The organism is Microcoleus sp. Pol7_B2 (genome assembly GCF_036701035.1).
GTDB lineage: Bacteria > Cyanobacteriota > Cyanobacteriia > Cyanobacteriales > Microcoleaceae > Microcoleus.
Window position 1 is genome coordinate 1 of sequence record NZ_JAUBQB010000037.1, and the last position, 57,671, is coordinate 57,671.

Here is a 57,671-nt window from a genome sequence, read left to right on the forward strand (position 1 = left end):
ATTGACGGGAGGTTCGGGAAATGATGTGTTTTTCCTCAATCAAAGTTTGGGTAGCGACATCATTAATGATTTCCGCAGGGGAGAGGATTTAATTGGGTTGAATTCTGATTTGAGTTTTAATCAACTCAGTATTACTTCCAGCAACAATCAGACTTTGATTACTGTGACGGACACCAATCAATTGTTGGCGAAGCTTAACAATATTACCCCCGGTATTCTCACCGCTAGCGATTTCATTACTCTGTAGTTATTATACTAAATCCGGTTTGTCTCTACCCTCGATCATTCTGCGTATCCTTCGGCGGTTGAAACCGCTACTAAACAAACGAAGTCCGCCTCCGCCGACTGAGATAAAAGGAGTATTTAAGCCGGATTTAGTATTATAGCATATTCCATAAAAAGTAGCCTAGCATGATAAATATTCTCTAATCTTCTGATGCTATAGCCACACATATTAATCTATTAATCCTAATAAAGCGAACTTGATATTATTGCGTTTTAATACGATCGCACAAATGTCTATCTTCCTCCTTCACCTCGGCATTTGTTCGCAGATAATCTCGCACGCGATCGCACGCATAAGCCAGTTCATCGAGTTTGAGAATGCGCTCCACATCCCACAAAATGACAGTGCGATCGTCCCCAACAGAAGCAATCTGTTTGCCATCGGGACTAAACGCCACCGCCCAAACATTCCCCTCATGTCGGGTTAGCGTCGTTATTTCCGTGCCGTCAATTTTCCAGAGTTTGACTGCGCCAGATGCGCCTCCCGCCACCAGCATTTGACCGTCTGGACTGAAATCAACCGCCATCATGCCTCTAGTATTTCCCTTGATGGTTTTCAGCAACGTGCCATCGATCGTCCAAAGTTTAATCGTGTCATCCATGCTCGCACTTGCCAAAGTCCGACCGTCTGGACTGACAGCCACTTCCCAAATTCCACTGCGATGACCTTTCAAAGTCTTGTTCAAGCGACCGTCCAAACTCCACAACCGAACTGTGCCATCTGCACTGACAGAAACCAGCGTGTTTCCGTCGGGGGTAAAGTCCACATCGTAAACCCTAGCCTGATGTCCTGTGAAAGTTCGTAGGGGCGGTGCCCCCGTGCCCGCCCTGCCGTCTGGCTTCCACAGTTTCACGGTTTTGTCGTCGCTGGCAGAAGCGAAGAACTGACCGTCTGGACTGACGGAGACATCCCAAACGCTCGCTCCATGTCCTGTTATGGTTTTCAGCAGCGTCCCGTCGAACTGCCAGAGTTTAATAGTTTTATCTGTACCAGCAAAAGCGAGTACAGGCGAGATATCTTCTTTGGCAAAGCTAGCAGGAGAGACGAAAGCAACCGAGTAAACGGGAGCCTTGTCTTCCGCCCAAGAGTTCAGCAACGTACCGTCTTTTCCCCACACTTTGAAGCTACCATCCGAACTGGCTGAAGCTAACATCTGACCGTCCTGGCTGAAGTCCACATCCCAAATGATGCCGCTATGTCCGTACAGGACTTTCGAGAAAGGGTTTGTCGGGTTCCACACCCGGACGGTATTGTCGTCGCTGGCGGAGACAGCGATTTGAGTGTTGGGAATAAAGATAACGCCGCGAATTCCAGATTGATGCCCTTTGAGGACTTTCAAAAGCGTCCCGTCCGGCTTCCAGAGGTTGATGGTTCCGTCTGCGCTGGCAGAAGCAATGACATCGCCTGTATCGCTGACGGCAATTTCCAACACTTCCGAACTGTGATCCCTGAGAGTAAGTAGGGGCAGTGCCCCCGTGCCTGCCCCTCCGTCGAGTTGCCAGATTTTAACCGTGTTGTCAGCGCTGGCAGAGAGAATAGCGAGACGTTTTGTGCCGTCAGTGTCTGCGAGGAAGGCGAACTTAACGTCCCAAACCGCAGCCGCGTGCCCTTCCAGAGTTCTCACCAGTTTGCCGTCCTTCGTCCATACCTTGACCGTACCGTCGGTGCTGCTAGAGGCGAGCAGGTTTCCATCCGAACTGAAGGCAAGACCCCAAACCCCACCTTGATGTCCGCTTAGTGTCTCCAGCGGTTTGCCATTAAAGTCCCACAGGCGAATCGTGCTGTCTTCGCTGCCAGTGGCAATGCGATCGCCGCCGGGACTGACGGCCATATCCCATATCGCAGCGCTGTGTCCCTGAAAGGTTTTGAGGAGCTTGCCGTCCCGATCCCACAGATAAATGCTGCCGTTGAGACTGGATGTAACCAGGCGCTGGCTGTCGGGACTGAATTTAAGCCCGAAGACAGCAGCCGGATGTTGCAGGTTGTGAAGCAGCGCACCGTCCCGCTGCCACACCTTGACTGTTCGATCGCCACCGGAGGTGGCGATGAGTTGGGCGTCTGGGCTGACATCAAGGCCCAGAACCAGGCTGGAATGCCCCGTCAGGCGATTGAATTCTGCCGTTCCGTAGATGGCCTGTTGCAGCACTTGTCGAACTTGCGATCGCAACTGGGGGTTGGAATTAGGGAGGTCATCGAGTCTGCGTCTGGCTCTGATGGCAGTGACTAGGGCGTCTAATCGCTGTTGGGAGGCGAATTGCCCTGTGGAGGAGATGCTGAGGGCTTGTATTTCGCTGGTGGCGGCGCGGTAATATTGCCAGAGGGCGAAAATGGCGGATGCGATCGCAACTATCAGCAACCCACTCAACGCTGCAATAAACTTGCGCTGTCGCTGTGCTGTCTTTCTTTCATAAGCTACGCGCTTGCGTTCTTCTACCAGTCGTGCTTCGACTTCTTTTACTCGTTCTGCTTCCAGTGCTTGCTGCATTTCCAACTTGTCTAATTCACCAGAAGCGGCTAAAAATTGATAGTCCAAATCGCTCAAACTTTTACCTTGCGCCCAGGATTGAGCGTCTTTCAGCGCTTGTCCGCGCAACAGTCGCGATTCGTCTTGTTGTTTGGAAGCGATCCAAGCATCAAATAGTTGGGAGTAAGGGCGCAGTTGCCCTAAGTGTTTTTCTACCCATTCTCTCTTAAATACTTCTTGATAAATTCTGTTTTTTACCTGCAAATACCCATGTTTTTTTACCACTAAACCCGATAGTAATAGCTCGATTTTATCTCGGCTGTCATCTGTTGGGACGGGCTGGCACGGGGGCACCGCCCCTACGCCTTGTAAAATTTGCTGATAAATACCTAGCAATCTGCCAGCACGTTGTTCGTTGCGAAGGATGCGATCGCGGATTGTCTTTAAATGCTCTGGCTCATCTTGCGATTCCCATTGATTGATGATGTTTTGTCTCACCAGCGATTCCACAAAAAATTCCTCGGTTCCCGGTAGTATTTTTAAATCACCCCTGTGGGCTGACCCCGCCTTTTTTACTACTAATTCACATATTTTTTGCGTTAAAAAGGGCTGTCCTCCCGTCCAAACTAAGATTTGTTTAAGAACTGCTTGCGAATTGGCTATGACCTTTTCTAACCCTTTCCCTAATGGTTGCGCTTCTTCTAAGCTAAATCCTGACAAATCGATCGCCACTCCGATATTAAAAGGTGTCCGATTTTTATCGGAGATTAAATCGCTGGGTGTAGCTACGCCGAAAATCGCGAATGTAATCCGATTGTATGAGGGATTGATGGCTCTTTGGTTGTAACAATAACGAATCAAGGCGAAAAAATCATCTACCGGAAAATCTAAACTTAAAATACTATCAATCTCATCGACAAATATAATAATTCGATTTTCCGCAAATCCGGTTAATAAAATATCTTCAATAAACTGACTCAATCTTTGCAGGAGAGAAACTTCTTCTTGTTCTTTTCACCAAGTTTTTAAATTAACTTGTCCTAATAAATTAAAGCTGCGCTACAAATCGCCAACGATTCCTTTGTACCACTGTAAGGGAGTAATGTTTTCGCTGCCGATACGGGTCATGTCAATGGTACTGCATTGAAATCCTTCGGCTTGCAGTCGGTGCAGGGTGCGAACGAGGAGGGAAGATTTGCCCATTTGTCGGGAGTTGAGGACGTAGCAAAACTCGCCTCGTTTTAAGGCTTCATAAAGTTCGATATCTGCTTGTCGTTCGACATAGGTAGGCGCATCAGTTGTGAGACTGCCGCCAATTTGGTAAGAGTAATCTTTCATAATTGATATTTAATTGTTTCGGATAATTTAGCGATCGCCCACTGCATCGCACAAATGTCTATCCTCCTCCTTCACCTCGGCATTTGTTCGCAGATAATCTCGCACGCGATCGCACGCATAACCCAGTTCATCGAGTTTGAGAATCCGCTCTATATCCCATAAAATCAAAGTACGATCGTCTCCAACCGAGGCAATTTGTTTGCCATCGGGACTAAACGCCACCCCCCAAACGTTCCCTTCATGTCCGGTTAGCGTCGTGATTTCTGTCCCGTCGGTTTTCCAAAGTTTGAGTGCGCCAGTTGAGCCTCCCCCCACCAGCATTTGACCATCGGGACTGAAATCAAGTGCCATCATGCCTCTAGTATTTCCCTTGAGGGTTTTGAGCAACCTACCATCGATCGTCCAGAGTTTAATCGTGTCATCCCTGCTGGCAGTTGCCAAAGTGCGACCGTCGGGACTGATGGCAACTTCCCAAATCGGGCTGCGATGACCTTTTAGAGTCTTGGAAAATCTACCGTCAAGATTCCACAACCGAGCAGTGCTGTCGCTACTGCCTGAAACCAGCCTCTGTCCGTCAGGGGTAAAGTCCACATCGTAAACCCTAGCTTGATGCCCTGTGAAAGTTTTCAGCAAAGTGCCGTCTTTGTTCCACAGTTTCACGGTTTTATCGTTGCTAGCAGAAGCCATTAGCCGACCATCTGGACTTGGGGAGATATCCCAAACTCCAGCTTCATGACCTGTTATGGTTTTCAGCAGCGTCCCGTCGAACTGCCAGAATTTAATTTTTTTATCCTCACTAGCGGTAGCAAGGAAAGGTGCGATCGCCGGATTGGCACCAGAGAGGAAAGCAACGGAGTGAACGGCAGTCTCGTTTCCGGCAAAAGACTTCAGCAACGTGCCGTCTCGCGCCCACAGTTTGAAGCTGCCATCGGAACCGGCTGACGTTAGCATTTGACCGTCCGGACTGAAATCCACATCCCAAATCGTGCCGCCATGTCCGTAAAGGACTTTCGAGAAGGGGTTTGTCGGGTTCCACAGTCGGGCGGTATTGTCGTCGCTAGCAGAGACAACCATTTGACTGTTGGGAATAAAGGTCACGCCTCTAATTCCCGATTGATGCCCTTTGAGGACTTTCAACAGCGTCCCGTCCGGCTTCCAGAGATTGATGGTTTGATCGGCGCTGGTGGAAGCAATCACATCGCCTGCTGTGCTGACAGCGACTTCAAACACTTCCGAACTGTGACCGCTAAGAGTTCGTAGCAGGGTTCCGTCGGGTTGCCAGAGTTTGACAGTGTTGTCAGCGCTGGCAGAGATGATGGCGGGACGTTTGGTGCCGCTATTGTCGGCAATTAAAGCGAACTCAACATCCCAAACGATTGCGCTGTGACCTTCCAGGGTTCTCACCAGTTCGCCGTCTAGAGTCCAAACCTTGACTGAATTATCTGTGCTGCTAGAGGCGAGGAGGTTTCCATCCGGGCTAAAGGCAACACCCCAAACTGCACCTTGATGTCCGCTCAGGGTTTTGAGCGGTTTGCCATTAAAGTCCCACAGGCGAATGGTGCTGTCTTCACTGGCGGAGGCGATGCGCTGACCGTCTGGACTCACGGCGATCGCCCAAATCGCAGCCTTGTGTCCCTGAAAGGTTTTGAGCAGTTTGCCTTCCCGACTCCACAGATAAATGTTGCCGTCCACGCTGGATGTTACCAGGCGCTGGCTGTCGGGACTAAAACGAAGGGCGTAGACGCTGCTGATCGTGTGTTGGAGAGTGTGCAGCAAGGTGCCATCCCGTTGCCAGATCTTGGCTGTTTGGTCGCCGCCTCCGGTGGCGATGAGTTGACCGTCTGGGCTGACATCAACTGCCAGAACCGGGCTGGAGTGGCCCAACAGGCGATTTAATTCTGCCGTTCCATAGATGGCTTGTTGCAGGATTTGTCGAACTTGAGATGGCAACTGGGGGCTGGAATTAGCTAGGCTATCGATCCTGCGTCTGGCTTTGATGGCGCTCACGAGGGCATCTAATCGCTGTTGGGAGGCGAATTGCCCTGCAGATGAGGAGGATAGAGCTTGAATTTCGCTGATGCGGGCTTGCTGCTCGCTGGTGATGGCGTAATGATATTGCCAAACGGCGAGAATGCCAAAGGCGATCGCAACTATTAGCGCTCCGCTGAGCGCCCCAAGAAATCTTCGCTGCCGCTTCGCTGTCTCTCGCTCTAAAACTAACCGCTTGCGTTCTTCTGTGAGTCTGGCTTCAACTTCTCTGAGCCTCGCTGCTTCGAGTGCTTGCTGCACTTCCAGCCTGTCTAATTCACCAGAAGCGGCTAAAAAGTGATAATCCAAATCGCTCAAACTTTTTCCCTGGGCCCAGTAGGAAGCGTCTTTTAACGATTGTCCGCGCAACAATCGCGATTCATCGGTTTGTTTTGAAGCGATCCAAGCATTGAAAGCTTGGGAGTAAGGGCGCAGTTGCCCTAACTGTTTTTCTACCCATTGTAGGTTAAAGACTTCTTGATAAATCGGGTTTCTTATCTTCAACAAACCTTGTTGTTTTACTACCAAACCCGATAGCAGCAGTTCGATCTGCTCTCGACTATCATCGGCTTCCATTTCACTCCCTTGTAAGAGCTGCTGATAGATGCCTAAGCTGCGTCCAGTGCGTTGCTCGTTGCGAATGAGGCGATCGCGTATCGTTTTTAAATGCTCGGCTTCATCTTGCGATTGCCATTTATTGATGATGTTTTCTCTCACCACCGATTCCACAAAAAATCCCTCGGTTCCCGGTGGTATTTTTAAATCACCACTGTGGGCTGACCCCGCCCTTTTTACTACTAATTCACATATTTTTTGCGTTAAAAAGGGCTGTCCTCCCGTCCAATCTAAGATTTCTTTGAGAACTGCCTGCGGATTGGCTATGACATTTTTTAACCCTTGCGCTAATGGTGCCGCTTCTTCTAAGCTAAATCCTGACAAATCGATCGCCACTCCGATATTAAAAGGTGTCCGATTTTTATCGGCGATTAAATCGCTGGGTGTAGCTACTCCGAAAATCGCGAAGGTAATGCGGGTATATTCTGGATTAATGGCTCGTTGGTTGTAACAATAACGAATCAATGCGAAAAAGTCATCTACGGGAAAATCTAAGCTTAAAATACTATCAATCTCATCAACAAATATAATAATTCGCTCGTTGGGAAAGTTGACTAATAAAATTTCTTCGATAAATTGACTCAATCTTTGCAGGAGAGAAATTTCTTCTTGTTCTCGCCACCAGGTTTTTAAATTAACTTGTTTTAATAAGCGAAAGCCGCGCCACAAATCGCCAACGATTCCTTTGTACCATTGTAAGGGAGTAATGTTTTCGCTGCCGATGCGGGTCATGTCAATGGTACTGCATTGACATCCTTCGGCTTGCAATCGGTGCAGAGTGCGAACGAGAAGGGAAGATTTGCCCATCTGTCGGGAGTTGAGGACGTAGCAAAACTCGCCTCGTTTTAATGCTTGATAAAGTTCGATATCTGCTTGTCGTTGGACATAGGTAGGTGCATCAGTTGTGAGACTGCCACCAATTTGATAATAGTAATCTTTCATAATTAATATTTAATTGTTTCGGATAATTTAGCGATCGCCCACGGCATCGCACAAATGTCTGTCCTCCTCCTTCACGTCGGCATTTGTCCGCAAATAATTTTCGACCCAATCGCATCCATACTGGAGGAAATCGAGCTGGAAAATTCGCTCTAGATTCCACACAATTGCTGTGGTATCCTGACTGGCTGAAGCGACTAACTTCCCATCAGGGCTAAATGTCACTCCGAATACCCCATCGCTATGTCCTTTTAAGGTTTCAAGCTCTTGACCATCGTACCTCCAAAGTTTGACAGTACCGTCAAAACTTGCTGAAGCGAGAGTCTTGCCATCGGGGCTAAATGCCACTCCGAATACCCCATTTTTATGTCCCTTTAAAGCTCTAATTTCTGTACCATCCAACCGCCAAAGTCTCACCATGCTATCCATACCTGCTGAAGCGAGAGTCTTGCCGTCAGGGCTAAATGCCACTCCCGCCACCTGACGGCGATGGCTTGTTAAAGTGTGTAGAAGCTTGTAGCTGGATTTTCCAAATGCGATCGCATTATCCCACTGCCAAAGTTTGACAGTGCCGTCCACACTACCAGAGGCAATAACTTGTCCGTCGGGGCTAAATGCCACTCCGTTAATGTAATCGGTATGTCCTTTGAGAGTTGCCAATTGGGTGCCGTCAATCCTCCAGACTTTAACTGTTTTGTCCTCACCCACCGAGGCGATTGACTGCCCATCTGGGTGGAAATCAACGGCGAAGACTCTGCCTTGATGTCCAGTAAAAGTCTTGATTAAGGTTCCATCTAGTCGCCACAATCGAACAGTGCCGTCATAACCGCCTGTAGCAATCGTGTCTCCGTTTGGGCTGAAATCTACTCCGAAAACTTTATCCGCTTGTTTGGGAAAAGTGCGAATTAAGCTACCATTAAGCCGCCAAACTTTAACGGTATTGTCACGACTGGCGGTGGCAATTGTCTTACCATCAGGACTAAATTTTATGGTGTAAATTGATGCTTGATGTCCGTTAAGAGTCTTAAGCAAACTGTCATCAAGCTTCCAGAGTGCGATCGGGCCATCCCAACTGGATGAGGCAAAGATTTGCCCGTCAGGACTCCAAGCCAATCCAGAGACGACATCTTTAGCGACTAGCAGGGTTTTTAGCAGAGTCCCGTCAAGCTGCCAAAGTTTGACTGTTCTGTCTAGACTTGCCGAGGCAAGCACACCACCTTGAGGGTTAAAAGCGATTTTGGTCACGGAATCGCTGTGTCCAGTTAGGGTTTTGACTAAAGTTCCATCAAGGTTCCAAAGTTTGACCGTTTTATCCCAACTCGCCGAGGCGATAAAATTTCCTTGAGGGCTGAAGGCAACATTCTTGACTCTATCCGTATGCCCCGTGAGGGTTCCGATCAGTTTACCGTCTGTATTCCAGAGTTTGATGGTTTTATCTTTAGAAGCAGATGCAATGGTTTGACTGTCAGGGCTAAAGGCAACGCTGTCAACTTCATCTGTATGTCCGGTGAGAGTTCTCAGTAGTTTGCCGTCTGTACTCCAGAGTTTAATGGTTTTATCTTTAGAAGCGGAAGCAATAATCTGGTTGTTAAGAGCGATCGCGACTTGTGTAACGTTATTGGTATGTCCTTTTAAGGTTTGCCATAAGGTATAATTCGGCTTGAACTTGGTTGATTTTGTACTGTTTTTACGCCAAAGTTTAACTGTGTTATCTCCAGAAGCAGAAGCAATTAGATCGCCTCTGGGGTTAAATACGACTGCCACAACTGCATTGTTGTGCCCTTGAAGCATTCCTAGTTTTGTACCGTCTTTTTTCCAAAGATCGATGGTTTTATCGGCAGAAGCTGAGGCTATGAGTTCCCCATCAAGACTGAATGTTACATCATTAACCACATTCTCATGCCCCGATAAATGATTATAGTCAACTGCTCCATAAACAGCTTGATGGAGAGCTTCTTTAACTGAGCGTTCGACCTCTGGGTCTACAGCACCTAACTTTTGCAGTTGTCGCTTTCCTCTGATCGCTTCTATTAATGCGTCTAATTTTTGATTTGAGGCGAATAGTGCTTCGGAAGATTTGGCGATCGCTTTGATTTCGCTGACAGCACTTTGCCGATACTGAAAATACACCGCTAGCCCCAATGCACAGGCGATAATTAATGCTATACTTACTACAAAAAGCAAAAATCTTTGCCGCCTAGAACTTTTTTTCTCTACAGCTAATCTTTTTTGTTCTTCTGTTAGTCGGGCTTCCATTTCTTTAGCCCGTTCTGCTTCCAATCCTACCTGCATTTCTCTTCGGTCTAATTCTTCAGAAGCGCCTAAAAACTGATAATCTAAGTCACTCAAACTTTTACCCTGGGCCCAAGCTTGAGCATTTTTCAAGGCCTGTCCGCGCAACAGTCGGGATTTATCGGTCTGCTTGGAAGTTATCCAAGCATCAAAGGCTTGAGAGTATGGACGCAAGGAAGCGAGATTTTTTTCTACCCATTTTTTGTTAAATACTTCTTGATAAATGGGGTTTCTTACCTGTAAAAAACCCTGGTATTTTACTACCAAACCAGACAGCAATAGTTCTACCTGTTCTCGCGAGTCATCGGTAGGTACTTCCACTCCTTGTAAGATTTTTTGATAGATGCCTAGTAGTCTTCCAGCACGTTGCTCATTTCTCAGAATGCGATCGCGGATCGTCTTTAAATGCTCTGGCTCATCTTGAGATTCCCAATTTTGGATGATGTGCGATCGCACCACTGATTCCACAAAAAATCCCTCCGTTCCCGGTGGTATTTTTAAATCACCGCTGCGGGATTCTTTAGCATTTATTACCACCAATTCGCAGATTTTTTGAGTTAAAAATGGTTGTCCTGATGTCCAAGCTAAGATTTCTTTGATAACTGCTTGCGGATTGGTTATTACCTTTTCTAATCCTTTGGCTAATGGTTGTGCTTCCGACAAGCTAAATCCTTGCAAATCTATCCCTCGTCCGATATTAAAAGGAGTCCGATTTTTATCGGCGATTAAATCGCTGGGTGCAGCTACTCCGAAAATCGCGAAGGTAATCCGGTTGTATTCGGGATTGATAGATCTCTGGTTGTAACAATAACGAATCAAGGCAAAAAAATCATCAACTGGAAAATTGAGGCTGAGAATACTATCAATCTCATCGACAAATATAAAAATTCTGTTTTCTGGAAATTTGGTTAACAAAATGTCTTCGATGAAATAGCTCAATCTTTGCAAAAAGGAAACTTCTTCTTCTTGCCACCAGGTTTTTAAATTAACTTGTCCTACAAGATGGAAACTGCGCCACAAATCGCCAACGATTCCTTTGTACCACTGTAAAGGAGTAATGTTTTCGCTACCGATGCGAGTCATGTCAATGGTACTGCATTGAAATCCTTCTGCTTGCAGTCGGTACAGGGTGCGAACGAGGAGGGAAGATTTGCCCATTTGTCGGGAGTTGAGGACGTAGCAAAACTCGCCTTTTTTTAAGGCTTCATAAAGTTCGATATCTGCTTGTCGTTCGACATAGGTAGGCGCATCAGTTGTGAGACTGCCTCCAATTTGGTAAGAGTAATCTTTCATAATTGATATTTAATTGTTTCGGATAATTTAGCGATCGCCCACGGCATCGCACAAATGTCTATCCTCCTCCTTCACGTCGGCATTGGTTCGCAGATAATCTCGCACCCAATCGCAACCAAACACCAGCGGATCTGTATTGAGAATGCGCTTCACATCCCACAAAATCGCCGTTTGGTCATGGCTGGCCGAGACAAGGAAAGTGCCGTCGGGACTAAAGGAAACTCCTGTCACCACACCTGTATGCCCCGTGAGTGTCGTCAGCAAGATGCCATTTTTGTTCCAGAGTTTCACCGTGTTATCCAGACTTGCCGTAGCGACGATTTCACCATCCGGGCTAAAGGAAACTCCCACCACTCCCTCTGTGTGGCCTTTGAGCGTTCGCAGGAGCAGTGCTTTCTGAGGAACTGAGGTGTCTGAGGGCTCTAATTTCCAGAGTTTGACGGTGCCATCTGTACAGGCTGAAGCTAAAGTCTTGCCATCGGGACTGAAACTGACCCCCGTAGTCACAGCCTGATGGGCATCAATCGCCTGCAACAAAGTGCCATCGGGATTCCAGATAGAAATAGTACCGCTGCTACCGACGGCGGCTAAAGCTTTTCCATCAGGGCTAAAGGCCACACTCCAGAAGGCGCTGCCATCTAGCTTCAGAGTTCGCAGTAACACACCGTCTGGCTGCCAGAGTTTTACCGTGCCGTCCATACTTGCGCTGGCAATAATTTTACTATCAGGACTCCAAGTAATTGCGTAAACTATACCTTTGTGGGCGTTGATTTCTCTGACGAATCTGCCACCCTTGTGCCAGAGTTTAACTGTTTTTTCTGCCCCTACTGCAATGACTTGACCATCAGGACTGAATGCCACATCCCAAAGCCCTCCTGTACCCTCCTTAAGCGTCTTCAGCAACGTGCCATCGACGCGCCAAAGTTTCACGGTGCCGTCTGTACTGGCAGTGGCGACGATTTTACCGTCAGGAGCGAAAGCAGCTTTATAAACAGCAGCGTCGTGACCTAGCAGGGGTAAGAAAAAAATGTTTTTCGGCTGCCAAAGTTTGACAGCATTTCCTACACCCAGCGAAGCAATTGATTTGCCGTCAGGACTGACATGAATATCCCACACGGCACCGCGATGCCCTGCAAAAGTTCGTAGGGGCAGTGCCTCCGTGCCTGCCCTGCCGTCTTTATTCCAAAATTTGATTGTTCGATCGTCGCTGGCTGAGGCGATAATCTGACCGTCGGGACTGAAATCTAGACCCTGAACGCCAGATGCGTGACCCTTAAGGGTTCCTAGGGGCTGTAACTCTTCGTCTGACGGGGCATGGGAGCGCCAAAGTTTAACAGTTTTATCCATGCTGGCGGAGGCAAATATCTCGCCGTCAGGACTAAACTTGACCTCCCAAATGGCAGCGCTATGGCCTTGAAACGTTCGCAGTAACTGTACTGCGTCCCAGAATAAGCCGTCTTTTTTCCACAATCGGATCGTGCCCTCCGCACTTGCGCTAACGAGCATTTCCCCGTCGGGGCTAAAGCTCAGGCTCCTCACCGCATCGGTGCGATCGAGAATGGTTAATAAATTGCCGTTTTTGTCCCAGACTTTAACGGTGTTATTCTGACCGGATGCAGCTAACGTCTCGCCATCTGGACTGAACGCCACAGCGTTAAACTCGGTGCTGTGTCCCTCAAGGGTGTGTAGGAGTTTGGGGCCCGCCCAAGACGTTCCCTCTTGCTGCCAAACTTTAACTGTGCCATCTCCACTGGCGCAAGAGAGGAGTTTACTGTCGGCGCTAAAAGCCATCCTCCATACCATACCGTTGTGGGGAAGAGTGGCAATCAGGGTGCCATCTCGCTGCCAGAGTTTGACCGCGTTCTCTGTACTTGAGGAGGCAATTGTCTGAGCGTCGGGACTGATTGCTAATCTATACAGTGTCGCCTGATGTCCTGAAAAGCGGTTGAACTCCGACGCTCCATAAACGGCCTGCTCTAGTAATAATTGCACGCGATTTTCTAGTTCGGGATTTGCCCCACCGAGTTGTTGGAGTTTGCGCTTGGCCATGATTGCGGCGATGAGGGCATCTAATTTTTGCTCTAAGGTGAAGAGGGCTTCGGAGGAGGTGGCGATCGCTTCTACCTCACTTATGGTTGCGTGGCGATATTGCCAAAATGCTGCTGTTCCCAGAAACAGGGCGATCGCTAATGCTAGACTAAGCGCTGCAATAAACCACTTTTGCCTTCTGGCATTTTTTTTCTCTACAGCGAGTCGCGCTTCAACTTCTTTGCTGCGTTCCGCTTCTAAAGCTTGTTGCACTTCTTTGCGATCGCATTCAACGGAAACGGCTAAAAACTGATAGTCTAAATCGCTCAAACTTTTGCCCTGCGCCCAATATGAAGCGTCTTTCAAAGCTTGACCCCTCAAAAGGCGCGATTCGTCTTGTTGTTTGGAAGTAATCCAAGCATCGAAAGCTTGAGAGTAGGGACGCAATTGCCCTAATTGTTTCTCTACCCATTCGAGATTAAATACTTCGGCATAAATGCGATTTTTTACTTGTAAATAGCCTTCCTGTTTGATGATTAATCCCGATAGCAAGAGTTCGATTTGCTCTCGGCTGTCATTTGTTGCCACTTTTACGTTTTGTAAAATTTGCTGATAAATGCCTAGCAATCTACCTGCGCGTTGTTCGTTTCTAAAGATGCGATCGCGTATCGTTTTTAAATGCTCCGGCTCGTCTTGGGATTCCCAGTTCTGGAGGATGTGCGATCGCACCAGCGATTCGACAAAAAATCCCTCGGTTCCCGGTGGTACTTTTAAATCACCGCTGTGGGCTGACCCCGCCTTTTTTACTACTAATTCACATATTTTTTGCGTTAAAAATGGCTGTCCTCCCGTCCAAACTAAAATTTCTTTGAGAACCGCCTGTGGATTGGCTATGACATTTTCTAGCCCTTTCGCTAATGGTTGCGCTTCTTCTAAGCTAAATCCTGACAAATCGATCGCCACTCCAATATTAAAAGGTGTCCGATTTTTATCGGCGATTAAATCGCTGGGTGTAGCTACTCCAAAAATCGCGAAGGTAATTCGATTGTATTCTGGATTGATAGCTCGTTGATTGTAGCAGAAACGAATTAATGCGAAAAAATCATCTACGGCAAAATCTAAACTTAAAACACTATCAATTTCATCGACAAATATAATAATTCGATTATCGGCAAATCGGGCTAATAAAATATCTTCAATAAATTGACTCAATCTTTGCAGTAGAGAAACTTCTTCTTGTTCTTTCCACCAGGTTTTTAAATTAACTTTTCCTAATAAATTAAAGCTGCGCCACAAATCCCCAACGATTCCTTTGTACCACTGTAAAGGAGTAATGTTTTCGCTTCCGATACGGGTCATGTCAATGGTACTGCATTGAAATCCTTCTGCTTGCAGTCGGTGCAGGGTACGAACGAGAAGGGAAGATTTGCCCATTTGCCGGGAGTTGAGGACGTAGCAAAACTCGCCTCGTTTTAAGGCATCATAAAGTTCGATATCTGCTTGTCGTTGGACATAAGTAGGTGCATCACTGGCGAGACTGCCTCCAATTTGGTATGTAACCTTGCTCATGCCGTTTATGGGTTAATTTAAATGTAAGTATCTAGTGAGTTTATTAAAAGGTGAGGATGTGGTGCGATCGCTTCATTCTAATATAACTTACGCAAATAAACTCTCAAACCTCGGTCTAAATAAAGTTGTGCGAACCAAAATAGAGGCGGTACAACTCGCAGCTTAGCGTACAGCGGTTGTTATCGATATGAATCAGCCCCATACTAAATAATTTAGAAGCCACTATCGGATCTAATTCCACTCCGTGTTCCGATTTTACCACTTGTTTAAGTGCAACCGCAAGTTCGGGATACTCTTGCAATGTTGCCCAAAAACTCCGCAAGTAATCTTTATAAATTCCCGCTATTGTGGGAGCTTCTTGTAGTAGCTGATCTAGCGTTACACTGTTTTGACAGAGGTGGTAAAGAGCTAGCCGCACCAGATAAGGATGTCCCCCCACCATTGCCATCAGTCGATCGGCATCGGGACTATCTGTCCAATCCAGTCCGTGACGCTGGGCTAAAGCAAGTATCTGCTCTTCTGTAAAATAGGGCAATTGCAGCGGTAAACCGACATTAAAAGGCGATTCAGTGAGCTTTAAAGGAACATAAATTTCTGTGGAGTGAAGAACGATTAACCGCAGTTTTCCCAAAGTTTCAATCCGCTTTGCTTCTTCATGCCAGCTTCGCAGGAGCGGCAAAAATTCTCGGGCAATTTTTGGATATTCAAAAATTATATTTACTTCCTTTAAAGCTAACACAAGAGGGGTACTTATTTCTGCTAATACATATTGTTGCAAATAGATGGTACAGCTTACTTTGCTACCCATGTCTTCATCCCAATAATCATCTAATAGAGGTGGTAATTCTAGGTGACGGCTGATGTTGGCACAAAACCAGCGTAAAAATTTATCGAGGTTGTCTAAAACAGCTTCCTCGGCTTGCTGAAAATCTAAACTTACAGTTCGATAATCAAGAGAAGTCGCGCGCTCTAAAATGCGTAGCAGAAGAGAACTTTTTCCCATCTTCCTGGGAGCTTTAATCCGCAGCACACTTCCGGGTTTAGTAATCTCTCGATAGGCGAGTTCTTCAATTAGCGGGTGAGGGATATAAAATGGCGAATCCAGGGGCACGGGAGAGCCGGGAAATTCTAAAGGTGTTGCTAGGCATTTGCTGCGGGTGAATGCTTCAATTAATTCTCGTTCCTCTGTGGTCAGGGAACGTGATTCTACACAAGAGCGAAAATTTGATTTGCTAATAGATGTCTGCAAGATTTGAGAGAGAGATTGCCACAAGGAGGAGGCAATGTTTCTCAGGTAATGCTCTCCGTAATGAGAGCCAGATGCGATACTTGTATAAGTCTTTCCTTCCCAAACTTGGCGGAGTATGATTTCTTGTACGGGATATAAATCTTTTTGTAATCGGACACGAGTTAGCTGTAGTACCTCATCTATCGTCATAACTGGCAATAACCATATAAGTGTATCGTTGATATTATCACTTATGATTGAGTGTAAAGCTCAGAGCGATCGCCGATTGGATTGCGACACGATCCTGTCGCGACATTTTTCAGGGGGTAATTGGTCACATCGGTTAATTCTCCCCCAAAGAGTACACTATCAATAAAGAATTCCCTCGCGGGGTGGGGGCGGGTGTATTTAACCTGTCTGCACTCTTCAAGAGTACAAGAGTGAACCTACCTCTACAGGCTTTGGAGAATGGTTCTCTTCGTTAAGTGAAATCCGTGATACCCGTTAAATCTGGTAATTTCCCGGTTGTCTGACGGATCGCTGAGTGCTATAACCTAATTTCAATGGGCGCTGGCGCTCCTACTGGAAACGAATCTGTGCTCAGTTTTTCTTGATCCTTGGCCAAAATGTCATGCCGGTGTCACAGTTGGCATAGAAGGCCGAATTAAAAATGTGACAGTTGACTTTGCCAAAGCTGAGTCGATTGATGTTAATTTAATTAACAGTAGTTTTAGATCGCTGCATTTACTCATCACAAGCGTTAAGTCCAAAAGCATAATTCTTCTTGTTGTGCTAGCAGGTTTTTGGATTTGCCTGTAATCCTGTCTTAAAAACTTTAGCAAATAACCTAGTTGATTTAATGCAAATGGTTCATGAAATTTTTCCTAATTATTTTATTCCTCACGGTCATTGCTACTTGTGGAAGCCTGGATTAGTGGGGCTGCACATTTTGTCCGATGGTTTGATAGCCGTCGCTTATTTTTTGATACCCATCACGCTGATTTATATTGTTAATAAGCGGAAAGACTTGCCTTTTGACTGGGTTTTCATGCTGTTTGGCTCTTTTATTATCTGCTGCGGGATTACCCATATTATGGAAATATGGACGCTGTGGCATCCTAATTATTGGTTCTCTGGTTTTCTTAAAGCGATTACGGCGCTGATTTCGCTAAGTACAGCAGCAGTGCTGGTGGAACTAATCCCAAAAATCTTGGCTATCCCCAGTCCCAATCAATTGGCGGTGGCAAATGTAGCTTTACAAACTGAGATTGGCGAGCGCAAACAAGCTCAAGAAGCACTCTCGGAATTAATGCTAGAATTGGAAAAACGGGTGATGGAGAGGACGATCGCTTTAGAATCGACTAATGAACTTTTGCTACAGGAAAATCGCGATCGCTATTTGGCGGAAAATTCATTGCGGCACTCGGAAGCTAAGCTGCTAGAACAAACTCAACAGTTAGAAACCGCTCTGCAACAACTTAAAGGCGCTCAAACTCAACTCGTGCAAACTGAAAAAATGTCGTCTTTGGGGCAAATGGTAGCTGGAGTTGCCCACGAAATAAATAACCCTGTCAACTTTATTTATGGCAATCTGATTCCGGCTGAGGAATACATTAAAGATATTGTGGCATTGATTAAGGCTTATCAAGTTTATTACCCCACTCCTGCGCCGGAAATTGCAGACAAGATCCGCACTATCGAGCTCGATTTTATTTTAAAAGACCTGCAAAAACTTTTGGGTTCGATCAAAATTGGAGCCGAGCGAATTAGGGAAATTGTTAAATCTTTACGGACTTTCTCCCGTTTAGACGAAGCCGATATGAAAAAGGTAAATATCCATGAAGGTCTTGATAGCACTTTAATGATTTTGCAGCACCGCTTGAAAGAACAACCAAACCGTCCGCCTATTCAAGTGATTAAAGAGTATGGAGATTTGCCAGAATTGGAATGCTACGCTGGGCAGCTTAACCAAGTATTTATGAATATTTGTTCTAATGCTATTGACGCTTTAGAGCAGATTGTACAGCAGGGAGATGCGACCAACGGCTATTGGGAAAATAATTGTTGTGACCACTTACAAAACATTTCTTGCCCACTGCTAAAAATTCGCATCCGCACTCTTTTAGTTGATGGCAAGTGGGTGCAGATTCACATTGCTGATAATGGTACTGGCATAGATTATGATGCGATCGCTAAAATTTACGATCCATTTTATACGACGAAACCTATCGGTGCTGGTACCGGGCTGGGTTTGGCAATTTCTTATCAAATTATTCAAGCCCATGAAGGTTATTTGCGCTGCACTTCCGAGGTTGGGAGAGGTACTGAGTTTATCATAGAAATTCCGTTGCGATCGCAATTTGGCGAGCGCCACCTACTGCCCAAGCAAGCTGTTATGAACAAGCTGGGTTTAGGCGTTAATAAATAATGCTGAATCCAGCTACCTTTTTCGGTTTTTTTTATTTTTTGCCTAACTTAGGCATCATCAAATCCATATTATCTGCCAATAACAAGTATTATGTGGGAAGCACTCAAAAATATCTTTTCCCCAACTCAGTATATGCCTCACGGTCATTGCTATCTTTGGCAAACGCCTTTAGTGTGGCTGCACGTAACTGGGGACTTTTTAATCGCGATCGCCTACTATTCTATTCCGGCGATGCTAATTTATTTTATCTTCAAGCGGCGCGATGTTCCTTTTTTAGGAATATTTGCTTTATTTGGTGCATTTATTATTCTGTGCGGCACGGGTCACTTGCTAGACATTTGGACGTTGTGGCATTCCGCTTATTGGCTGTCGGGGATTGAAAAAGGAATTACTGCACTGGTTTCCTGCTACACGGCTGCCTCTATGGTAACACTATTGCCACAGTTTTTGTCCTTAAAAACCCCCCAAGAATTAGAGGCCATAAATCGCAAGTTGCAGACTGAGATTGCTGTGCGTGAAGATGCAGAATTAGCGTTACGCCACGCTTATGATGATTTAGAAATTAAAGTCCAAGAGCGCACCGCACAGTTGACAGAAATCAATGGTTATTTAGAAGCAGAAATAAGAGAAAGGATAGCTGCTGAATCCGCTTTGCGGGAACGAGAAACTAGGTTAACCGAACAACAAAATGGTTTGCTACAATTAGCAAAAAATTCTAGTATCTACGAGGGAAATATCGCCGAGGCGTTGAGAGAGATTACGCAAATGGCAACTCGTACCCTAAATGTCGATCGGGCAAGTATTTGGTTTTATCAGGAAGATAAATCCTCACTGTGCTGTGCGGATATTTACGAACTGACTCCCAATCAACACAGCGCCGGCGCAGAACTGAAAGTTGCTGACTATCCTAGCTATTTCCAAGCTTTGAAGACAGAACAGGCGATCGCAGCGGTTGATGCCAAAACCGATCCGCGCACCCGAGAATTTAGCGAATCTTATTTGAAGCCTTTAAACATCTCGGCCATGCTAGATGTTCCTATTACCCATAAAGGGCAAATTGCGGGTGTAATTTGTTTAGAACATCAGGGAACGACCAGGAATTGGACGCTCGACGAACAAAGCTTCGCTAGCTATGTGGCGCAGATCGCAGCTTTAGCAATGGAAGCTCGCGATCGCAAGCAAGCCGAGTTAAACTTGCGTTCTGTCACCGAACGCTTGCAATATTTGCTGGCGACTACCCCGGCGGTGATTTTTAGCTGCAAATTAGGGGGAAATTATGAGGTAACATTTGTCAGCGATAATGTTGTTTCAATGATTGGTTACGAAGCGCGAGAATTGGTTGATGGTTCCCTTGATTGGCATAGCCTGGTTCATCCCGAAGATCGAGAGATTGTTGCTACTTCATACGCTCAGATATTGGAAAAAGAATCGATTTCCTACGAATACCGCGAACGGCACAAAGACGGTAGTTATCGCTGGATTTACGATGAGATCAAGTTAGTCAAAGATGCTGCGGGTCTACCTGTGGAGTGCGTTGGTTATGGAGTAGATGTTACTGCTCGCAAACAGGCGGAAATAGCCTTGCAGCAACAAGTAAAAAGGGAGCGGCTAGTGAATTCCATTCAAGAGCGAATTCGTTCCTCTCTTAACCTAGAAGAAGTGCTGACAATGGCTGTGGAAGAAGTCCGCCACTTTTTGTCAACGGATAGAACAGTTATTTACCGCTTTAATTTAGATTGGAGTGGATTTATAACCGTCGAGTCGGTAGCCGTCGGTACGATGCCAATTTTGGGGATTGACATTAATGACCCTTGTTTTCGACAAGGCTACGTCTCTATTTACGAGCAGGGACACGTCCGTGCGATCGACAATATTTATACGGCAGGTCTTTCAGAGTGCCACGTTAATTTACTGAGCCAGTTTGAAATTAAAGCTAACCTCGTGGTTCCCATTTTGCAAGGTGAAAAACTATGGGGTCTACTCATTGCTCATCACTGCCGCAGTCAAAGGCATTGGACTTCTTCTGAGATAGAATCTCTCCAGCAAATTTCCGTGCAGCTAGCAATTGCCATCAAGCAATCCACCCTTTTTGAACAAGCCAAAACAGAAATTGCAGAACGCAAATTAGCAGAAACAGCATTACAAAAAGCTGTCGTAGCTGCTGATACAGCTAACCGCGCCAAGAGCGAATTCCTTTCTTCTATGAGCCATGAATTGCGGACTCCCCTGAATGCCATTCTCGGATTTAGTCAGGTGATGGTGCGCGATTCATCTCTCAACAATCAACACCAACAGCACCTAGAAATTATAAATCGTGCGGGTGAACACTTGCTGGCCCTAATTAATGACATTTTGGAAATGTCCAAAATTGAAGCGGGCAGAAGTCAGCTTAATGAAAGCAGTTTTAATTTAATGCGCTTGCTAAAAACCTTAGAAGAAATGTTTCGATTAAAAGCTAAATCTAAGAAATTGCAGCTAAATTTAGAAGTGGGTGAAGGCGTACCACACTTTGTTACTGGAGATGAAGGTAAATTGCGGCAAATTTTGATCAATCTTGTAGGAAATGCGATCAAGTTTACAGAGAGGGGTAGCGTTACTTTGCGAGTAAAAAATCAGGTAAAAGAAAGTTTGGGGACTAAAACGGCAGAGTTTTCGGACACACACACAAAGCTTGATGACGCGGGTTCTGAACATTCCGAAAACTTAGCGGTTGAAACCGCAGCTATACAAAAAAAACCCGGATGGTGCACTGGTTTTAATCAGTCCGAAAGCTTGGCGGACTGTGATTGTGTAGACGCCAATCACCTTCACCCGGAATTGTTACGCCTTCAGTTTGAAATTGAAGATACTGGCCTTGGCATTGCCGCAGAAGAGATGAATAAGTTATTTGAACCCTTTGAGCAAACAAAAACAGGTCAAAAGTCTCAACAGGGGACTGGATTAGGTTTACCAATTAGCCGCAAATTTGTACAAATGATGGGAGGAGATATTACTGTCAGCAGTACACCTGACTTGGGAAGTAAGTTTGCATTTGATATTCAAATCAGCCTTGCCCCTCCCAGCGAGATTAAAATCCTTAAACCGCAGAAAAAAGTAATTGGTTTAGCACCGAATCAACCAGAATACCGGATTTTGGTTGTTGACGATCGCGCCGATAACTGCCTAGTCATAGAGAGATTATTGTCACCACTAGGCCTCATCGTGCGAGCCGCTAGAGATGGTGAAGAAGCTATTGCTGTATGGGAGGATTGGCAACCGCACCTGATCTGGATGGATATGCAGATGCCTGTCATGGATGGCTATGAAGCCACCAGAAAAATTAAAGCTCATCCTCTCGGAAAACAAACTGTAATAGTTGCTCTTACGGCTAGCGCTTTTGAAGAGGAACGACAAACTATTTTAGGAGCTGGCTGCGATGATTTCATGCGTAAACCCTTCGAGGCAAAGATATTATTTGCGAAAATGGAAGAACTTTTAGGAGTACGTTACATTTACGAGGAATCTGTGGATGCAACACTAGAAAATGAAAGCCAAATTAGCGGAGTGACTAGCAATCAATCTATCGAGTCACAACTCGGTCAAATGCCTCTTGAGTGGGTAGAAAAGATAGCTCATGCTGCTCATGAATGTTGCGACGATAAAATTGTCAAGTTGATTGAGGAAATGCCGAGCCAGTTTGCTTTGGCCGCAGAATATTTAACTACTTTGGTGCAGGATTTCCTCTTTGACGATATTATAGATATAGCGCAGTCAGCAGTTGCGACGAGGTGAAAATAACTGTTTTTAACTAATTTCAACTTAGGACGCTATTCTCTTTAAAAACTACCTAACATTAAGCCCCAATAGCGTCTCCTTGCCATCTCTTTTTAGGAGAGAAAATAGGAATTTCTACTGTTTCGTTTTTTTTGAGGTAAAATTCTTAAGTGTTAATATCTGTTATCTTGACAAACTACCGTGAGCGATCGCATGGACAGCCATCAATATCCTACAATTCAAGCCAACATTTTAGTAGTTGATGATAAGCCCGATAATGTGCGGCTTTTATCTACAATCTTGACCGAAGAAGGGTATCAGGTTCGTAAAGCGCTGAACGGGCAAAGGGCGATCGCTACAGTGCAAGAGTTTCCGCCGACTCTAATTTTGCTGGACGTGATGATGCCAGAGATGAATGGATATGAGGTATGTGCAAAGTTGAAAGCTTCACCAAAAACCAGTTCCATTCCTGTGATTTTCTTAAGCGCCTTAGATGACGTTTTAGATAAAGTGAAAGCTTTTGATGTGGGAGCAGTTGACTATATTACTAAACCTTTTCATGGTAAAGAAGTATTGGCACGAGTAGCAAATCAGTTAACTATTCAAAGTCAACAACAGTTACTTCAAGAGCAAACGAAGCAATTCCAAGAACTTGTCGAACGTTTGCAAAACGAAATTAAAGAGCGCCAGGGGGTGGAGCTAGCTTTACGGCTTGCTCAAACAAAGTCGGATCATTTATTGCTGAATATTTTACCAGCAGCGATTGTTGAAAATTTGAAAAAGGGCGAGGGTTCTCCTGCCCAGAGGTTTGATTCAGCAACAGTTCTTTTTGCCGATATTGTCGATTTTACGTCTATTGCTGCTAGAATGTTACCTCTAGAATTGGTAAATGTATTGAACCAAATTTTTTCCAGGTTTGACCAACTAACTGAAAAACACGGTTTGGAAAAAATTAAAACCATTGGAGATGCTTATATGGTAGCGGGGGGGTTGCCGGTGCCGAGGGCAGATCATGCAGAAGCGATCGCGAATATGGCCTTGGATATGCAGGAAGCGATCGCTGATTTTCAAAATGACAGAGGCGAACCATTTCAAATTCGGATTGGCATTCATACAGGGCCAGTAGTTGCTGGCGTAATTGGCACTAAAAAATTTATCTATGACTTGTGGGGAGATACTGTTAATGTTGCTTCTCGGATGGAATGTCAAGGATTACCGGGATATATTCAAGTTACTACGGCTATTTACGACCTGTTAAAAGATCGGTATTTATTTGAGGAAAGAGGTGCGATTACGATTAAAGGAAAAGGAGAGATGAGCGTCTATTGGCTAAAAGGTAAACAAGATAATCCAGCGGTAGAAACCGATGCTTGTCAAACGAAGTCCACTCCTAGCGAACTAATAGATTACCCAAATACCCCACTTATTTAAGAAGTTGGGCATCTAACCTAGGAGCTATGGATGAACGTCGAGCTAATTCTTAAAAAATGAAAATAACTTGCAGTTTCCAATTTGTATTTTCCCGGACGATTTCAATGCGATCGATAAATTCTCGAAAGTAAAACCTGCGTTCTGATTCTGATAAATCGAGCCAAAATTGCGGCAGGGAAACAGTTTGGGCAGTTTCTCGCAAATTTACTGGGGGTAGTTGGGCTAATTTGCTTTGCAGTTCGGCAATTTCGGTGCGGATTTTGTATGCTCTAAACTCTGCCGTTTCGGTGTCTAAAATACCGCTGTCAATCAGGGCGGAAAGTTGCTCTATGATTTCTTGTTTGGATGCGATCGCCCTGACAATTCCTGCTTTAATTCCATTCATATTTGGCATTTGCAACCCAGCAACAGCATCGGGTAAATCCCGACAAATACCGGCAATGGTTAATTGCAATACTTCATCGTAGGAAAGGCCGCTACATTTAGGCTGTTTTGGACAGTTAATCGGTCGCAAATAAAGGTATTCTTTTTCTTGGCGGTAGGAGGTGACTTTGGCAACTGTCATCGGCGATTTGCATTCTGCACAAATTGCTAAACCTGCGAGGGAACGTGGGGCGCTAGCGCTGCGAGGTGAAAGGCAGCGGTTACGGCGCAGTAACCTGTCTATTTGGGCTGCTTCTTCTCTGGAAATAATCGGGACGTGGGTGTTAGAAATTACTTGACCGTTTTGATATTCCAAATCGCCTCGGTAGGCGGGATTTATCAGCCAGCGGCGGCCGGTGCTTACAGAGATTTTTTTGTTGTATTTCTTGGCTAAATACCGCACGGAACCTCGCAAGGAACCGTAAATTAAAAAGTGTTCAAAAAAGTCTTTGACGGTGGGGGCGGTGGTTTTATCGATCGTATAACAATCTTTGCCCCGCCGGTAGCCGTAGGGAGCCTTACCCGGTGGAATCCTGGATTTGATGCGGTTGCGGGCGTGTCCTTTGCGAATACTCCGGCTGTGTTGGCTGCGCTGGATTTCTGCGAGGATTTGCAGCAAGTTTTTGCGGTTTCGCGGTTCTGTTTCTGCTTGTACGATGATTTCGACGCCGAGGTTTTCGAGTTGGGCGAGGTGCGAACACACTTGCTGTACGGTGTCGCCGAGTTCTTCAAAGCGCTGAATTAATAAGTATTTGACTGGTTCTGTTTCGCAGTCTTTGAGGAGTTGCTGCAGTTGTTGCCGCCCTCCTAAGTCTTGATAGGTGCGATCGACTTCTTGACCCCAAATTTCCGGTGCGGGTGCTGCTTCCAGTAGCGGTTCGGTGTAAGAATAAGCGATGATTTTCATCTGTTACTCGCTGAGTTCGATGATGTTGCCGTCGGGATCTTGGGTAAATAATGCCGATCGACCTGACGCGCTCATTTGAAACGGGCAATTGTGAGCGATTAACTGCTGTTTGGCTGCCTCTAAGTTAGCAACAGAAAATGCTAGATGTCGGTTGCGTCCCCATTTGGCATGGTCTACGGCATCTGGGATAATTGTGGCAGCTAAAATTAGGTGGAGCTGGAAGTCTCCGATTTGATACCAGATTCCGGGAAATTTTAAGTCTCGATCGATTTTTTGCAGTCTTAGTACGGTGCTGTAAAAGTTTTGGGATTTTTCTAGGTTGGAGATGAGTAGGGCGCTGTGGACGGAGTTAGTAATTTGCATTTTTTTGAGTATTTATTTTTTTATTGTAACCGCTGATGGAGGCAGATGAGCGCTGATGAACGCCGATTTTTTGATGTTGGTTGAGTTTTTGATATGATAACATTGTGAGTCGCTCTTAATATATCCATTATCAAGTCTTGTAACAAACAACTGCCCGCTGGGAGTGTTTTTAACAATGGTTTCTCAAAAAAGTGCGATCGTCTCCAGATCGGGCAAATTCCGTCTCTGCAATGTCTTGGTAGTTCCCTTTGTTCTCCAAATTTTGGCGGCTGTTGGCTGCGTTGGCTATCTCTCTTACAGAAACGGAGAGCAGATAGTTAACGATATTGTTAGTCAGTTGCGGCAGGAAGTGAGTGCGAGAGTTTACGAACGTGTTCAAACCTATCTGGAAGCTCCGCCATTGGTGAATCAGATCAATCAGGATGCTGTACCTTTGGGGGTGTTGAACTTTGACGATTTGGAACAAGCACGACCCTATTTTTGGAAACAAGTTCTGCAATTTAATTCGATCGGTCACGCGGGAATTGCCAACGAAAAAGGTCAGTACCTGCGTGTGGGTTGGGTAAATCGGCTGGTTGGACTTGAACAACCTCAGCTTGCCCAGCAACTGGTTTCCGGGGGTGGCGACTTGATATATTACAACCTTGACGCTGATGGAAACCCCACAAAAATTGACAAAACTACGCCCAATTATGACGTTCGCACGCGCCCTTTTTACAGAGTTGTTGTTGAGAAGAAACAGGCAGCTTGGAGTGAAGTTTATATTAATTTTGGCTACGGTACGCTGCAAATTAATGCGAGTCTACCCTATTATGATCCCGAAGGGAAACTAATTGGTGTGCTGACTTGCCAGATGGGACTAGATCAAATTCGTCACTTCTTGCAAACCTTAAGGGTGGGTAATTCCGGTCAAGTATTTATCATTGAGCCCCAGGGTGAATTAATAGCCACCTCGCTTAAAGAACAGCCTCTTTCAGTGGGAAAAGGCAAAGATACAAAGCGGCTCAAAGCACAGGAAAGCAGCAACCCATTGATGCGTCAAAGTGTGGTTTATCTGCTCGATCAATTCAAGCGTTTGGAAGACATCCATCAAACTGTTCAACTTGACTTTAAGCTAAACGGTGAGCGGCAATTTATCCAAGTTTCTCCGCTAACTGACAAGTACGGTCTCAATTGGCTGATTGTAGTAGTAGTTCCTGAAGCCGACTTTATGGCGCAAATTTATGCTAACACTCGCCAGACATTTTTGCTGTGTATTGTGGCTCTAATTGTCTCTGTTGGAGTGGGTATTTTCACCGCTAGCTGGATTACTCGCCCCCTGAATCAAATTGCTCAAGCTTCAGAATATCTAGCAGGTGGTGTTCTTAACCAGAACGTTACTTCCAGTCTGATTTGGGAAATTGAAACCTTAAGAAATTCGTTTAACAGCATGGCGAGACAACAGCAAGAATCCTTTGAAACGCTAGAAGATAAAGTCAAAGAACGTACCTCTGAACTCGCCACAGCCACTAAACAAATTGCCACTCTCAACCAGCGCCTGAAAGCGGAAAATCTCCGCATGAGCTCCGAGCTCGATATGCTCAAACAAATGCAGCAGTTGATTCTGCCAAAACCTGCTGAACTCGCAGCGATTGAAGATTTAGATATTGCCGGATTTATGGAGCCAGCCTCGGAAGTAGGCGGTGATTACTACGACGTACTTTGTACTAACGGGGTTGTCACGATTTGCATTGGTGATGTCACCGGACACGGATTAGAAAGTGGCATTTTGATGGTGATGACTCAAGCTGCTGTCCGCACTCTTCAGGAAATGCAAGAATCCGATCCGGTGCGTTTTTTAGATACCCTCAACCGCACTATTTATAAAAATGTCCAGCGCATGAACTCCGACAAAAATATGACACTGGCTTTGCTAAACTATGCGGAGCGAACCATTAGTATCAGCGGTCAACATGAGGAAATTCTTGTGATCAGGAAAGGTGGTCAAATCCAGCGGATAGACACCATAAATTTAGGATTTCCGCTCGCCTTAGATGAGGAGATTTCCGAGTGGATTAGCCATGTTTTAGTAGACTTAGAGCCGGGGGATGGGGTGGTGCTTTATACTGACGGCATCCCCGAAGCTAGAAACATACACAAAAAATTCTACGGTATCGAAAGACTCTGTGAAGTGGTTTCTCAAAACTGGCATTTGAGCGCCGAACAAATCAAGGAAGCCACCATCGCTGATTTGCGAAAATTTATTGGAGAACAAAAGGTATTTGATGACATTACTTTGCTAGTATTGAAGCAACAGGGAAATATTGTGCATAATTTATGATTGACGGTCGTCAACCCGGTTTATACCAGGGGTCTTGGATTTAGTGGTCAAGCATCGAAGCAGAAACAGGATTTCGAGTTCCGCGCCTGTAAGTTATAATAATTTACAGCGAGGAAGTCAAACAACTTTGCGCTTCCAGATTCGGAAGTATAAATTATGAAACCACAAATAAATTTAGCACCATCTAAATCTCCCGAAGAACTCCATAAACAGCTACAGGAGTTGAGGGAAAAACTTGAGGAAGTAGAGGATGAAAAAAACAGCTATGAAACTTTAGTAGAAATTATCACGGAACACTCGACGGATCTGGAAAACCAGATCCGTCATAAAAACCGAGAGATGCAGACTTACATCGAGCAGGTAAAAAAAGTTATAGATGCAGCTATTGCTGTAAAAAACAATAGCTTTCAACCCCAGATATTGTCAGATGTGGCAGCGCGCAGTGATGCACTGGGAGAACTGGCACAGGTATTTGCCCATATGGTGCAAACGGTGAAAGCGCGGGAACAAGAATTAGAGAAACTTTTGCAGGCTTACGGACGTTTTGTTCCCGATGAATTTCTCCAATTTCTCGGCAAGCAAAGCATGGTTGATTTCCAGCTTGGAGATCACGTGAGCAAAGAGATGGCAATTATGTTTTCCGATATGCGTTCCTTCACCACGATGGCGGAGCAAATGACTCCTCAAGAAAACTTTGACTTCATCAATAACTATTTACAGCAAATTAGTCCCGAAATTCGTAAGCACAACGGTTTTATTGTCAAGTATATAGGAGATGGGGTTATGGCAGTCTTTCCTGATGGCGTGGATGATGCTATTCAGGCAGGAATTGTGAAATTGGAGCAGTTGCAGAAATACAATCAAAGCCGTAAAATAAACGGGGATCTACCGCTGAAGATTGGCATTGGTATCCATGTGGGTGATACGATGGTTGGGATTATTGGTGACGCCAATCGGATGCAAGCAGATGCGCTCTCAGATCATGTCAATCTCACCGCTCGTCTGGAAGGTTTGACTAAGTATTATGGCGTATCTTTATTAATTTCTGGAGATGTGGTACAACGTTTGAGTCAACCCGAAAAGTATCATATCCGTTTTTTAGATCGGGCTATTGTCAAAGGTAGACAAGAAGCCATTACAGTTTGTGAGGTGTTAGATGTTGAAGTAGAGCCAGTGCGATCGCTCAAAATTCAAACTTTGCCTATATTTGAGGAGGGACTCCAAGAATATTGTCAGGGAAACTTTGCTAAGGCTATAGCTTGTTTTGAACAGATAGTAGCACTAAATCCAGATGACAAGCCAAGTCAACTTTACCTAAAACGCATCCAATTGCTATTAGAAAATAGTCTTCCTGCTAACTGGAATGGCGTGTGGAAATTCACTCAAAAGTGACATTAATACATCAATTGGAGATAAAAACATCATGACATCTGGAAGCTTAAAAACAATGACACAAATCTTTGGAGAATTCATTGAAGATTTTCCTCCTGAACACGACTCCCTAGAACTTACATTTACTCCCAGTTCTCGCCCCATCAAACAGCGCTGGCGCAACAATCGGCTTTCCGCTCATTTTGTAGCCGATTATTTGTCTAGCTTTCTACCGGTGGATGAGGAGGATGCTAGCAGTGAGAAACGGATAAAAGAAAGCAAAGGAGCTGTTAGCTATGTCGCCAACGAACTGTTAGAAAATGCGATAAAATTTAATAAGGATGATATCAATTACAAGGTCAGATTTGGTATACATTTTATTGGTGAAACCGAGGTGACGGCGGTAATTTTTGCCAGTAATAGTGTCAATCCAGAAGGGGCGAAGAAGTTGAAGGAGTTTATTGAAGAAATTCTCGATTCCGATCCAAATGAACTTTATTTGCAGCAGCTTGAAAAGAATGCGGAATCTGAAAGCGATACCTCGGGATTGGGATTGCTGACGATGATTAATGACTATTCAGCTAAGATAGGTTGGAAATTCGATCGCAGGCCAGATAGTGATACCATCATTGTTACGACTGTCGTTCAAATTAGGGTCTAGTTTCTAGCATTTCAATATTTACTCTCTTGTGCGATCGCAATATATTAGTCAGGAAACCAAATCACAATGGGCATTCAAGAAATTAAAGGTGAAGATTACAGCATCCAGTACGATCCAGAATCAGTCACAGTCACTTTCCAAGGCGAACTCAGCCTGAGTGGCCCTCCAGAATATGCCCCAATAGCCGAATTGTTAGATGAGGTCGCCAATGGCGAACCGCCTACTATTACCTTGAACCTAAAACAATTGGAATTTGTTAACAGTTCTGGTATCAGTATGCTGTCTAAATTTGTCATTAGCGTCCGGAAAAAGAAAACGATTCAACTTTTGGTATTGGGTTCAAATGATATTCCTTGGCAACAGAAATCTCTCAGAAATTTAGAAAAGCTGTTGCCAACTTTGAAGCTAGAATTAGCGTAGGATATGTGTAAATTTTAACTACAGTTAACATAGGCGGGACGCCCGTGCCACACACAGTTAACACAGGCAGGACGCCCGTGCCACAGTTAACATACATAAATGTGGATGATTAGTAAATTGCTTAAGTTTGCTGGATCGGCAGTTCAATGATAAACTCGGTTCCCTTGCCGGGTTCCGACTCGCACCGAAGCGATCCTCGGTGATTGTCTACTAAGATTTTGTAGACAATAGACAATCCTAAACCGGTACCTTTACCGATTTCCTTGGTGGTGAAAAACTGCTCGAACATTCGCTCTTTTATCTGTGGTGTCATTCCGGGTCCCGTGTCCGCAATCCGCACTCTCACGCGATCGGGGCCAGCTAATTCTGTGGTTATCGAAATTTTGAGCGCAGCATAGGGCTGATTTTGTGATGTCTCGTCCAAAGCATCGATGGCATTGGTAATTAGATTCATAAATACTTGATTTAGCTGTCCTGAATAACACTCTACATGAGGCAATTTTCCATAATTTTTAATTACTTGAATGTCGCGACGGTCTATTTGAGAATTGAGACGGTTTCGCAAAATTAACACGGTGCTATCAATGCTGTCGTGCAAGTCGCACATGGTCATGTTACTGTTATCGGTTCGCGAAAAATTGCCCATAGATTTGACAATTTCGCGAATGCGATTGGAACCCATTTGCATGGAAGAGATAACTTTAGGCAAGTCTTCAACTAGAAAACCAAGATCTATCTCTTCGATTTTAGCTGTGATTTCTGGACAGGGATTGGGATAGCATTCTTGATAGAGACACAGCAGGTGCAACAAATCTTGAGTATAAATTGCGGCATGGCTCAAGTTCCCGTAAATAAAACTAACTGGGTTATTAATTTCGTGGACGATACTAGCCATTAACGCCCCCAGCGAAGACATTTTTTCGCTGTGGAGGAGTTGAGCTTGAGTTTGTTTTAGTTCGCGAAGTGCGCGATCGAGCTGGGCGGCTTGAGCTTCCGCTTTCGAGGTAGCAGCACAACTTTCTTGATAAAGTTCTACCTGTTTAAGGTCGATTTCAAATTGTTCTATTTCGCTTTCTTGCTGGTATTGACTCACCACGGCATCGAAAGCTTCTAGCAAGTCGCCGCCCGCTGCTTCGACAATGTACAGCAGGTGGGGATTTTCCAGCATGAGTTCGGCATCGGGAACTTGCACCAATGCTTTTATTCGATCGATATATGCGCGCACTTGCTTGTCTAAATACAGTGGCGGCTCAAAATACATTGCCTTGAGGGCGCCTGAAGGGGGACTCACTAAGTTGACGCTGCTACCAATATTAATTAAGTCGCGGTGCGATTTTTCCATAAGCTCGATCGCTTCTAACAAATTCACCCGCAGTTGGGCTCTTTCTACCCCATTCTGAGAGCAAACTAACCTCATGCAAAAAAAAGCCGTTCGTTGGGAAAGCATTCGCTGGCGGCCGCTGATGTTAATTACCGCAGCACTAATTTTTCTGGCTGTCGTAATTTCTTCCAGATTAAAATAGTTCCTCATTGCCGCCATTGGTAATATCCCCGACTCAACTAAATGTCTGTAGCTCGTGCTGACACAAGATTTAAGAGCCATAAAAATAATTGTACAAGACACTAATCAATATATTCTGTATTTCCTAATAAAGTAGTATACTAAAACACAATTATTGGGAATTGGTGGCTTATCACACTTTTCATGATTAGGCTTCTTGCACAGTTTTTCTTAATTATTCAAAAATTCACAAGTCAACTTCGCCATAATTTGAGCTTGAGTTTGCGGCAAGCCGTGATCAGCATTGGGAATAATTGCTAACTCTGCCCCCGGTATCTCGTTAGCGTAGGTTTCACAGTGCCATAGAGGAATTGTTTCGTCACTATCTGCTGCGATGACTAAGGTAGGAATTTGCAATTGGTGAATTTCTTTTTCTACTGTATCAACTGCATCTTCTGGCCGCATCCGACTCATTAAAAATGACCTTGCTACTGGTTGAGACATTAACTCCCTGCGCCACCCAGAAATTTGCTGCAATTGCTCACTTTTTCCCGCTAAACTAGCAAAAGGTTTTGCCAACTGCAAGGCCCAATCAACGGCTGGGGTTTCCCACAACAGCGGCCGCAAAGCATCGTATTGACCGCAAAAACTGTCCTCCCGAATTCCGGCTGGTGCTGCTAACACTAAACTGCTCACAGAATTAGGATATTTGAGGGAATATGCAGATGCTACTCAACCGCCAAAAGAATGTCCGATGATGCAGCATGGTTCGATATTTAGTTGTTCTACAACTTGCCACACAAAAGCAACTTCTACAGCTACGTCGTAGCGGATTTCTGGTTTGCTGGATTCTCCAAAACCCAACATATCTAAACTGATGCACCGAAACCGAGATTGCAATAACTCAATTAATGGCAGCCAGCAAGTCTTTTCTCCTAAGAAACCGTGCAGCATCAATAAGGGTCTGCCGCACCCGATGTCGAGGTAGGCGGCTGTTTGGGTGGTGCTATTGACAAATGTACTTAATATGTGCTTTTGTCCTGCAAGTGCTTGAGACTGCATGGGACTCGACTCCTGATAGGTAAGAAATATTTGTAAACAATTGTAACAAAAAAGCAGTCCAAAGGTTAAACTTCATTACGGAGTACACAGTTAGAAATAGACCATGATATTGTCTATGATTATTAGAAAATACTACAAACTCAAAGCAGGAGAACACTTTGAACTCTACTTTAAAACAGTACCCGGCTTGCTCTCTTCGCGAAGATGTCAGTGAGTACGTAGCACACCTACAGCTTCACATGACTTTACAAGCTCGCAACTTGCTCCCTACCATTACCACCGCTAAGGATAGTCGCGAACAACTGTTGCAGCAAACTCAGGCTCATTTTGAGAAACGAGTTTCTCGACAAGCTATTTAAACAAATTTTACGATCGCCCGCGGTCGATCGAACTTTCGCACATTTCAGCATCCCAGAAACCCGGTAGCCTCAACAATACCGGGTTTCTTTTCGGCTAATTATGCAGGGGGCCCGGTTTTGGGTAATATGCGTTCGGTGTGTTTTAAATTTAATGTCTATGCGAATTTCGATTATTGCATTTTTGACTTTGGCGGCGCTGGGTGGCGGCCAATTGGCAGCGCGGGCGATCGATCCGAGTGCCGCAGCGACTGAGGCGGAGTTTAGAGAGGGAACCGCACAGGCACAGAGGGCGCAGAGGGAGGATGAGGTCATTGGTGATAACTTAACGTTAAACCGACCGTCTCTCTTGTTTGTAGCCAAGTCTAGATCCCCCCTAACCCCCCTTAATAAGGGGGGGACAAGAAATATGCTCAAAGTCCCCCTTATTAAGGGGGATTTAGGGGTATCTAGACTAGATGACAAGCGACATTTGTTCTCGGTTCCAGTCTTAAATAGTCACCAATCGGATGAGGTGAACCCAACTGTGCAGGATTTGCCGGCATCCGATGAGCTCGCAGCTTCTCCAGAAGTACGCGCGGCGCAGCTATCTCCTAGTGAATCGCCCTCATATCGTTTCCGGTTGCATCACAATAATAAAATTGAGTCAACAGTTAACACTCAACCATTGAGTTTTTCCACCCGGAGTCAACAGTCAACAGCCAACAGTCAACAGTCAACAGTCATTCCGGTGCAACCGGAATTGATATCACTCAAGTCCAGCCACAATAAAGATTTTACATCGTTAAAAACTCCGGCGACGATCGCGGCAAACCCCGAAATCCCCGAAGCAGCAAACAGCAACGCCCGACAGCTAGGCGGTGCTCTACAAATCAGTCAAGCGGTCAATGCTGAAGGCGTTTACGTTGCAGAGGTGAAAATTCGCTTTGTCAATTCCCGAGGCGAAGCTGTTGATAAAAAAGGGAATCCGGTTGAGGGCAGAATTTCGGAAGACTTTATCCGAGGCGAGCTCAAACTCAAGGCGGGGGATAACTACAGGCGGGAAGTTGTACGATCGGACTTGCAGCAGTTGCAGCAATTGGGATTGTTTGACAAGGTTACGGTTTCGATCGAAGAAGTTGGCACGGATGTTAATGTAATCTACAACGTTCAAGAGCGATCGGCTCGCTCTTTTAGCGTAAGTGCCAGTCTTAGTGATGATGTTGGCGTTGCTGTTCCTCTTTCCTATACCGATCGAACTTTCGGCCGGACCCCGCAGCGGCTGGCGGTGGAACTTGAACCCAGCCTCCGAGGTATCCAGTACGATGTCCAGTTTGTCAGCCCTTACGTTGCCGCCGAAGACCGTTTGGGATACAGTGTGAGAGCTTTTGGCGATCGCAGAATATCGGAAATTTTCAACAAAGATATTGATTTGCCCAACGGGAACCGAGTTCGGGAAATTCGGATGGGGGGAAATCTCAGGTTTACCAGACCTTTGGGCGATTGGCAATCGACTTTGGGACTGAACTATACAAACATCAGTACGCGCGATCGCAACTTAAATATCGCCCGCCGCGACGAACTCGGCAATCCTCTCACATTCAGCGGCAGTGGCGTTGACGAGTTATACACTGTTTCTTTTGGCGCAATGCGCGATCGGCGGGACAATCCCTTCAACCCCACCAGTGGCTCGATTCTCAGCCTCAGCACCGAGCAGTCGATACCTCTGGGACGAGGTAACATTGTGAGCAACAGGCTGTTAGCAAATTATATACACTATGTACCACTAACTTTCCTGGGGCTCAGCGAGTCCGAAGCTTTGCCCGAAATGCTGGCTTTTAACTTGCAAGCGGGTACGGTAATCGGGGATTTGCCACCAACGGAAGCTTTTCGCCTCGGCGGCCGCAATTCCGTGCGGGGTTACGATAGCGGGGATATTGGCAGTGGCCGGAGTTATTTTTTGGCTTCCGGCGAATATCGGTTCCCTGTGGGTCAGGATGTGGGCGGCGTAATATTTGTTGATTTTGCGTCGGATTTAGGAACAGGAGATAGCGTACTCGGAAAACCGGCGGTAGTCAGGGACAAACCGGGGACTGGGGCAGGTGTTGGGGTGGGTGTGAGGGTGCGATCGTCCTTTGGATTAATTCGCTTAGATATGGCTGTTAGCGACTCCGGCGACCTCAAATTTATACTCGGTACAAAGCAACGTTTTTAACAGTAGTACAACAGATCGGTTAAACCACAATCTTAAACAGATTTTGCGCGACTCAATTGCCGCCAAAGCCGTTGGCAGGGTATCATCAAACCTACCGGCCTCGGCTGGCGGGGTGTCGGTAATTGCTGCTAAGGATTGGGCGAGTTGTCGATCGAATAATTGAGTTGGATTTCTTTGCTCAACCCAACCTCCAAAGTGGTACTAATCGAAATTGAGTAAAATACAGCACCTCGGTAAGGACACAACAATGTTGTATCCCTACTGTGTGGTAGACAATTGACAATTGCTATATTTATTTAGGCTCGTAAATGCTTAACGCTTTGGTTTCTTTACATCAACAGTTTTCGGCTTAGCCGCCGGAGTGCGCGGATAAAACTTAAACTTATTGAGCGCAGCACTTGCCGATTTAGCCACACCGCTATCTATATCTCGCAAAGCTTTTTGTAGCAGCGGAATCACTTTTTCAGACTTAATCATTGCTAGTGCTTCCACAGCAGCTTGGCGCACCTCCGGCTGAATATCTTGAGCTAATTTTCCCAAGGTTTCTATTGCCCGCTGACCTTCTGCTCTCAGAGCATTAGCAGCAGCCATTTTACCTAAAGCAGACGCTGCAAACTTGCGGGTTTCTTTGTCCTGACTTTGAACACATCCCATCAACTGCGGTAGGGAATAGCTTGTTGCTTGTCTGGTAATTGGAAGCTGTGGTTCTACTGCTGGTTGATGTAAATCAATTTGTTGTGGTTCCGAAAAATCTGTGTAATTTAACTCTTCTTGAACTTCTGTTTGATTTAACTCACTTGACTGTTCCTGCCAAACTTCTTCTTGTGGTAAATATTCTCCAAATTCTGTGGGATTTAACTGACTGAACTGCTCCTCCGGGACTTCTTGTTGTACATTACTCTCGTACTGATCTTGCAAAGACCTGATAGTAGCTTGCATCTGAGCTTCGTGCTCTCTCAACTGCTCGTGAGCCGCTTGCAACTGACTCTCGTATTGCTCTTGCAAAGCCTCCATATTTAACTGCATCTCAACCTCGCGGTTCTCATATTCCTCGGCAATTTGCCTCAAGCGAATTTCGTGTTCATTTTGCAGGTTTTGCAAATGTTGCTCCATCTGAGCTTGATAATTTATATGCAATTCGTCAGCAACTCTGAGTAAATGATGTTCGTGTTCAGCTTGCAAAGATTGGATATTTTGCTGCATCCTAGCATTGTTAGCGACTTCTAATTCCTCGCTGATTTGTCGCCGCAGCTCGTACTCGTCTACGCTGGCAACTGGTTGGACCTGACTGTCGCGTTCGGCCAAAACTTGTTGGAGCTGATTTTCATATTGAGCCGCAACTTGTTTGAGCTGGTTTTCGTATTGGGTAGTAACTTGTCTGAGTAAATTTTCGTGTTCGATAGTAGCTTTTCTAAGCTGATTTTCGCGTTCTTGTTGCTGAGATTCGACAGCTTGTCGCACCCGAGACATCTGAGCTAATTCTATTTCTTCACTAATTCTGCTAGTTTGCTGCAAGTATTCTTGTTTTTGCTTGTTTAAGCGCTTTTCCACTAACCAGTAAGCAACTGCTACCCCTGCCAAAAAACCTAAGATCGCTCCTATGATACCCACAACTGAGATCCTCCCGACAAAATAGTGATGCTGGACTTTTTACATTTAACCATACAGCCTCCTGTAACCGCCCAGTAGCAACAGCCAGCCTGTCACTGCCAGCCAGTGAACCGCCACCGCAGGCCAGATAGAACCGCTTTGCAGGTATGCGATGGAGCACGCAACTCCCAAAATTGCTGCCAGTAGCAAAAACACTGGATTCATAAAGGTCGATCGACCAACCGGGTAAAAAGTCAGCGCGTTCAGCGGGTGGTAAACTACAAAAACCGCCAAACTCGCGCATCCCCAAAACCACAGCATTAAGCCAGAAGCATTCTCGAACGGATGTGGCAGCATTAACACCCGGAACAATAATTCCTCGGTGATGCCCGGACTTAACAAACAGCCAATGAGCACTCCCACAATTGTACGCCGAGAGGTTTGCACGTCTACTTTTAGAAATCCCGACCAAAAACCCACGGAAAGAGCGATCAAAGTGTAAACCAGCGCGAGCATAGCTGCAACCAGCCAATCACTGAAATCAGGAATAGTTGAAAAAGCCAGGGTGACGCGGCGTATCAGGAATCCCGGCAGCGCCATCGCACTAAAATTTAACATAATCAAACTGATCCTTAAAATTTTCAAACAGATGTTAGCAGTAAGTTGAGCCGTTTATTATGCAAAACCAATCATTGCCGCCCGTCAGAGTCCGCGTTTTTGTTTCCGGATTAGTTCAAGGAGTAGGATACCGATATTCAACGAGGAATCAAGCAAAGTATTTCGGCCTGGGCGGCTGGGTAAGAAACCTCCCCGATGGGCGCGTCGAGGCTGTCTTTGAAGGCTCCAAACAAGCTGTGGAAGGAATGATTAGTTGGTGCCGCCGCGGCCCCACCGGTGCTACGGTTAGTGAGTTGGTTTTGGAATACGAAGACCCGGAGGGCGAGCGCACTTTTGAGATCCGCCGATAAAACAATAAAGGAAATAAACTGCGGTTGAAACCGCTACTATACAAACGAAGTCTGCCTAGTCTACGGCAGGCTTCGCCCAAGCAGACTAAAGAATAAATCCGATAAAAAACGCGAATTTGGTATTGCCAATTTATCAATGATGAGCAAGTTGACTTAAATTAGCAAACAACTGAGCAACTTTGGTCAAATCTTTATCTCCCGGCGCTATTTCTACGCCGCTAGAAAGATCAACACCGCTGAAGTTATTGCCGATCGCGCTATCAATTGCATTTAAAATATTATCGGGTGTTAAACCGCCCGCCAGCAACCAAGGACACTGCGGTCTAAACTCTGATAACATCCTCCAGTCGATCTTTTTACCAGTACCGCCCAATTGCTCTGGATGGTAAGCATCCAGTAGTAAAGTATCGACACGAACAGCATAAACAGCAGCGGTGGCTAAAGTTTCAGGAGTCTTAACTCTCAGGGCTTTGATAATTTCAATTCCCGGCAAAAACTCCCGCAGTCGATCGCAATATTCCCCTGTTTCATCTCCATGCAACTGCACCCCGCTTAAATTTGACTCTGCCGCTACTTGACATATATTTTCTATTGTGGTGTTGGCAAAAACGCCGATGCGATCGACATTTTCCGGCAACTGCTCGACAATCAGGCGAATTGTTTCTGGGCTGACATAGCGGGGGGAAGCCGGCACGCAGATAAACCCTAAAGCCTGGGCTCCCAAACGGGCGATCGCAATTCCTTGGTCTAATTTAGTGATTCCGCAAATTTTAACCCGCACTCTTGCTCCTCGGTTCCGCAGTTGTATCAAAATATCAACGAATTGTTAACTATTAAAACAAATCTTAGTTTAATGCAAACCGCTTTTTATAATCTTGGAAATCAATTTATCTGTGAAATCAGGAGATAAGAACATGATCAACTCATCTTTGCTGTTAGCCGTACAATCTACCGCTCCCTCAACACCCGAGTGGTCGCCAATGGTAGGACTGACAATGATTTTATGTAATTTGCTGGCGATCACGATCGGCTACTACGGCATCTCCAAGCAAAACCGAGGCAAGGGCCCAGCTTTACCCGTTGCACTCCCTGGAATGTTCAAAGGCTTCGGCGTACCAGAATTGCTGGCAACAGCCAGCTTCGGCCACTTGCTCGGAGCCGGAGTAATCTTGGGCTTGGGTAACGCCGGAGTTCTGTAAAAATCAGGGGAAAGGCAAAGGCAAGGGGTAGAAAAGATATAATAGAAACTCTTTCTTGCTCTCCTTTCCCAGGAAACTTCATGCAGACAGGTTGGCGAATCGGCTCTTTATTTGGCATCCCCCTAGTTATAGATTATTCGTGGTTTATAATTTTAGCTTTAGCAACCCGCGAATACGCCAGCAGTTACCGCCTGTGGGGGCCTGCGCTCTCCTGGAGTGCGGGGTTAGCAATAGCTCTGCTACTGTTTGCTTCCGTGCTCTTGCACGAACTCGGACACAGCTTGGCCGCGATATCGCAAGGCATTAAAGTTAATTCTATTACCTTATTCTTATTTGGCGGAGTAGCTTCGATCGACTCGGAATCAAAAACTCCCGGTCAAGCTTTTCAAGTAGCTATTGCCGGCCCTCTCGTCAGCTTTGCGCTGTTTTTAATCCTCGGTTTGGGTTCTCAAGTTCTGCCCCCGAAAAGTTTGCTAGCAATTGTCACCGAAAGGGTAGCACTAATCAATCTCGTTTTGGGATTATTTAACTTAATTCCCGGTCTGCCTTTGGATGGAGGACAAGTTTTAAAAGCAGCAATTTGGAAAATCACCGGCTCTCGATTTGCCGGCGTTCGCTGGGCAGCAAAAACAGGACAAGTTTTAGGTTGGCTGGCTGTTGCTTTGGGTCTGAGTTTATGCTTTTTAGCGCGCGAGTACGGCGGCTTGTGGATTGCGCTGATCGGCTGGTTTGGCATTCGCAATGCCACTGCTTATAGCCAAGTTACTTCGCTGCAAGAAGCCCTGCTCAAAATTAAAGCCAGCGATACGATGAGTCGCGAGTTTCGAGTTGTAGATGCAGATTTGACTCTGCGAGAATTTGCCGATCGCTATTTGTTAGAAGTCAATCCGTTTCCATTTTACATTGCTGCGACTAACGGCCGGGATTTGGGCTTAGTGTCGATCGACGATATCCGCTTCACAGAACGCAGTCAATGGCAAATTCAGACTTTGCACAACATTTTGAAACCCCTGGGAAAAACCCCTACAGTATCGGAAAAAGCATCCCTCGCAGAAGTAATTAACAGCATGGAAGCCCGTCAACTCCCCCGAATCATCGTCCTCTCGCCGATTGGTTCAGTAGCGGGGACGATTGATCGGGGCGACGTGGTTAAAGTTTTGGCAAAATACCTCAAACCGCAGATTTCAATGGCCGACATCAAGCGCAGCAAAGAAGAAAACAGCTATCCGCAGGGATTGCAGTTAAGTGCGATCGCCAAAACCGCACAGGAAAATTAAAAAGGCGGCATAGGTAAGGGGCATTTACGAGCGCGCCAATGTTAGATTGTTGTAACCAACAATTATTAATATGCCCAAATTCTTTCATCAATTTTATCGTCAGTTGAAGGAGAGAGGGTGGAGTTGGAAAAACTTAACTTATTCCTTCCCCTTCGCTGACTTGCAACCTATTGCTATTATCTGGATTGTCGTGACCGGAACTCTATTGGGTGTGCGGCATTTAGGCGGGTTGCAGCCACTAGAATTAAATGCTTACGACCTCATGGTGCAGTTGCGGCCAGATCCGGGCCCTGACCCCAGGTTGCTGATAGTGACCATCACTGAGAACGATATTAATACTATTGAAAAATGGCCGATTTCTGATCGCACTTTAGCAAAAGCTATCGCAGAAATAGCGCGTCTTGAACCCACAGCTATTGGCATAGATATGCTTCGCACTACTCCCTACGAACCGGGGAATGCAGAATTAGTCACTCAATGGAAAAACCCCAAAGTAATCCCCATTACCTTCATCGGCAGCTCTGAGTCCGAGCGAGTGCCACCACCTCCCAATATACCAGACAAGCGAGTAGGATTTAACGATGTAGTAGTCGATCCAGACCGTATAGTGCGTCGAAATTTGATGTTGAGGGGCGATGGCAAAAAAACTGTGTATTCATTTTCGATGCGACTAGCTTTTGCCTATTTTAACAGCAAAAAAATAGCTCGTAAAAAAACACAAAAAAACGAAGTTCAGGTAGATAAAACAGTATTTTCAAAGTTGAGATCGGACTCAGGAGGTTATCAGAACATAGATGCAGAAGGGTATCAAGTCGTACTCAATTACCGCTCTGCTGAAAATATAGCAAATACCGTGACACTAACTCAAGTTTTGGAGGGAAAAGTTGAGCCTAAATTGGTGAAGGGTAAAATAGTGCTAGTAGGCGTTACAGCCCTAAGTGTCAAAGATTTCTTTTTTACTCCTTACAGCGCTACTGCAAGCGGAAACCAGCCGATGCCTGGGGTATTAATTCACGCAACGGCTACTAGCCAAATTCTGAGCGCAGCTTTAGATGGCAAAGGGCTATTTTGGTATTGGGATGAATGGCAAGAAATCCTCTGGATCGCTGTTTGGAGTGCAGTGGGCGGCTGTTTAGCTTGGCGGCTAGAAAAATCGCTGAATTTGATCGCGATCGCGATCGCAGCTTGCGCCTCATTAGCGGGATTCACCTTTTTCCTATTCATTCAACAGGGGTGGATACCTCTAATCGCTCCAGCCCTGGGACTTTTAATCACCGCAGGAGTCGCAGTCACCTATAAATACGAGCAGTCGAGGCAACAGCAAGGGATTGTAATGAAGTTATTAGGACAACAAACATCACCTGCGATCGCAAATGCCCTCTGGAAAGAGCGCGTCCATCTGCTCGAATCAGGGTTATTACCAGGGCAAAAAGTTACTGCTACCATCATCCTCACAGACTTGCAGGGTTTTAGTACAATCTCCGAAAAACTACCACCAGAAGTAGTAATGAGTTGGTTAAATGAGTATTTATCAGCAATGGCACAAGAAGTCCAAGCACATCAAGGCGTGATAAATAAATTTACCGGAGATGGAATGCTGGCAGTATTTGGCGTACCCATTCCCCGCACCACTCCAGAAGAAATTGCAGAAGATGCTCGCCTCGCCGTATCTTGCGCTCTAGCTATAAGTTCGCGCTTGCCACAAATGAATCAAAATTGGCTCGCTCGCGGTTTGCCGTCCGCAAAAATGCGAGTAGGCATCTTTACAGGGCCTGTTATGGTGGGTAGTCTGGGAGGCACAACCCGTTTAGAATATGGAGTGATCGGCGATAGCGTTAATATTGCCTCTCGCCTGGAAAGCTGCGAAAAGCATCGGCAAGAGGACACTTGCCGGATATTGATTGCAGAAGAAACCTTTCTGCATCTGGCTGACAAATTTGAGGTAGAATCTTGGGGAGCTTTACCTTTAAAAGGGAGGGAAGAAAAAGTTAATGTCTACCGGATTTTGGGAATAAAACAGAAATAAAAAGGCACAATCTCTCCCTAAAAAACCATGAAGCTCATGAAAAAAATTACTAAGTTTATCCTGAGTCTGACATCAGTTGGATCAATAGTATTGATCGCCACACTTAACGCTTCCCTATTTCCAGTTGTGGGACAGGATCTAGATATAGAGATAGACGGCGGACCACAACGCACTGTACCGGGAGGGCCGCGCTTCATTCAGCCTACTGAAGATATAGATGAGCGGCCCCCCACTCAACCGAGACGGCCTGTGCGCGGTGGCTGCGCGAGCATTAGTCAGCTAGGTCTCACAGCCTTAATGCCTAAAAATAAGATCGGACGGACTGTTTCCGAGTATCCAACTTTCTTTTTCTACTTGCCTCAAACAGAGGCAGAATTAGCCGAATTTATCCTACAAGATCAAAGCGGCAACCAGATTTATAAACAGGATGTTACAATTAGCAATTTATCAGGGGTGATCGGCGTTAATATCCCCGCTAACCAAAATGTGCCACCCTTGGAAGTAGGCAAAAGTTACCGTTGGAATTTGACAGTGATTTGCGACTCTCAAGACCGATCGAGCGATCAGATCGAAAGCGGTACTGTACGGCGAGTTGAAATCAGTGCAGATATCCGCCGTCAATTAGATCGCGCAGATCCGCGCCAGAAAACCGTTATTTATGCTGAAAATGGGATTTGGTTAGATGCCCTCAGCACCCTAGCTGCCGCTCGCCGCGCTAATCCTAATGATGCAGAATTAACTGGTGATTGGGAAAGCTTGCTGGATTCAGTGACATTGAACCAAATTGCCAAAGAGCCGATCGTTCAAACTCAGCCACAGCCATAACAAAATACCCAGAGCCCCAACTTCTTGAAGAAGTCGGGGCTCTAATATATTAATTTTCTTACAGTTTCAATCAAATCATTCCCATCTTCAGATAGAGGTAAATTCACAGGAATTAATTCATTTCCAAAAAGTTGAAAAAAAACCTCCAAATCCGGCTGTAAACGCATAGAACCCTAACTAAAAGAATGTTTTAAAAAATGAAAAAACTCACTAATTTTTTCATAAATTTGACATCAGTTGGCTCAATATTATCGATCGCCACACTTAACGCTTTCCAATTAACCGTTGTGGGACAGCCGACTCCAAACTTAGATGGTCAGCCAATCACTCAACCGGGAAGGGTGCGCTTCGTTGGGCCTACTGAAGATAATTTGTCGTCACCAAACTATCGACGACGAGGGCAGACCAAGGCAAGACCTAAATGCGACGATAACAGAAAGCTAAAAGCCTTAGTACCAGAAAGTCAAATCGGACGGACTGTTTCGGAATATCCTGTATTCTTTTTCTACTTGCCTAAAACAGACGCGCTCCTAGCTGAGTTTGCCCTGGAAGATGAAAAGGGGAATTTTATATATCAAACTACCCTAAAAATTAACAATACATCAGGAGTCATGAGCGTTAGTATTCCCGCCAATAAGAATGTGCCGCCCTTGGAAGCAGGCAAAAGTTACCGTGGGTTTATTGCATTGATTTGCGACCATGAGGACAGATCCGGAGATTCGGTAGCAACAGGTATTGTGCGTCGAGTTGAACTGAGTGCAGATATCCTCCGTAAATTAGATGCGGCAGATCCGCGCCAGAAAACCGTTATTTATGCTGAAAATGGGATTTGGCAAGATGCTCTTAGCACTTTAGCTGCTGCTCGTCGCGCTAATCCTAACGATGCAGAATTAGCTGCTGATTGGGAAAGCTTGCTGGATTCAGTGACATTGGGCAAAATTGCCCAAGAGCCGATCGTTGAAATGGAGCAGCAGCCATAGATGAGTTTTCCGATTTTAGATTGGCGATTTTAGCGAGATACCCGACTTTTTCAAGAAGTTAGGTATCTAGTATCTAATATGTTTTCCTTCTTCCATCTTCCTTGAATATCTGCTATATCCTGCCATTCCCGCTCCGAAAGTGGCTGCACTTTCAAATCAATTTCAAAACAGCGACCAGCCGCCGCACTCAAAACATCAATTACAGTTGCAATCAAATCATCTCCCCCTTCAGATAGAGGTAATTGCACAGGAATTAATTCCTCCCCAAACACTTGATAAAATAATTTAACGTCCGGCTGCAAACGCATCGAACCATGCTGCAAAATAGCATCACCCCGTCGCAATTGCGCGCTACCAATTAACTTGCAGCCATCAAGTGTAACTAAATCCGCACCCGTCGCAGTACCAAAACAATTCGGATTGTGAATATAACCCCTTCCAGCTTCCCCGTATTGCAAATCCAAACCCATCGCCTTCCAACCCTCAATCAAAAACTCGCAAATAGTCTGATAAGCTTTCATACGGCTGCTTCCAAATCCCGACACCACAACTGCATAAGTTAAATCTCCTTGGTGAAGTACGGCGCGCCCGCCGCTGGGCCTCCTCACCAACTCCACAGGCATTCCCTGCCAAGACAACTGCTGCCAAAACTCCGGCCACCTGCGCTGGTGGTAGCCCAAGGAAATCGCCGTCGGTTGCCAAGTGTAAAATCGCAGAGTTGGCGGATGTTTGCCCGCTAGATGCTGTTCCAGTAGCCATTGGTCGATCGCCATCTGCACGCTACCAGACGCCGACAACAGTGGAATTAAACGCCATACAGAATTAGCCATCCGTTCCCAGTCCTGAGTTTGCACTCAATAATTCACAGAATGTTTTAAAATTAGTAACAGTTTTTTGGGCCTGTCTTCTAAGTTGGTGCAAGTTTCACGCCCGCCGGTGCTTTAGAAATAAATAGAAAAAATAATCGCAGAACCATGAGCAACAGTGTAATTGTCATTAACGACGAAAAATTTGAAACAGAAGTCCTGAAAGCTGAGCAACCAGTGCTTGCCTATTTTTGGGCTACTTGGTGCGGGCCTTGCAAACTGATCGCGCCTTCGGTAGACTGGGTGGCTGCCAACTACAGCGATCGGCTGAAAGTGGTTAAAATGGAAATTGACCCCAATCCTAATACTGTAAAGCAGTATAAAGTAGAAGGAGTCCCAGCTCTCAGGCTGTTTAAAAATGCCGAAGTAGTGCTTTCTCACGAGGGAGCTATTACTAAACAAACTTTGATCGGTTTGCTCGACGCTCACTTATAAAGTTTGGAAATGATTCGGGAGTTTCCAACTCCCAACTCACAACTATAGCAATCGAAAATATTGTTTTAACATCTCTCTTTTCTCCTCGATATTCCTCTCTGACTGGGCGCTCTCTGGGTTTAGTAAAAAAAAATAATTCACAAACCCAATAAAAATGCCATATAAAAAATAATTTAGCTAATATAAAAATATTCCTTAAAAATCCCCAAAAATACAGAAAATATGCAATTTGCTAAACGTTTAGATCCACTGCAATTTAATGTATTTGCCGATATGGATCGGGCAAAAGCTCAAGCTAGAGCAGCGGGGCAGAATGTGATTGACTTGTCTCTGGGTTCTTCGGATCTGCCGGCGGCTGCTCACATTACAGATGCGATCGCACATTCTCTGTCCGACACCAGCACTCACGGCTATTTGCTATTTAACGGCACAAGAGATTTTCGGGAAGCAGCAGCTATTTGGTACGAGCAAAAATTTGGAATTGCAGTCAATCCAGAAACAGAAGTGCTGCCGTTAATTGGTTCCCAAGAAGGCACGGCGCATATGCCTTTAGCTGTACTCAACCCGGGAGATTTTGCTTTGTTGCTCGATCCGGGCTATCCTTCCCACGCAGGCGGTGTGCATTTGGCTGGTGGTCAAATTTATCCGATGCCGATATTAGCAGAAAATGCGTTTTTGCCGATATTTGAAGATATTCCGGCAGCAGTGCTGGCTCAGTCGAAGATGATGGTTTTGAGCTATCCTCACAATCCTACAACTGCGATCGCCCCGGTTGCTTTTTTTGAGAAAGCTGTGGATTTTTGTCGGGAACATCAACTTGTTTTAGTTCACGATTTCCCTTATGTGGATTTGGTGTTTGACGATCGCAATTCTCTCATAGAGGCAGAGCCTGGTAACGAGGAAGAATATCGAAAATTGATGGCGCCGTCAATATTTCAGGCGGATCGAGATAAGAGTGTGGCGATCGAGTTTTTTACACTATCCAAATCCTACAGTATGGGAGGTTTTCGAGTCGGATATGCGATCGGCAATTCCGAACTAATTGCAGCCCTGCGACAGGTAAAAGCCGCAGTGGACTTCAACCAATACCGAGGGATTTTGAATGGAGCGATCTCCGCATTAACAGGCCCTCAAGATACCGTCAGAACCAGCGTAGAAACCTTCAGAAAACGGCGGGATGCCTTTGTAAACGCGCTACAGGGCATCGGCTGGCAAGTACCCGTACCCCCTGCCACCATGTACGTCTGGGCCAAACTGCCGGAACCTTGGGCCCACGATTCCGTGAAATTTTGTACTCAGCTAGTACAGAGTACAGGAGTCGCAGCTTCCCCCGGTGCCGGTTTCGGGAAATCAGGAGAAGGCTACGTGCGATTTGCCTTAGTCGAGTCGCCAGCAATTTTGGAAACAGCAGTTAGAAAAATTGCTGAGTTTCTAAATTGAGCGATGTGATATTTGTCAACTTAACCCGAAACACCCTTGTGAGACTTACGCCCACGAAACTTGAGCTTTGAGGCAGGGGTTAAAACCCCTGCCGGACTGGGGTTTTGACGTTTTTGGGCACAGGACGAACCGCCAGGCGTCTAAGTGCTTACCCCTAGCTCAAGAGGGATGCAATTGCTAAAATAGTGTGATTTCTACCTAAAGGAATAGATATTTGCACGCAGTATCTGTCAGAATTTCTTTTAAGAAATGTTAACGTGAGACATCTTCGGAATTACCAGTTCCGCTCACCCACTCTAAAAATCCTTGCAGTGAATTCTGTGGGGGTAGCGATTGTTCCGTAGCGGCGAGCGCACACCCGAAAAACACCACACTGCCCAAAATGGCAATCAGCGGAAAAGGCTTACTCAGTCCAAAGTCCCGCTGAAGGCGAGCTAACGGTCTGCTCTCGCGCCTGAGCATTTTTCCTACCGTCAGTTGTTTGAGACTAAAAGGATCGCGCACAAAATGACCGCTCCAGCTAATTACCATATGAGAATGACAGTGGGGACAAGTGAATAGTCCACTGACCATCCCAACTGGGCCGACGACGCTGGAACGGTTGCAGATCGGGCAAGTGACAGAATGAGTGTTATAGGTGGGAGCGTTCATAACTGTTTTTCTTGAGTAAAAAAAAACTAACAAGTAATTGGGAGCCTGTGTTAACGCTTAAGGTATAGACCTTGAGAGGCACTTTTCCTTAATTCCTAGTTTACCGCTCTGATCGGGTCGATCGGATCTCACTGCTTGGGAAAACCTTCAACTTGCCAATCCCGCAACGAGTGCAAGTCTGGAGCACAGGTGAGATTATATTGCAAGGGAGTTACGGTTATTCTGTTGTCGCGAATAGCTTGTACGTCTGTAGGAATATCATGCGGCACCGCCGAATCAGCGATTTCTTCTACATCTTCTAACAATTCCCCAGCCAGCCAATAATAAGTTTTGCCGCGCGGATCTGTGCGCTTTTGAAATATGTCGAAATAGCGGCGAATGCCTTGACGGGCGATCGCAACTCCGGTAATTTCTGCTTGTGTGACTGCTGGTATGTTGACATTCAACAGCATCGGTTTGGCCATTGGCTGTTTTTCCAACTGTGCCAGCAAAGTGACAGCGAAATCCACCGCCGGCCCAAATTCCTGCGAAGTAAAGCTGGCGAGGCTAAAAGCAATGCTGGGAATGCCTTCCATAATTCCTTCCATTGCTGCCGAAACCGTACCCGAACAGATGATATCCGTGCCTAAATTGGGCCCGTGGTTGATACCGGAAAGAACAAAATCCGGCGGTTTGTCAAGTAAAGCCCACAAAGCAAGTTTCACGCAGTCGGCGGGAGTACCCGAACAGGCCCAAGCTTGAACTGCGGGCTCAAAAATAGATTCGACAATTTCAGCGCGGATGGGTTGGTGCAGGGTAAGGCCGTGGCCGGTAGCGGAGCGCTCTCTGTCGGGACAAACTACGCTCACGTCGTGGCCAGCGTCGGCGAGAGCGTTGGCGAGGCTGCGGATGCCTTGTGCAAAGATGCCGTCGTCGTTGCTAATTAAAAGTTTCATTGAAATTTTTATAGGCCTTATAACAATACTAAACTAGATTCAACTACGGCGATCGCTCTAATATCCAATTACCTATTACAAATTATCCGTAACTGCCGAAAAGCTAAAATCTAAAATCTAAAATCTAAAATCAACAAGCTGTAGAGCCAAAATTGCGCTAAACTCAACTTGGCCCAAAACTGCCATCAATCTAAAATCTAAAATCTAAAATCTAAAATCAAAATGACTGTCCAGCTAAGCGACATTGAAACTCAACTAGAAACCCTCGGTCAAGAGTCCAAAAGTGCGATCGCCACTGCCAATACCCTCGAACAACTCGAACAGTTGCGCGTCGGCTACCTCGGCAAAAAAGGCCAACTCTCTCAAATTTTAGGCATGATGGGCAAACTGTCGCCAGACCAGCGACCCAAAGTAGGTGCGATCGCCAATACAGTCAAAGAAGCCCTGCAAGCCGATTTAGAAGACAAGCGCGCCGCCCTCCAAACCGCCCAAATCCAAGCCAAACTCGCCTCAGAAACCATCGATGTCACCATGCCGGGGATTTTTCGCCCCCAAGGCCGGATTCACCCCTTAAACGCCGTCATAGACCGCGCTCTCGATATCTTTGTCGGTCTCGGCTACACTGTCGCCAACGGCCCGGAAATGGAAACAGATTATTACAACTTCGAGGCGCTGAACACACCGCCAGACCACCCAGCGCGGGATATGCAAGATACATTTTACCTACCAGGCGGAGACTTGCTGCGGACTCAGACATCCTCAGTGCAAATTCGCTACATGGAACAGCACAAACCGCCGATTCGGATTGTCTCTCCCGGTCGCGTTTACCGCCGCGATACTGTTGATGCTACTCACGCCGCAGTTTTCCACCAAATTGAACTTTTAGCAATTGATGAAGGTCTGACATTTACTGACTTGAAAGGCACAATTCAAGAGTTTTTGCGGCAAATGTTCGGGCAAGATTTGCCGATTCGTTTCCGCACCAGTTACTTTCCGTTTACGGAACCTTCTGCCGAAGTTGATTTGCAGTGGAACGGCAAATGGCTGGAAGTTTTGGGCTGCGGAACGGTCGATCCGAATGTTCTTAAAGGAGTCGGTTTAGATCCAGAAAAATATACTGGGTTTGCGGCCGGTTTTGGTGTCGAGCGGTTCGCAATGGTACTTTATGAAATCGACGACATTCGCCGGGTTTATGCTAGCGATTTGCGCTTTTTGCGACAATTTTAAACAAGGGCTTGGGGTCGCTTACACGAGCCGTCTAGAGGTCTTGGTCAATGTACATCAATCTTTCAGTTTGAAGTAAGTAAGTACAAATAAACATTACTTGGGGAGAGGGCGGGTTCTGCAACGATCGACTCGCCCTTACTGTAGATAAGCCCTAAAGCCGCCCCTACAAGCCCCTGCAAGATATTATTGTTTTTTTGCGCTTACCTACTTATTTATTGTCTACTTGCCAAAAACACCCTTGATGCTGTCAACAGCGCTCTCGACAGCATTCTTGGTGTTATCAACTGCTTTCTGAGTCCGAGCTGAATCTTCCGATGCTCTTTTCTCAATTGTGGCCGCATCTTTCTTAGCTTTGCGCTCTACTACACTACCATCCTCCGATGAGCGATCGACTTTAGCAGCATTTGTCTTGGCAGTTTCCTTAACCTTCTCTTCTGTATCTCGGATGAAGTTCTTGGCTCGTCCAGCATCTTTGCTGGCTTTTTCTTGAACCGCATCGCCCGCATCTGTTTCTGCTGCCATCGAGTTTACAGCAGGAGAAGCCATTGCTGCGGTGTTCGAGAAGAACGCACCAGACCAGACGAAGGCCATCGCACAGACGCAAAGCACAGTTGCAGCCATCAAGCGCCCTAAAGTCGAAAGTCGTTTCGTAAAATAATTCAGTTTCATAGAATACAGAAGAAGATATGACACTCTATTTTTACTCGATCGGAACGATCGGCGTAACCGTTCTCTAGATAGAGGTTATCCAGCGACGAGCGGTTAAAAAAGTTCCCTCTTTTGATAGATTCAAGCCAGGACTGTCAGTCAATGGTAGATTTTAGAGTTGAGAGTTGAGATTTGAGATTTGAGATTTGACTCTACAAGCGTAATTGGGACTCTTGAACTTTGATGGATAGATTGTAGATTTTAGATTAAAGATTAAACACTTCCTATCAAATCTGTTAGGAGAAGAATTCTTCCTATATCTCTGCTCTGCATCTGCGTGAATCAGCGTCAATCCCTTGTCATCTGCGGTTAATAAATTGTCTTTTTTTAACCGCCGATGAGGGCAGATAAACACAGATAAACACAGATGAATTATATCAATTCCTGTTGCACCGGAATTATTGTTGACTGTTGACTGTTGACGGGCGGGTCGAAAAACTGAATGGTTGAGGGTTAACTGTTGACTCTATTTTATTATTCCGATGCAACCGGAAACGATATCACAGAGTGACCATCGCTTTGGACTACATACATATTTTGCGGCTCATCTACTTATTTAGGAATAGGTTGTTCCCGAAATTGTGCGTGGGATATCAACATATAATACTTATCATGACTAATCACAATTTAGTAAAAAAGTCAATACCGTTTCATCAATTCCTTTTAGTTTCAAAGGCTTATATTTAACAATGCGATTTTCCTCAACATAATCTGCAACCGCCGCCGAAATTAGCACCGTGTTTGGTTCCGTGACCTCTTGCAAGCGGGCGGCAATATTCACGCTCGGCCCGATCGCAGTATAATCCGATCGATCGGGGCCGCCAAACATCCCCACCACCGCAGTACCCTGGTGAATTCCGCAGCGAAACCGCACCGGAGGCACCCCATTTTCCCCCACAATTCCCTGCTCCAACCAGCCCTTATTAAGCTCCTTGAGAGATAGCACCATTTGCCTTGCAGCAGCGATAGCGCGGCGTACTTGCTCGTTAGGCGTTAGTTCCTCCGGCGCGCCAAAGAAAGCCATTACCGCATCTCCAACAAACTTGTCCACCGTACCGCCACTGTCAAAAATAGCCTTAGTCATTGCCGCCAAATATTCATTCAACAGCTCAGCTACCCGGCGCGAGCGCAGCGTATTTGCCATTTGAGTAAAACCGACAATATCGCTAAACAGAATAGTAATCAATCGCGGTTCCGGGCGCAAATCCAATGCCAAATCTCCAGCCGCAGCGGCCTTCACCATCGCCGGCGGTAAAAATCGGCGCAGCACCGACTCAGTTAAATAACTGTTCAACTGCTGCACTCGGCGCTCGTTTTGTTTGAGGGCGATCAAATTCCGCACTTCCGCCAACAATTCTCGATCGTTAAAAGGCTTGGACAAATAAGCATCCGCACCCCGTTCTACTCCTTCAATTCGAGTATCTTCGTCGGCTTTAGCAGTCAGCAAAATTGCCGGAGTTCCCTGCAATTCCTCATCCTCTCGAATCATCTTAATCAAATCCAAACCCGAGACCAAAGGCATCATCAAATCCGTTATAATTAAATTAGGACGGCGTTTTTTAGCCACGGCAAATCCTTCTTCTCCGTTGCGGGCGAGCAAAACTGCAAAACCGGAATCTCGCAGAATAGCCGACACATAAAAGCGTAAATCGGGATTGTCGTCAACCACCAAAACCGTTCCCACTGCTGTTTCAGATCTGATCGGCTCGAGCGCCTCAAAGTTATGATTTTCTGCCTCATTTTCCGACAAATCTGCCTCCACATCTGCCAGTTCCACCGCAGCTTTGGATGAGTGAAACTCTGCTGGTATTTCTAGTACCTGTTCCGGGGGCAAGTGAGTCGAACCGAAGTGCAGCCAAACGGTAAAAGTAGTACCTTCCCCGTAAACTGACTCAACTGAAACTTGACCGCCGTGGAGTTCGACCAATTCTTTGACAAGTGCCAAACCTAAACCGCTGCCTTCGTAGGAACGGCTAGCAGAACCTTCGGCTTGGTGAAAGCGCTCGAATAAATAGGGAATTTGTTCGGTGCGAATGCCGATACCGGTGTCTTTTACTTGCAACAAGCAGTGAGCGCCAGCCGATTCAACTTTCAGGGTGATTGTTCCGCCTTCTGGGGTGAATTTAACAGCATTTGATAGCAGGTTGTAAATAACTTTGTCAAATCTTTCCAGATCCAAATAAAGTAAAGGACATTCTTGCAGTTGGGTAATTAAGTGCAGTCCTTTTTTCTCACAGTAGGCGCGGAACGACTCTGCGGTAGAGTAACAGAAACCGACTAAATCGCAGGGGCGGAAACTCGGCTGCATCCGTCCGGCATCGAGCCGCTGCAAGTCCAGCAGTTGATTTACCAAGCGCAGGAGGCGGCGGGAATTACGCAAAGCGATTACGGCTTGTTCGTAGGGCAAGTCTTCTTGGCGCCTGCAAGCTGATTCTAGAGGGCCGATAGTTAGAGTTAGAGGGGTGCGGAACTCGTGGGAGATATTTTGGAAAAATTCGGTTTTGAGCCGATCGGCTTCCAGAAGCCGTTCTGCCTGCTGTCTGGTAGTCTGGTAGAGGCGCGACTGCTGCACGGCTAGAGCCGCTTGAGTTGCGACTATTTGAGCCAGGTCAATATCTGAGATGTTCCAGCGGCGGATGCTGCGATTTTGGCGCAGGGAAATGCTGCCGATGATTTTGCCTTCTGAGAGTAAGGGAACGACTAACAGGGCGCGGGCTGGCGATCGAACTTGGAGTTCTGTAACATTTAACTCGGGGTGTTCCTCGAGATCTTCGATCGCCACCGGCTCTTTTGATACCATAACTTGCAGCAACACCGGATTGCCCCGAATCGGCACCAAAGACTGTGGCAAAGAAGGATGGGCAAAAACCCAGGCGCGAGTGTTAGCAGCAGCATCGCCCGAAGCCGTCTCGTAGCCCAGAGGGTTCGCAACTACCTCTGGATCAATAAAACCCTGTTCTACAGCCACGGTATCTCTATTTGTGTCGTATAGCCCCACGCATTGGACGTATTCATCATCTTCTGTCCACAGAGATAGGGCGCAGCCGTCAACTTGCAAAGCTTGGCCGAGTTGTTGAGTAATGGCTGCAAAAATATTTTGAGGATCGAGACTCGATCGAATTGCCGTAGTAATAGTATTGACTAAGGCCTCGCGCTTGGCCAGCGCCCGCACCTGTTCGTAAGCCCGGGCTTGAGAAAGCGCCAAAGCCGCTTGGTCTGCCACCGTAATTACCAACTGTACCTCGTGGTCTTGCCACTGGCGCCGTCGATCAAACTGGTGCAGCGCCAAGACTGCCATCAGTTCGATTTTGTAAAACAGCGGTACGATCAAGCTTGATCGAATATTCGCAGCTTCGTAAGCCTGCTGTCGTTGTTGATTATCCGAGTTTAAAACTCGATCGTCAGTTTGAGCATCTTGAATCACTTCCACATCCAAAGTTTCCCAAACCAAATCCGGCAGCAAATCCGGGGAGAGTTCGGCAGCAGAAGCATCTCTGGGCATCGCTTCCTCATCGCCCCCCAACCCTTGAGTTTCTGCCTTCTGGTAAACGAACCACTCATCGGCAACTCGGCCGTCTTGGAACGGCCGCAGCAGACAGCAACTCACCTCAAACATCTGCCCGACAGTTTCCACAATTCTTTGCAGCATTTGCTGGTAATTGGGAGCCGAGCGGATAGTATTGGTAACGGCATAAAGCAGCGATTCTTGGCTCAAAGCACGGCGCAGTTCATTGGTGCGCGTTTTCAGAAGATTGTGAGTCTCAACAGCTTGACTGACAAGATTTATCAGCTCTTGAGCATCCCAAGGCTTGGTAACGTATTTGAATACTTTGCCAGCGTTAATAGCTTCCACTAAATCTTCAACATCCGTATAGCCAGTTAAAATAATTCGGATCACGTCGGGGTACTGAGCCGCCGTCAAGCTGAGAAACTCCGTACCGCTCATTTTTGGCATTCGCTGGTCGGAGATAATCACCGCAACTTCTCCCTCTTTTGCCAAAATTTCGAGAGCAGCGGGACCAGATTCGGCTCTGAGCACTTTGTAGTCTCGATGAAAGGTGCGGTAAAGCAAGTCGAGGTTATCCGGTTCGTCATCGACGATCAGAATTTTTAGCTTAGGATTTTCTTGGGAATTCATGCACCGTTCTCCTGTGCCCCGGGGCTGTTCGATTTAATAAGTCTGATTAAAGGAAGAATTCGCCGATTTAAATTGCTGAAGTCATACCATTTTCGATTTTCGATTTTCGATTGCGAATGACTGATGACATAAGGATTGGGATTTTGCCTAGAGTGCCATTATTTTGGGAAAATGGTATCACAATAATTCGTGGATATGAAGTTGTTGTGAGTGTGCGAGGCAAGCATCAACCTTGATTTTTGATGTCTGGGTTTTCAATTCGGAATTCTTCTGAGCCACAGTTATCTGTCGTGCACCCCAATTTTATTATTTAATGATATTCATATAAACTCGTCTCCCGATAAGTTTTTTTTACCCCTTACCTTTATGCAGCAATAGAGCAAACACAAATCTGGCCATTTTAACTGCCGTCTGGATATCTCAGAATACATAGGAATAACCGTCCTGATTGTGAGTTGATTTGCCAAATTTATGTTTGCTCCTAGCTCCTGGGAATATTGTATTTGGTATGTGAAAGCTGCCCGCAGCAAGATACAATAGACAACCAACATCTTCGCCTGTGTTTTTTTCCCACAAGTAACAGCAACTTTAACAGTCAGCCAAGGATAACGACCACCATCGGGCCCTGAGCCCCTGACTGATATTGGGGGGTGGCTGACAGACCACAGAGGTGTCTGTGGGAGTGACGCAATTGCTGTACCATTTTAGTTAGACTTGCACTTTTTTCCCCGATCTCGGCATTTTTTGTGCGTCCTGCAGACCTTCGACAAGCCAATTACTGCGGCGAAACACCGCAAGCTCGAGCATCCATCTGTTAATCTTAGCTAGGGATGTACTCTGTGGAAACCGATCAGTCGATTTTAGATTTTAGATTTTAGATTTTAGATTTACTCCACAGATGAATCGGGGAGCTTGAACTAGGGTCTAAAATTTTGAGCTGTCCCCGACGAGTGTCGGTGGCTTGTATCGGTTTTTGGGCAGGGCCAATCAGCTCGATCGAGGTTTTGAAGGTCTCGCTCGCGCGCAGCAGAGTATCGAACCGACGGGGAAAACCCCTGCAGACTGTTTCCAGGCATCCAAATTTAAATTGGACGTTGGAAAAGTACCCAGTAGCTCAACAGGTAAGACCGGTTCGATGGGGGACGGGCGATGGATAGCCCAGAACTGCTGAAAGCTGGGGTGCCAAGCCGGGGGGGCGGCGGGGAACATCCGACGCGCGATCGTGCCCGGTGTTAGTATGGTCAGTCGTTGAGTTTTTCAACTACCGCTTGACGGATAAATTATATTCGATCGGGTATTTCCGTAAGCAGAGAGCGGTAGGATGCCGCGAACCTGACGTTAAAACCTTTGTGATTGTTTTTAATACCTTGCCCGCTAAGCTGTCGCGCATTTAATTTGTAAGCTACTGTTTACTTAAACTCTTGTGATGCCGGCCCAAAGCCAGGGATCAAGCTTCAATTTAAAGGTCAAATAGCTTATCCACAAATCTAGTATTAGGGGATGAGTTTTATTTTGTCATAACTAGAGTATTAAATGCTAATAATTTTCCATTTACCTCAAATGATACTTAAAGTCAAGAAAAAAAATGTAATTTAATCGGGTAATAAACTATGCCTATAAGTTACGTTATAAGATCAGTATAACATCAGTGAATTTTCTAAGAGGGTAGCTTAGAAACCCGCGTAAAAAAATTACTATAGTGGCCTGGCATTGTGAATCCTTCATTTTTTTCCTCACCATCTCACCAACAACAACCTCCCGGACTTTCTGGTTTTTCTATCCGGGTGGCTGCGCCCAACGACTTAACGCAGCTAGCTGATATTTTAGCCATGAGCTTTCACTCCCGCGAGGGGTTTGTAGAATGGGTGTATCCAGTGTTGCGTTTGGGCATTTACGAAGATTTAAAAAATCGACTGCGTTCTAAGGCAGAACATTACATTTGTCTGGTTGCTGAGCTAGTCTCGCGCGAGGAGGGAACGCAGAATTATCGATCGCACCGATATCAGCGCATAACAGGAACAGTAGAAATGGCTCTGCGTTCTCGCTTTCCTTGGCAAAGCCCTAATTCTGACTATCCTTATTTGTCGAATTTAGCCGTTCACCCGGAGTATCGGCGGCAGGGGGTTGCTCAACAATTGCTCAGCCACTGCGAGGAGACAGCCAAAGAATGGGGATTTTCTGAGATTTACCTCCACGTTCTGGAAAATAATCACGCGGCGCGACAGTTATACTATCAGGCCGGCTATCGCTTGCAACAGGTGGATTGGAATTGGACTGGTTGGCTGTTCGGCCAGCCGCGCCGCCTATTTTTACGCAAGCAGATTTCGCTATCCTAAGCTAAGTATTTGAATTGATTATGGGGAATTGGGGCTTCACCAAGAAAAAGGAAAAAATAGCTATCCGTGTATCTCTTCTTTCCTTCTATTGTGAATCTATGGAATGGGAATGGGGAATTAGTGATGAATTTTAGTTTGCTCTTAAGCCCGATCGCACAACACACTAAAATTATATCATGTCCGCTAGTACAACCATAGTAAAATAGCTAAGTATACCCTTTGTAAAAAGCATCTATCTGACCAATGCCAAAACGTATTAGCATTGAACCACATCTATCGTTACCAGAACTAGAACAGCGTTACCGTCAAGCAAAACACCCGGTTGAAAGAAGTCATTACCAAATTATCTGGTTACTAGCATCTGGCAGAAGTAGCCGAGAGGTTTCACAAATAACAGGTTATAGTCTCAGTTGGATTTATGAACTAGTCTGGGGGTATAACCGCATTGGTCCAAAATCACTTGGAGATAAAAGGCATGAACATCCAGGTGCCGATACACTTTTGAATGATGTACAACAAGCACAACTATGGCAAACGCTACAATCACATCCAACTGTTGGTGGGCTTTGGAACGGACAGAAAGTTGCAAATTGGATGAGTGAATTATTAGGACAGAAAGTTAGTAGACAACGAGGTTGGGAGTATTTGAAGGCAATGAGACTACGTTTGAGAGTACCTCGACCCTCTCATCAGGAAGCAGACTTTACAGAGCAGGAAGAATGGAAAAAAAAACTAGCAAAAACGGTGACTCAAGTTCAAGAAAAGTACCCCGACGCCGAGGTAGAAGTTTGGACAATGGA

At 45.8% G+C, this 57,671-nt stretch carries 37 protein-coding genes and 2 pseudogenes (1 of these 39 running past the window's edge); 21 read left to right on the forward strand and 18 right to left on the reverse strand.

The window, feature by feature from the left end:
• Window positions 1-247 (forward strand): annotated as a pseudogene (locus QUA57_RS15360) (calcium-binding protein); the annotation flags it as partial.
• 241 nt (window positions 248-488) lie between these two features.
• Here the strand turns inward: QUA57_RS15360 and QUA57_RS28705 are convergent.
• The 5 genes and pseudogenes from QUA57_RS28705 to QUA57_RS15390 all read right to left on the reverse strand — a co-directional run bounded on the left by QUA57_RS28705 (window position 489) and on the right by QUA57_RS15390 (window position 16,290).
• Window positions 489-4,088 (reverse strand): annotated as a pseudogene (locus QUA57_RS28705) (AAA-like domain-containing protein).
• A 27-nt stretch (window positions 4,089-4,115) separates the two neighbouring features.
• Complete coding sequence (locus QUA57_RS15375; protein ID WP_333059392.1) at window positions 4,116-7,673, reverse strand: AAA-like domain-containing protein; 3,558 nt, start codon at window positions 7,671-7,673, stop codon at window positions 4,116-4,118.
• 27 nt (window positions 7,674-7,700) lie between these two features.
• Window positions 7,701-11,255, reverse strand: a complete 3,555-nt coding sequence (locus QUA57_RS15380; RefSeq protein ID WP_333059393.1) for a WD40 domain-containing protein — start codon at window positions 11,253-11,255, stop codon at window positions 7,701-7,703.
• 27 nt (window positions 11,256-11,282) lie between these two features.
• Complete coding sequence (locus tag QUA57_RS15385; RefSeq protein WP_333059394.1) at window positions 11,283-14,852, reverse strand: AAA-like domain-containing protein; 3,570 nt, start codon at window positions 14,850-14,852, stop codon at window positions 11,283-11,285.
• Between the two features lie 115 nt (window positions 14,853-14,967).
• Window positions 14,968-16,290: an AAA-like domain-containing protein gene (locus QUA57_RS15390; protein ID WP_333059395.1), complete on the reverse strand. Its 1,323-nt coding sequence runs from the start codon at window positions 16,288-16,290 to the stop codon at window positions 14,968-14,970.
• Between the two features lie 649 nt (window positions 16,291-16,939).
• On the opposite strand from QUA57_RS15390, the gene QUA57_RS15395 reads away from it, so the two are divergent.
• From QUA57_RS15395 to QUA57_RS15405, 3 genes are all read left to right on the forward strand, one after another.
• On the forward strand, window positions 16,940-18,508 hold the full coding sequence (locus QUA57_RS15395; protein WP_333059396.1) for an ATP-binding protein: 1,569 nt from the start codon (window positions 16,940-16,942) through the stop codon (window positions 18,506-18,508).
• Between the two features lie 90 nt (window positions 18,509-18,598).
• Window positions 18,599-22,279: a GAF domain-containing protein gene (locus QUA57_RS15400; protein WP_333059397.1), complete on the forward strand. Its 3,681-nt coding sequence runs from the start codon at window positions 18,599-18,601 to the stop codon at window positions 22,277-22,279.
• A gap of 195 nt (window positions 22,280-22,474) precedes the next feature.
• Window positions 22,475-23,692, forward strand: coding sequence for an adenylate/guanylate cyclase domain-containing protein (locus QUA57_RS15405; RefSeq protein WP_333059483.1), 1,218 nt, complete (start codon window positions 22,475-22,477; stop codon window positions 23,690-23,692).
• Window positions 23,693-23,741: 49 nt separating this feature from the next.
• Here QUA57_RS15405 and QUA57_RS15410 read toward each other — a convergent pair whose 3' ends face one another.
• The gene (locus QUA57_RS15410) at window positions 23,742-25,022 is read right to left on the reverse strand and encodes a recombinase family protein (protein WP_333059398.1); all 1,281 of its coding nucleotides are present in this window, start codon (window positions 25,020-25,022) and stop codon (window positions 23,742-23,744) included.
• Window positions 25,023-25,025: 3 nt separating this feature from the next.
• The gene (locus tag QUA57_RS15415; protein WP_333059399.1) at window positions 25,026-25,385 is read right to left on the reverse strand and encodes a VOC family protein; all 360 of its coding nucleotides are present in this window, start codon (window positions 25,383-25,385) and stop codon (window positions 25,026-25,028) included.
• A gap of 175 nt (window positions 25,386-25,560) precedes the next feature.
• Here QUA57_RS15415 and QUA57_RS15420 point away from each other — a divergent pair, with 175 nt between their 5' ends.
• The 4 genes from QUA57_RS15420 (at window position 25,561) to QUA57_RS15435 (ending at window position 30,157) form a co-directional block, all read left to right on the forward strand.
• Window positions 25,561-27,705 (forward strand): SpoIIE family protein phosphatase, encoded by a 2,145-nt coding sequence (locus QUA57_RS15420; RefSeq protein WP_333059400.1) that lies wholly within the window; start codon window positions 25,561-25,563, stop codon window positions 27,703-27,705.
• 156 nt (window positions 27,706-27,861) lie between these two features.
• Window positions 27,862-29,097, forward strand: coding sequence for an adenylate/guanylate cyclase domain-containing protein (locus QUA57_RS15425; RefSeq protein ID WP_333059401.1), 1,236 nt, complete (start codon window positions 27,862-27,864; stop codon window positions 29,095-29,097).
• A gap of 31 nt (window positions 29,098-29,128) precedes the next feature.
• Entirely contained in the window at window positions 29,129-29,737 is a 609-nt protein-coding gene (locus tag QUA57_RS15430; RefSeq protein ID WP_333059402.1) for a DUF6272 family protein, read from the forward strand.
• Between the two features lie 66 nt (window positions 29,738-29,803).
• Window positions 29,804-30,157 (forward strand): slr1659 superfamily regulator, encoded by a 354-nt coding sequence (locus tag QUA57_RS15435; RefSeq protein WP_333040608.1) that lies wholly within the window; start codon window positions 29,804-29,806, stop codon window positions 30,155-30,157.
• 121 nt (window positions 30,158-30,278) lie between these two features.
• On the opposite strand, the gene QUA57_RS15440 is transcribed toward QUA57_RS15435, so the two are convergent.
• The 3 genes from QUA57_RS15440 to QUA57_RS15450 all read right to left on the reverse strand — a co-directional run bounded on the left by QUA57_RS15440 (window position 30,279) and on the right by QUA57_RS15450 (window position 32,720).
• Window positions 30,279-31,760, reverse strand: a complete 1,482-nt coding sequence (locus tag QUA57_RS15440) for an ATP-binding protein (RefSeq protein WP_333059403.1) — start codon at window positions 31,758-31,760, stop codon at window positions 30,279-30,281.
• Between the two features lie 129 nt (window positions 31,761-31,889).
• Window positions 31,890-32,354 carry an alpha/beta hydrolase gene (locus QUA57_RS15445; RefSeq protein ID WP_333059404.1) on the reverse strand — a complete coding sequence of 155 codons (465 nt, stop codon included), beginning with the start codon at window positions 32,352-32,354 and terminating at the stop codon, window positions 31,890-31,892.
• 36 nt (window positions 32,355-32,390) lie between these two features.
• Window positions 32,391-32,720 (reverse strand): alpha/beta fold hydrolase, encoded by a 330-nt coding sequence (locus QUA57_RS15450; RefSeq protein ID WP_333059405.1) that lies wholly within the window; start codon window positions 32,718-32,720, stop codon window positions 32,391-32,393.
• Window positions 32,721-32,878: 158 nt separating this feature from the next.
• Here QUA57_RS15450 and QUA57_RS15455 point away from each other — a divergent pair, with 158 nt between their 5' ends.
• Window positions 32,879-33,079: a hypothetical protein gene (locus QUA57_RS15455; protein ID WP_006634481.1), complete on the forward strand. Its 201-nt coding sequence runs from the start codon at window positions 32,879-32,881 to the stop codon at window positions 33,077-33,079.
• A gap of 100 nt (window positions 33,080-33,179) precedes the next feature.
• Entirely contained in the window at window positions 33,180-35,270 is a 2,091-nt protein-coding gene (locus QUA57_RS15460) for a BamA/TamA family outer membrane protein (protein ID WP_445304482.1), read from the forward strand.
• Between the two features lie 312 nt (window positions 35,271-35,582).
• Here the strand turns inward: QUA57_RS15460 and QUA57_RS15465 are convergent, their stop codons facing one another.
• Together QUA57_RS15465 and QUA57_RS15470 are read right to left on the reverse strand one after the other, a co-directional pair.
• On the reverse strand, window positions 35,583-36,881 hold the full coding sequence (locus tag QUA57_RS15465) for a HEAT repeat domain-containing protein (protein WP_333059407.1): 1,299 nt from the start codon (window positions 36,879-36,881) through the stop codon (window positions 35,583-35,585).
• A gap of 45 nt (window positions 36,882-36,926) precedes the next feature.
• Window positions 36,927-37,478, reverse strand: coding sequence for a CPBP family glutamic-type intramembrane protease (locus tag QUA57_RS15470; RefSeq protein WP_333059408.1), 552 nt, complete (start codon window positions 37,476-37,478; stop codon window positions 36,927-36,929).
• A 59-nt stretch (window positions 37,479-37,537) separates the two neighbouring features.
• On the opposite strand from QUA57_RS15470, the gene QUA57_RS15475 reads away from it, so the two are divergent.
• Window positions 37,538-37,828, forward strand: coding sequence for an acylphosphatase (locus QUA57_RS15475; protein WP_333059409.1), 291 nt, complete (start codon window positions 37,538-37,540; stop codon window positions 37,826-37,828).
• Between the two features lie 133 nt (window positions 37,829-37,961).
• On the opposite strand, the gene QUA57_RS15480 is transcribed toward QUA57_RS15475, so the two are convergent.
• Window positions 37,962-38,609, reverse strand: coding sequence for a phosphoribosylanthranilate isomerase (locus QUA57_RS15480; RefSeq protein ID WP_333059410.1), 648 nt, complete (start codon window positions 38,607-38,609; stop codon window positions 37,962-37,964).
• A gap of 133 nt (window positions 38,610-38,742) precedes the next feature.
• Between QUA57_RS15480 and psaK the strand changes: the two genes are divergently transcribed.
• The 5 genes from psaK (at window position 38,743) to QUA57_RS15505 (ending at window position 44,135) form a co-directional block, all read left to right on the forward strand.
• Complete coding sequence (psaK, locus tag QUA57_RS15485) at window positions 38,743-39,027, forward strand: photosystem I reaction center subunit PsaK (RefSeq protein ID WP_333047772.1); 285 nt, start codon at window positions 38,743-38,745, stop codon at window positions 39,025-39,027.
• Between the two features lie 80 nt (window positions 39,028-39,107).
• Window positions 39,108-40,304 (forward strand): site-2 protease family protein, encoded by a 1,197-nt coding sequence (locus QUA57_RS15490; RefSeq protein ID WP_333059411.1) that lies wholly within the window; start codon window positions 39,108-39,110, stop codon window positions 40,302-40,304.
• Window positions 40,305-40,374: 70 nt separating this feature from the next.
• Complete coding sequence (locus QUA57_RS15495) at window positions 40,375-42,330, forward strand: adenylate/guanylate cyclase domain-containing protein (protein ID WP_333059412.1); 1,956 nt, start codon at window positions 40,375-40,377, stop codon at window positions 42,328-42,330.
• A 27-nt stretch (window positions 42,331-42,357) separates the two neighbouring features.
• On the forward strand, window positions 42,358-43,155 hold the full coding sequence (locus tag QUA57_RS15500; RefSeq protein WP_333059413.1) for a DUF928 domain-containing protein: 798 nt from the start codon (window positions 42,358-42,360) through the stop codon (window positions 43,153-43,155).
• Window positions 43,156-43,352: 197 nt separating this feature from the next.
• Window positions 43,353-44,135 carry a DUF928 domain-containing protein gene (locus tag QUA57_RS15505; RefSeq protein ID WP_333059414.1) on the forward strand — a complete coding sequence of 261 codons (783 nt, stop codon included), beginning with the start codon at window positions 43,353-43,355 and terminating at the stop codon, window positions 44,133-44,135.
• Window positions 44,136-44,185: 50 nt separating this feature from the next.
• Here the strand turns inward: QUA57_RS15505 and QUA57_RS15510 are convergent, their stop codons facing one another.
• Window positions 44,186-44,965 carry a biotin/lipoate A/B protein ligase family protein gene (locus QUA57_RS15510; RefSeq protein WP_333059415.1) on the reverse strand — a complete coding sequence of 260 codons (780 nt, stop codon included), beginning with the start codon at window positions 44,963-44,965 and terminating at the stop codon, window positions 44,186-44,188.
• Window positions 44,966-45,109: 144 nt separating this feature from the next.
• On the opposite strand from QUA57_RS15510, the gene QUA57_RS15515 reads away from it, so the two are divergent.
• Entirely contained in the window at window positions 45,110-45,436 is a 327-nt protein-coding gene (locus tag QUA57_RS15515; RefSeq protein WP_190663385.1) for a thioredoxin domain-containing protein, read from the forward strand.
• 222 nt (window positions 45,437-45,658) lie between these two features.
• On the forward strand, window positions 45,659-46,876 hold the full coding sequence (locus QUA57_RS15520) for an LL-diaminopimelate aminotransferase (RefSeq protein ID WP_333059416.1): 1,218 nt from the start codon (window positions 45,659-45,661) through the stop codon (window positions 46,874-46,876).
• A 252-nt stretch (window positions 46,877-47,128) separates the two neighbouring features.
• Here the strand turns inward: QUA57_RS15520 and QUA57_RS15525 are convergent, their stop codons facing one another.
• Both QUA57_RS15525 and surE read right to left on the reverse strand, forming a co-directional pair.
• A complete protein-coding gene (locus QUA57_RS15525; protein ID WP_333040641.1) occupies window positions 47,129-47,527 on the reverse strand; it encodes a hypothetical protein in 399 nt (132 codons plus the stop codon).
• 128 nt (window positions 47,528-47,655) lie between these two features.
• A complete protein-coding gene (gene surE, locus QUA57_RS15530) occupies window positions 47,656-48,462 on the reverse strand; it encodes a 5'/3'-nucleotidase SurE (RefSeq protein ID WP_333040643.1) in 807 nt (268 codons plus the stop codon).
• Window positions 48,463-48,684: 222 nt separating this feature from the next.
• Here surE and pheS point away from each other — a divergent pair, with 222 nt between their 5' ends.
• Complete coding sequence (gene pheS / locus QUA57_RS15535; protein WP_333059417.1) at window positions 48,685-49,689, forward strand: phenylalanine--tRNA ligase subunit alpha; 1,005 nt, start codon at window positions 48,685-48,687, stop codon at window positions 49,687-49,689.
• Window positions 49,690-49,908: 219 nt separating this feature from the next.
• On the opposite strand, the gene QUA57_RS15540 is transcribed toward pheS, so the two are convergent.
• The gene (locus QUA57_RS15540) at window positions 49,909-50,358 is read right to left on the reverse strand and encodes a hypothetical protein (protein ID WP_333059418.1); all 450 of its coding nucleotides are present in this window, start codon (window positions 50,356-50,358) and stop codon (window positions 49,909-49,911) included.
• 655 nt (window positions 50,359-51,013) lie between these two features.
• Complete coding sequence (locus tag QUA57_RS15545; protein WP_333059419.1) at window positions 51,014-54,535, reverse strand: response regulator; 3,522 nt, start codon at window positions 54,533-54,535, stop codon at window positions 51,014-51,016.
• 1,712 nt (window positions 54,536-56,247) lie between these two features.
• On the opposite strand from QUA57_RS15545, the gene QUA57_RS15550 reads away from it, so the two are divergent.
• Together QUA57_RS15550 and QUA57_RS15555 are read left to right on the forward strand one after the other, a co-directional pair.
• Window positions 56,248-56,871, forward strand: coding sequence for a GNAT family N-acetyltransferase (locus QUA57_RS15550; RefSeq protein ID WP_333059420.1), 624 nt, complete (start codon window positions 56,248-56,250; stop codon window positions 56,869-56,871).
• Window positions 56,872-57,114: 243 nt separating this feature from the next.
• Window positions 57,115-57,671, forward strand: partial view of an IS630 family transposase gene (locus tag QUA57_RS15555; protein ID WP_333059421.1) — the 5' portion only. It continues 511 nt past the right edge of the window; the window shows 557 of its 1,068 coding nt (coding positions 1-557); the start codon lies at window positions 57,115-57,117; its stop codon lies off the right edge, out of view.

What these genes read in the sequence shown, in the direction of transcription:
- QUA57_RS15375 (WP_333059392.1), bottom strand. Translation starts at nt 7,673, where the DNA reads ATGAAAGATTACTATTATCAAATTGGTGGCAGTCTCACAACTGATGCA.
- QUA57_RS15380 (WP_333059393.1), bottom strand. Translation starts at nt 11,255, where the DNA reads ATGAAAGATTACTCTTACCAAATTGGAGGCAGTCTCACAACTGATGCG.
- QUA57_RS15385 (WP_333059394.1), bottom strand. Translation starts at nt 14,852, where the DNA reads ATGAGCAAGGTTACATACCAAATTGGAGGCAGTCTCGCCAGTGATGCA.
- QUA57_RS15390 (WP_333059395.1), bottom strand. Translation starts at nt 16,290, where the DNA reads ATGACGATAGATGAGGTACTACAGCTAACTCGTGTCCGATTACAAAAA.
- QUA57_RS15395 (WP_333059396.1), top strand. Translation starts at nt 16,940, where the DNA reads ATGCAAATGGTTCATGAAATTTTTCCTAATTATTTTATTCCTCACGGT.
- QUA57_RS15400 (WP_333059397.1), top strand. Translation starts at nt 18,599, where the DNA reads ATGTGGGAAGCACTCAAAAATATCTTTTCCCCAACTCAGTATATGCCT.
- QUA57_RS15405 (WP_333059483.1), top strand. Translation starts at nt 22,475, where the DNA reads ATGGACAGCCATCAATATCCTACAATTCAAGCCAACATTTTAGTAGTT.
- QUA57_RS15410 (WP_333059398.1), bottom strand. Translation starts at nt 25,022, where the DNA reads ATGAAAATCATCGCTTATTCTTACACCGAACCGCTACTGGAAGCAGCA.
- QUA57_RS15415 (WP_333059399.1), bottom strand. Translation starts at nt 25,385, where the DNA reads ATGCAAATTACTAACTCCGTCCACAGCGCCCTACTCATCTCCAACCTA.
- QUA57_RS15420 (WP_333059400.1), top strand. Translation starts at nt 25,561, where the DNA reads ATGGTTTCTCAAAAAAGTGCGATCGTCTCCAGATCGGGCAAATTCCGT.
- QUA57_RS15425 (WP_333059401.1), top strand. Translation starts at nt 27,862, where the DNA reads ATGAAACCACAAATAAATTTAGCACCATCTAAATCTCCCGAAGAACTC.
- QUA57_RS15430 (WP_333059402.1), top strand. Translation starts at nt 29,129, where the DNA reads ATGACATCTGGAAGCTTAAAAACAATGACACAAATCTTTGGAGAATTC.
- QUA57_RS15435 (WP_333040608.1), top strand. Translation starts at nt 29,804, where the DNA reads ATGGGCATTCAAGAAATTAAAGGTGAAGATTACAGCATCCAGTACGAT.
- QUA57_RS15440 (WP_333059403.1), bottom strand. Translation starts at nt 31,760, where the DNA reads ATGGCTCTTAAATCTTGTGTCAGCACGAGCTACAGACATTTAGTTGAG.
- QUA57_RS15450 (WP_333059405.1), bottom strand. Translation starts at nt 32,720, where the DNA reads ATGCAGTCTCAAGCACTTGCAGGACAAAAGCACATATTAAGTACATTT.
- QUA57_RS15460 (WP_445304482.1), top strand. Translation starts at nt 33,180, where the DNA reads ATGCAGGGGGCCCGGTTTTGGGTAATATGCGTTCGGTGTGTTTTAAAT.
- QUA57_RS15470 (WP_333059408.1), bottom strand. Translation starts at nt 37,478, where the DNA reads ATGTTAAATTTTAGTGCGATGGCGCTGCCGGGATTCCTGATACGCCGC.
- QUA57_RS15475 (WP_333059409.1), top strand. Translation starts at nt 37,538, where the DNA reads ATGCAAAACCAATCATTGCCGCCCGTCAGAGTCCGCGTTTTTGTTTCC.
- psaK (WP_333047772.1), top strand. Translation starts at nt 38,743, where the DNA reads ATGATCAACTCATCTTTGCTGTTAGCCGTACAATCTACCGCTCCCTCA.
- QUA57_RS15490 (WP_333059411.1), top strand. Translation starts at nt 39,108, where the DNA reads ATGCAGACAGGTTGGCGAATCGGCTCTTTATTTGGCATCCCCCTAGTT.
- QUA57_RS15495 (WP_333059412.1), top strand. Translation starts at nt 40,375, where the DNA reads ATGCCCAAATTCTTTCATCAATTTTATCGTCAGTTGAAGGAGAGAGGG.
- QUA57_RS15500 (WP_333059413.1), top strand. Translation starts at nt 42,358, where the DNA reads ATGAAGCTCATGAAAAAAATTACTAAGTTTATCCTGAGTCTGACATCA.
- QUA57_RS15505 (WP_333059414.1), top strand. Translation starts at nt 43,353, where the DNA reads ATGAAAAAACTCACTAATTTTTTCATAAATTTGACATCAGTTGGCTCA.
- QUA57_RS15510 (WP_333059415.1), bottom strand. Translation starts at nt 44,965, where the DNA reads ATGGCTAATTCTGTATGGCGTTTAATTCCACTGTTGTCGGCGTCTGGT.
- QUA57_RS15515 (WP_190663385.1), top strand. Translation starts at nt 45,110, where the DNA reads ATGAGCAACAGTGTAATTGTCATTAACGACGAAAAATTTGAAACAGAA.
- QUA57_RS15520 (WP_333059416.1), top strand. Translation starts at nt 45,659, where the DNA reads ATGCAATTTGCTAAACGTTTAGATCCACTGCAATTTAATGTATTTGCC.
- QUA57_RS15525 (WP_333040641.1), bottom strand. Translation starts at nt 47,527, where the DNA reads ATGAACGCTCCCACCTATAACACTCATTCTGTCACTTGCCCGATCTGC.
- surE (WP_333040643.1), bottom strand. Translation starts at nt 48,462, where the DNA reads ATGAAACTTTTAATTAGCAACGACGACGGCATCTTTGCACAAGGCATC.
- pheS (WP_333059417.1), top strand. Translation starts at nt 48,685, where the DNA reads ATGACTGTCCAGCTAAGCGACATTGAAACTCAACTAGAAACCCTCGGT.
- QUA57_RS15540 (WP_333059418.1), bottom strand. Translation starts at nt 50,358, where the DNA reads ATGAAACTGAATTATTTTACGAAACGACTTTCGACTTTAGGGCGCTTG.
- QUA57_RS15545 (WP_333059419.1), bottom strand. Translation starts at nt 54,535, where the DNA reads ATGAATTCCCAAGAAAATCCTAAGCTAAAAATTCTGATCGTCGATGAC.